This is a genomic window from Mycobacterium kansasii ATCC 12478, assembly GCF_000157895.3.
Lineage (GTDB): Bacteria > Actinomycetota > Actinomycetes > Mycobacteriales > Mycobacteriaceae > Mycobacterium > Mycobacterium kansasii.
The window spans coordinates 3,857,106-3,914,776 of sequence record NC_022663.1 but is presented as its reverse complement, the minus strand read 5'-3'; the positions used below and the strand labels follow the sequence as shown (position 1 = coordinate 3,914,776).

Sequence of the window (57,671 nt, the reverse complement as noted above, 5' to 3'; positions counted from 1 at the left end):
TCTACACCGTGGGGCGCACCCTGGCGGCGCTCACGCTGAACCTGCCCACCCGCAACGGGCGATACGCCGACGGGCTGCCTGACGACGACCCGGTGCTGGACAAGTACGACTCCTTCGGCCGGTTGCTGCGCCGCGCCATCGACCCCGACCCACGACGGCGATTCGCCAGCACAGAAGAGATGTCGGCGCAGTTGACGGGCGTGTTGCGGGAGGTGGTCGCCGCCGACACCGGGGTGCCCCGACCCGGGCTGTCGACCATCTTCAGTCCCAGCCGGTCCACCTTCGGCGTGGACCTGCTGGTCGCGCACACCGACGTGTACCTGGACGGCCAGGTGCACGCGGAGAAGCTGACCGCCAAGGAGATCGTGACCGCGCTGCAGGTACCGCTGGTCGACCCGACCGATGTCGCGGCCCCGGTCCTGCAGGCCACGGTGCTTTCGCAGCCGGTGCAGACCCTGGACTCACTGCGCGCAGCCCGCCACGGCGCCCTGGACGCCGAAGGTGTCGACCTTTCCGAATCGGTCGAACTGCCGCTGATGGAGGTCCGGGCGCTGCTGGACCTTGGTGATGTCGCCAAGGCCACCCGCAAACTCGACGACCTCGCCGAGCGGGTGGGCTGGCGCTGGCGGCTGATCTGGTACAAGGCTGTCGCCGAGTTGCTCACCGGCGATTACGACTCTGCCATCAAACATTTCACGGAGGTGCTGGACACCTTCCCAGGCGAACTTGCACCCAAACTGGCGCTGGGCGCGACCGCGGAACTGGCCGGCTACACCGACGAGCACAACTTCTACCAGACGGTGTGGCAGACCAACGACGGCGTGATATCCGCAGCGTTCGGCCTGGCCAGAGCCCTTTCGGCTAAGGGTGATCGAGCCGGCGCGGTGCGCACCCTCGACGAAGTGCCGCCCAGCTCAAGGCATTTCACCACCGCCCGACTGACCAGCGCGGTCACGTTGTTGTCGGGACGGTCGCAGGGCGAAATCACCGAGGAACAGATCCGCGACGCCGCCCGACGGGTGGAGTCGCTGCCGCCCACCGAACCGCGCGTGCTGCAGATTCGGGCCCTGGTGCTTGGCGGCGCGATGGACTGGCTGCAGGACAACCAGGCCAGCACCAACCACATCCTCGGCTTTCCGTTCACCGATCACGGGCTGCGGCTCGGTGTCGAGGCGGCGTTGCGCAGCCTGGCGCGTATCGCGCCCACGCAGCGGCACCGCTACACCTTGGTGGACATGGCCAACAACGTGCGTCCCACCAGCACATTCTAGGTTGGGGTTAGGGGTATTTGGGCGTTACGCGTGCGCGGCGTCGAGCGTGTTCGACGAGGCGTCGAGCGTGTTCGACGCGGCGTCGAGCGTGTTCGACGCGGCGTCGAGTGTGCAGCCACGGCGTCGAGTGTGCAGCCAGGGCGTCGAGTGTGCAGCCACGGCGTCGAGCGTGCAGCCAGGGCGGAAGGATCGCCCAATTACCGCCCAGGATGCAATGTCGATGCCATAGATGCACACTGGAAACCACTGCTACACAACCAAACTGCACTCCATCGGCAAATGCTCGCCCTACACGTCACACCGCCATAAATGCACACTGGAAACCACTGCCACACAATCAAACTGCACTCCATCGACGTCAACTCGCACTACACGCCACACCACCCAGGTAAACCCACTGCTAACCAACAAGACTTAATCCGGCACCCGCGGTAAACCCTTGTTAGACAATCGAACTCCGCTCCGCCATCGCCGCCTGTACGCGACGCAGGATGTCTGCGGGGCGATCCTCGGCGACCACCCGGATGACGATCCACCCCAGCTGCTCGAGCATCTCGATGCGGCGAATGTCCTTGACATACTGCTGGCGGTCTCGTTGATGATGGTCGCCGTCGTACTCGACGGCGACCATATAGTCTTCCCAGCCAAGGTCGAGATACGCGATCGGCATGCCATCCGCGCCCGATACGGCTATCTGGCTCCGCGGCCGCGGAAATCCGGCATCGATCAGTAGTAGCCGCAGATAGCTTTCCCTGGGTGACTGCGCGCCGGAGTCGACGAGCTCCAACGCGATCTCCAGCTGCCGCACGCCGCGCGCCCCGGGATGACGGGCGGCGACGCACAGCACATCGTCGACCTTGAAACCCGTCGCCCGGGCCAGCGCGTCCAGCCGGACCACAGCTGAGCGGACCGCTCCGCGACGGCCAATGTCGAAGGCGGTGCGCTCGGGTGTGGTGACTGCGCGCCCGTCGACGGTCTGTATTTCTCCGTCGCCCAGAACGTCGCGCCGCGTCAGCACACCGTGCGGCGGCCGGGAGTTTCGACATATCAGCTCTACAGGGAAGTCGTCGGGAATCCACTTGGCGCCGTGCAACGCCGCAGCCGCCGCACCCGCGATTACGGCCGAACCCCGCGACCACAGCCACGCAGCAGCTATCCGCTGTTCCAGCGACACCTGCGCCCGTCGCGACAGGTAGACATTCGGCAATACGGCGCGGTAGTGCGTGCGCAGTTGATGCCGGGTCAATGCTCTACACGCCAGTGCCTCGCTGCCGAGGAACGGCGCTTGCGAATCCCACATGCGGGCAAGATTGGCACGCAGACCGCCAACCGTGATTACCGATTTCCACAGGCTTGGAATCGAGTGCATCCACGGCCGCGAGTGAGCGTGTACGGCGGGTATCACCGCCTGAATCCCTGCGTGGTCTCACACTGAGAGCCGTCACCGCACGCTCGACGCCAGCGACACCACCGCCGCACATAGCGAAAACACAGCTTCACCCGCCACAGTTATCGCATGGCCGGGCAATCCGCGCGGTGGATCACCACGGCCCGAGTCCTACGTCGGGCCGGGTTCGGGGCGAGCGGCCGCGAGGTGGACGCGGTGGCTGGTCAAGACTGGCCGGCCCACCTCGACGACATCCTGGCCGCCGACCCCGACGCGGACCCGGGCGCGCGAGAAACCCCGATGCCGGTACTGCCCACGCCGCGGCCCCGGGCCAAGAAGGCAACACCGGCGATGCGAGAAGAGTTCAAGCGCGAGTTGGCCGAGCAACAGGCCGTGCTTACCGGATGGTGGCTGCGCCGCATGGTCGCCGTCCGGCAGCCGCTACGCGAGAAGCTGACCCTGTTGTGGCACAACCACTTTGCCACTTCGGCGCGAAAGGTCCGGGTCCCGGCATATCTGGCGGCGCAAAACCAGAAGCTGCGCACCCTGGCACTGGGCGACTTCCGCACGCTGGCCTATGCCATGCTCACCGACGCCGCGATGCTGCGCTGGCTGGACGGGCAGAGCAATACCGCCAAGGCCGCAAACGAGAACCTGGCTCGGGAGTTCATGGAGCTGTTCGCGCTGGGCCACGGCAACGGCTACACCGAGGACGACGTACGCGCCGGTGCTCGCGCCCTGACCGGATGGGTGATCGGCACCGGCGGCCACACCATGATGCTGCCCAGGCGCCACGACTTCACCGCCAAGACGCTGTTCGGGGCCACCGGCAACTTCGACGCCGCCGGGTTCTGCGACGCCGTGCTCGCCCAGCCGAAGTCCGCGCAGCACGTCGCGGGCCGGTTGTGGCAGCAGCTGGCCGCCGACGAACCGCCGCCCCCGGCGGTGCTCGACCGGCTGGTCAGCGCCTACGGCCCCAACCGCGACCTGCGCGCCCTCACCCGCGCCGTCCTCACCGACGAGGAGTTCACCGGGGGCCGGGCAACGGTCGTCACCACCCCGGTCGAATGGCTGGTGGGCGTCATCCGGTCGCTTCGGGTCCCCATCGACAACCACCTCAAACTGATCGAGACGACACTCAAGGTGCTGGGACAGCGGCCATTCTTTCCGCCGGACGTCGGCGGCTGGCCGAAGGGCCAGGTGTGGCTGTCCACCGCGTCCGCCGGGACGCGACTGCGCACCGCCCTCCACCTGGCAAACACGGCCGACCTGTCAACAGTCGAAAACACCGCGGCGCAAGACCGGATCGATGCCGTGGGCTACCTGATCGGCGTGGGTGCATGGTCGGACCGCAGCGCCCGTGCGCTGGCCCCGCTGGTACGCCGACCGCCCCAGTTGGTCGCCGCCGCCGTCAACACACCGGAGTACCTGACGTCATGATCAACCGCCGCAGATTCCTGATCGCCAGTGCCGGCGCCGGCGCGGCCGGTCTGCTCTCCGGAGCGGTGGCGGTCAGCTGGCGCGATCTGCAGCACGCGGCCCACGACCGTCCGCTGCCCGACGACGCCGGCGTGCTGGTCATCGTCACGCTCTACGGCGGCAACGACGGGATCAACACCGTAATTCCCTACGCCGACAACGCATATCACGACGCACGTCCCGAACTCGCCTACACTGCAGGCGATGTCGTGCAGCTCGACGCGCAGCTGGGACTCAATCCGGGACTGCGGGGTCTGACCCAACTTTGGCAGCAACGGCAACTGGCGATCGTGCGCGGCGTCGGCTACCCGAAGCCCGACCATAGCCACTTCCGCTCCATGGACATCTGGCAGACCGCATCGCCGGCCGAACCGGCTTCGACGGGCTGGATCGGCCGCTGGCTCGACGCCACCGGAGACGACCCGCTGCGGGCAGTCAACATCGGCGCCGTCCTGCCCCCGCTGGCGGTTGGCGAAAAGCATACCGCCGCAGCGCTTTCCACCAACCCAGCGACGCAAGCCAACGACAGGTTCGACGCGACGATGCAGGCGCTGAGTGCGACCGACCCGGACGACACCCCGGCGATGGCGGCGGTTTCCAGGTCCTATCGCGACGCGCGCACCACCGACGCGGCGTTCGCGTCCATCAAGACGGACGGCTCCCATAATTCGCTGGCCACCCAGCTGAACATGGTGGCCGCGGCGGTCAAGGGGCGGGTGCCGGCCCGCGTCTACACCGTGCAGCTCGGCGGATTCGACACCCACGCCGACGAACGCGACACACAGCAACGGCTGTTGCAGACGTTCGACGAAGCCGTCACCGGGTTCCTGCGGGAGATGGCCGGTGATCGCTGCGGCCGCAACATCGTCATACTGGCGTATTCGGAGTTCGGCCGCAGGGTGGCTGCCAACGCTTCGCAGGGCACCGATCACGGCACGGCCGGGCCGGTATTCGTCGCGGGGGTCCCCGTCAACGGCGGCTACTACGGCGACGAGCCCAGTCTCACCGACCTCGACCGCGGAGACCTCAAGTCCACCACCGACTTTCGCGACATCTACCACGAGCTGCTGGTGCATACGCTGGCAACCGACCCGACACCATCAGTCGGAACCGGCCGGACCAGCCTGGGTTTCCTGTAAGCAGTCCCGGGCGATTGCCAATTCCTCGTTGGTGGGGATCACCAGTACCGCAATCGGCGAGTCGTCCGTCGAGATCTGCCGGGCCCCGCCCGCCGGAGCGGCGTTGCGTCCCGCGTCGAGTTCGAGGCCAAGCTCACCCAGTCCGGCCAACGCGTCACGACGCACCGCGGCATCGTGCTCGCCGATGCCTGCGGTGAAGGTCAGCGCGTCGGTGTGGCCGAGCACGGCCAGGTAAGCACCGATGTACTTGCGTAACCGGTGGATGAATACGTCGTAAGCCAATCTTGCTGCAAGGTCGCCCTGTTCGATCAACTGGTGCAACCGCCGGAAGTCGCGTTCACCGGCCAGGCCCAAGATACCGGAGCGGTGGTTGAGCATCGACTCGATCTCGTCCACACCCATGTTCGCGGTGCGCCACAGGTACCACATGATGCTCGGGTCGACGTCACCGCTGCGGGTACCCATCACCAGACCCTCCAGGGGAGTGAGGCCCATGGAGGTGTCGACCGGGCGGCCGGCCGCGATCGCCGACGCCGACGCACCGTTACCCAGATGCAGCACAATCTGATTCAGCGTCTCCAACGGTCTGCCCAGGAAGGCGGCGGCCTGCTCACTGACGTTGCGGTGCGACGTGCCGTGAAATCCGTAACGACGGATCTGCCACGCCTCGGCCAACTCGCGGTCGATGGCGTAGGTCGCCGCCGCGGCGGGCAGGTCATGGAAGAACGCCGTGTCGAACACCGCGACGTGCGGGATATCGCCGAGCATGGTGCGCGCCACCTTGATGCACAGCAGCGCGGGCGGGTTGTGCAGCGGAGCCAACACCGACAGCTCCTCGAGCCGGGCCACCACCGCATCGTCGAGAACCGTCGGCCGGTGAAAGTCCTTGCCGCCGTGCACCACCCGATGCCCGACGGCCATCAGGCCACAGGTCGCCACGTCAATGCCGTCCTCGGACAGCATGTCGAAAGCACGACGCAGCGCGGCGTCGTGATCGCGGACCGAGGACGACGCTTCGCCGATCCGCTCGATGTTGCCCGCCGCCCGCGACATACCCGACACGGGATCGATCAACTGGAACTTCAGCGACGACGAGCCGGAGTTGAGCACCAGCACCAGGCGACTACCGGTCATCGCCGATCCCCTGCGCCTGGATCGCGGTAATGGCAACCGTGTTGACGATGTCCTCGATCAGCGCCCCGCGCGACAAATCGTTCACCGGCTTGCGCAGGCCCTGCAGCACCGGGCCGATCGCGATGGCTCCCGCCGAACGCTGCACCGCCTTGTAGGTGTTGTTGCCGGTGTTGAGGTCGGGAAAGATCAGCACCGTCGCCCGGCCGGCCACCGGCGAATCATGCATCTTGGCGGCCGCGACCGCGGGGTCGACTGCGGCGTCGTATTGGATGGGCCCCTCCACCAGCAGCTGCGGCTCCCGTGAGCGCACCAACTCCGTTGCCTCCCTGACCTTTTCGACGTCGGCTCCGGTCCCTGAGGCTCCGGTGGAGTAGGACAGCATGGCCACCCGCGGTTCGATGCCGAACTGCGCGGCGGTGCGCGCCGAGCAGATCGCGATATCGGCCAACTGCTCGGGCGTCGGGTTCGGCACGATCGCGCAGTCGCCGTAGGCCAACACCCGATCGGGCAGGCACATCAGAAAGATGCTGGACACCGTCGAGATACCTGGGGCCGTTCTGATGATTTCCAGGGCGGGACGAACGGTGTGCGCGGTGGTATGGGCAGCTCCGGACACCATGCCGTCGACGTGGGAATTGTAAACCAGCATGGTGCCGAAATACGATACGTCACACATGATTTCACGTGCCAGCTCGGCGGTGATGCCGTGCGACTTCCGCAATTCGGCATATTGCTCGGCGAAGTGGTCGCACAGCGGGCTGGTACGCGGGTCGAGCACCTTTGCCTGGCCCAGATCCACGCCGAGTTCGGCTGCGCGCGCCCGGATCCGGGCCTCGTCGCCCAGTATCGTCAGCTCGGCGATGCCGCGTTGCAGCAGGCGGCCGGCGGACTTGAGGATGCGGTCGTCGTCGCCCTCGGGAAGCACGATGTGTTTGCGGTTCGAACGCGCGCGTTGCTGCAAGCCATAGGTGAACATCTGCGGTGTTGTCACGGTCGGGATCGGAATGGCAAGGTGGGTCATCAAATCGGCGGTGTCGACGTGGCGGTCCATCAGCTCCAGCGCGGTGTCGATCTTGCGCTGCGAGGTTGCGGTGAGCCGGCCGCGAGCCGCCGCGGCGGCGCTGGCCGTCTCGTAGGTACCCAACGTGGTGGCGATAATCGGCAACCTCAGCCGCAGCCCCGACACCAGCGCCGCGATCGACGGATGCAGGTCGAACCCACCGTTGAGCACGATGCACGACAGCGACGGAAACCCTTCGGCCGCATGGGCGCTGGCGACGGCGAGCACCACGTCCGAGCGGTCGCCCGGGGTGATCACCGCCATGCCTTCGCCCAGCCGCTCCAGCACGTGATCGGCGGTCATCCCGGCCACCAGCACGTCCATCACCTCGCGATTGCGCAGCGGCGCCTCACCGCTGATCGCCGTCCCGTCGACGGCCCTTTCCAATTCGGCCACCGTCGGCGCCGACAGCAGCGGCTCCTCGGGCAGCGCGTAGCTTGGCGGACCGACGATGCGCAGCGCTTCGCGGATGGCCGCCAATTCCGCGGGCTCGCAACGGTTGGCCACCACCGCCGCGGTGTGTGCGTGGTGGGCCGACAGCTCGGCCAGACACACCCCGACGACGCTGACCACCTGGTCGGCGGTGCGGCCTTTGGCGTTGACCGCCAACAACACCGGCACGCCGAGGTTGACCGCGATCCGGGCGTTGACCGACAGTTCGGTGGGGGTGGCGACGTCGGTGTAGTCGCTGCCGACGATCACCACCGCGTCGCACTTGTGCGCCATCGCGTGATACGCGGCGACGATGTCGGTGATCGCGGTATCGGTGTCGGCGTGCAGGTATTGGTAGGTCACGCCCACGCATTGCTCGTAGGGCAGGCCGGCGGTGGTGTGCTCGAGCAGCAGCTCCAGGAGATAGTCGCGCGCCCCGGATGCCCGCGTAAGTGGCCGGAACACACCGACTTTGGCAACCGTCGCCGTCAACCGGTGCAGGATCCCCAGCGCGATGGTCGCCTTGCCGCTTGCCGGTTCGGGCGCAGCGATGTAGATCGCAGTGGTACCCGGGGAGCTGGAGGACACCTGCCGTTCAGCCCAGCCGTCGCAGTCGGGGCGCCAGGTCCGTTTCGAAGAGCTGCAGGAACCGGAGCTGGTCGTGCCCGGGCGCGTGGAACACCAGGTGGTTGAGGCCCCACGTCACGTACTGGCCCACCTTTTCCACGGCTTCGTCGGGGTCGGAGGCCACGATCCAGCGTTTGGCGATCTGCTCGATCGGCAGGGCGTCGGCGGCCTTCTCCATCTCGATCGGGTCGTCGATGCTGTGCTTCTGTTCGGCGGTCAGCGACAGCGGCGCCCAGAATCGGGTGTTCTGCAAAGCCAGCTCGGGATCGGGGTCATAGGAGATTTTGATTTCGATCATCTTGTCGATGTCGTCGGTGTTGCGGTTGGCCGCGGCCGCCCCTTCCAGGACGCCCGGGATCAGCTTTTCGGTGTAGAGCTCTGCGCCCTTGCCCGACGTGCAGATGAAGCCGTCGCCGGCGCGGCCGGCGTATTTGGCCACCGCCGGACCGCCGGCGGCGATGTACACCGGCACGCCGCCCTCGGGCACGTCGTAGATGGAGGCGCCCTTGAGCCGGTAATACTCGCCGTCGAAGTCCACGCGGTCGCCGCGCCACAGCTCCCGCATCAGCCGCACCGATTCGCGCAGCCGGGCGAAGCGTTCCTTGAAGTCTGGCCAGGCCCCCTCGTATCCGGTGGCGATCTCGTTCAGCGCCTCGCCGGTGCCCACACCCAGGAACACACGGTCCGGGTACAGACAGGCCATGGTGGCGAACGCCTGCGCGATGACGGCGGGGTTGTAGCGGAAGGTCGGGGTGAGCACCGAGGTACCCAGCAGCACCCGCTTGGTGCGCTCGCCGACGGCGGTCATCCAGGACAACGAGAACGGCGCGTGCCCGCCCTTGTGGCGCCAGGGCTGGAAATGGTCACTGACCGTCGCGCTGTCCATGCCGTGAGCTTCTGCGGCGACGCCAAGTTCGACGAGCTCGCGCGGGGCGAATTGTTCAGCCGATGCCTTGTATCCGAGTTTGAGTTCAGCCACTCGTTCTTTCTACTCCTGGACCCGAGGAGCCGGTGTCGGCGCCGCACCGAAACCAGGCGTGAGCGCTGTAGCCGAATGGCGACCCGATTGCGCCCGATTGCATCCCTGGGCAGCCCGGATCCGAGTCCGGCCGTGGCGATTATCGGTTGTTGACGCTCAAACGCGGTGCAGCCGTTAAGCTGACCGCGGTTATCGGGCTGGCAATGCCTTGATGTAGGAGAAGACATGGCCCACCACCTGAAGACGGAGCTTGTTCAGGTTACCGACAAGGTTCAGCTCGCCCATGGGCAAGCGGTCAACTGGGTGCTGGTGACCGACGACACCGGGGTGATGTTGATCGACGCCGGTTATCCCGGCGATCGCGAGGAGGTGCTGGCGTCGCTACGCCTGCTGGGCTATCAGCCCGGGGATGTCCGCGCAATTCTGCTGACCCACGCGCACATCGACCACCTGGGCACCGCGATCTGGTTCGCCCGAGAGCATCACACCCCGGTGTACTGCCATGCGGACGAGGTCGGGCACGCCAAGCGCGAGTACCTGGAGCAGGTGTCGCTTCTGGATATCGCGTTGCGCATCTGGCGGCCCCGGTGGGCGGTGTGGGCGGCCCATGTGGCGCGCAGCGGCGGCCTGGTCCGCGACGGCATCCCGACCGCGCAGCCGCTGACCGCCGAGGTGGCCGCGCAGTTGCCGGGCCACCCGATGGCCGTTTTCACTCCCGGACACACCAACGGGCATTGCTCGTATCTGGTGGACGGTGTGCTGGCCAGCGGCGACGCCCTGATCACCGGCCACCCGCTGCTGCGCCGCGACGGTCCGCAACTGCTGCCCGCGATTTTCAGCTACAGCCAGCAGAACTGCATCCGCAGCCTGTCGGCGCTAGCTCTACTGGAAACCGAGATTCTGGCGCCCGGCCACGGTGAGCTGTGGCGCGGCCCGATCCGTGGCGCCACCGACGAGGCCCTGAAGCGAGCAGGAGCATTCGCCCGCTGATCAGGGCCGGCCCGCTCACTCGGCCAGGTCGCCGACCACGAAGAAGACGTTCGCGCAGGACATTTCCACGTCACAGAACAATTGCTCGTAAGTCACGTCGATCACCTCCTTCCGGATTCAAGGACGATTTTCACCGTCGCTTCGCCAGCAACCACCGGGTCGAATTGGGCGCGGCGGTCGTCAGGGTGAGCCCGGCCGCCGTCAACTCGTCTCGCACGGTCGCCGGGCTGACGCGCTGCAGCACGAGCGACTGGTGCCATCGCCGGCCGTCGGCCGTCAAGGTGAACTCACCCGTGACGATGCCGCCGGCGTTCGAGTGGATCGTCAGGGCCGCTTCCGCTCCGTCGAAAGTCAGGGTTTTGGTCCAGCCCTCCTGCCGGGACGCCAACATTGAGGGCGGCACCCATTCGATGATGGCCTGCCCGCCCGGCCGGAGGTGGTGGGCAACCGTTGCCAGCATCGATCTGCGCAGCTGGGCGTCCGGGTAGTTGATCAGATTGGAGACCAGCAGTACGGCGTCGAACTTCTCGCCCAGTCGGGCGTCCTCGATGCGGGCCTGAATCGCTCGGGCGCGACGGATGTGTGCGAGCATCTCGGGCGAGTCGTCGACGGCCGTGACCCGATGACCGAGCGCGGCCAGAGCGTCGGCGATACGCCCGGTGCCGGCGCCCAGCTCCAGCACCGAACTGTTGGGTGTCAGCAGCGACTGAATGTGCTCGATTTCGCCCAGTGACGGCATCCGCCGGTAGATTTCGACCGCGCTGCCGTCCTGTGTCACTACACTGACACCGGGTACCGTTGTGCTGCTTGACATTCAGGTAACTTTCCCGTCAGGGCCGATCATCATATTGTCAACCGTGGTTGTCGACACACTATAACGTCGTGGCGCCGCGGGCAAGCCGCGTTTGCGGAATCCTTACACCCGCGCGCCCGGCCCCAGGCCCAAATGCTCACGCAACGTCGCACCGGCGTACTCGGTGCGGAACGCACCGCGCGCCTGCAACAGCGGCACCACCCGGTCGACGAATTCGTCCAGGCCGTGCGGTGTCAGATGCGGCACCAGAATGAACCCGTCGCACGCGTCAGCCTGCACATAGCGGTCCATTTCGTCGGCAATGTGGGCGGCGGTGCCGACGAACTGCTGTCGGCTGGTGACGGCGATGACCAGCTCGCGGATCGAAAGGTTTTCCGCCGCCGCCTTGTCGCGGTACCGACGCGCCAGCGCCACGGTATCCACGTGGCGGACGCGCCCCTGGCTGACGGCGCTGTCGGCGATCGGCTCCACATCCGGCAACGGGCCGTCGGGGTCGTAGCCCGACAGGTCACGGCCCCACACCTGCTCGAGCATCGCGATCGCGGTCGCGCCGCTGACCTGTTGACGACGGATGTGCCGCGCCTTGTCCTGCGCTTCGGTCCCGGTGTCTCCGATGACCACGGTCACTGCGGGAAACACCTTGAGCCGGTTCGGGTCTCGGCCATAAGAGCGGGCCCGGCCCTTCATGTCAGCATAGTAGCGCTGGGCGTCTTGCAGCGATGCGTGCAGGGTGAACACGGCGTCGGCATGGCGAGCCGCGAATGCCCGACCCTCCGCGGAGTCGCCAGCCTGCAGCAGCACCGGATGCCCCTGCGGCCCCGCCGGAAGGGTGGCGAAACCGCGCACGTCGAAGTGGGTGCCAGAGTATTCGATGCTGCCGATTCGGCCCGGGTCTACGTAGACGCCGTTCTCGACGTCGGCCAGCACCGCGCCGGGCGCCCAGCTGTCCCAGAACTTTCGGGCCACGGTCAGGAACTCCTCGGCCCGCGCGTAGCGGTCGCCGTGGTCGAGGAAGCCGCCGCGGCGAAAGTTGGCACCGGTGAACGCGTCCGACGAGGTGACGATGTTCCAGCCGGCGCGACCGTCGGACAGGTGGTCGAGCGTCGCGAATTGCCTTGCCACTTCGAAGGGTTCGTTGAAGGTGGTGTTGATGGTTCCAGTCAGACCGATCCGGTCGGTGACGCCGGCCAGCGCCGCCAGCACGGTGAAAGTGTCCGGGCGGCCCACCACGTCCAGGTCGTAGATCCGGCCGCGATGCTCGCGCAACCGCAGCCCCTCGGCCAGGAAGAAGAAGTCGAACAGGCCGCGTTCGGCGGTGCGGGCCAGATGCACGAACGAGTCGAATTCGATCTGACTGCCGGCGTCCGGGTCCGCCCACACCGTGGTGTTGTTCACGCCCGGGAAGTGGGCCGCGAGGTGGATGGGCCTGCGACTCACATCAGCCCCCACCTGTGCGCGATCAGTTCATGTGAGCGCAGCCGGTCCTGGTGCCGGTGCGTCACCGAGGTGATGACGAGTTCGTCGGCGCCGGTGACCCGCTGCAGTGCGTGCAACCGCTGCGCCACCTCGTCCGGGTTGCCCACGAATTGCGTTGCCAGCCGGTCGATGACCACGGCCCGCTGCTCCTCGGTCAGCGGCGCGCAATCGGCGGGGTCGGGGTAGGGGATCGCGCCGCCGCCGGCGCGGATGGAGTAGACCCAATGCCCGTAACTGGCTGCCAGGTGCCGGGCGGTGGCGGTGTCGTCGGCCACCACGACGTCCGCCGACACGACGACATATGGCTGCGGCAGATACACCGACGGCACGAAGGCGGCGCGGTAGGCGTCGACGGCTTCCAGCGCGGTGGCCGGGGTGAGGTGATAGCTGGCCACAAACGGCAGTCCCATCGCGCCGGCCAACGCAGCACTGCGTCCCTTGCTGCTGCCGAAGATCCACGGGGTCAGCGCGGCTCCTTCGCCGGGCACCGCGTGTACCTCGAAGTCGTCCACCCGATAGGTGCCGGCCAACATGGCGATGATGTCGCCGACCTGCTCGGCGAAGTCAGGTGCGACCGCCTCGGGCTGCTGCAGGATCGCCATGGTGGCTTGCACCCGGCCGCTTGCCAGCAGGGTGCGCAGGTCAAACGGCGGCGGTATCACCACACCGTCGACCTCGCGCCACTCAACCGGGGGCCGCGGTGCCCGAGGTTTGGCCGGGTCCCTCGGCTTGATGCCGCGTCGCTGCGCGGACCGGCCCAAGCCCAGATCGATGCGACCGGGATAGAAGGCGTCGAGCATGCCGAAGCTCTCGACCACCGCGGCGGCGGTGGTGTGGCTGAGCTGGACCGCGGCCGACCCCACCCGAATCCGGTTCGTAGCCGCGGCAATTTGACCGATCAGCACCGCCGGTGCGGCGCTGGCGACCGCGACGAAGTGATGCTCGGCGATCCAGAAGCGGCGATAGCCGCACCGCTCGGCCTGCTGAGCAAGCTCGACGGTGTTGCGCAACGCCGTCGCCGCGTCGCTGCCGGCGCTGATCGGCGACAGGTCCAGGACCGATAGCGGGATCACCGGCTCACCGCCGCATATCGGTTGGGCGTCGACGGCAGGCCGAGTCGCTGGCGCAGCGTTTCAGTGTCGCGATACCCCGTCCGGAACCGGCCGGCACGCTGTAGCAGCGGCACCACCTCGTCGACGATCACCGGAAGATCGAAAGCGTTCACCGCGGGCCGCAGCCGCGCACCGTCGATGCCGCAGCGCTGCCAATTCAGCAGCAGCTCAACCAAATCCGATGCGTTGCTGGTGAAGATGAGTGCGTCGGAGCGGAAGTCGCCGGCACCGTGGAAGGAAACCACTACGTCGGCAAACACTTTCAGCTGCCCGCCGGCGGCGCGCACGTCGTCGAGGATGCTCCGCAGCGAATCGTCGGTCGGCGTGATAAAGACGACATCTGCCGCTGCAGAAGCGAACTCGTAGACCGGCACTGCGTGCGCCAGGGCGGCCACCACCGGCTGGCCCTGCGGCGGCCGCGGCGTTATCGACGGCCCCTTGACCGCGAAATATTTTCCGGTGAAGTCGACGTAGTGCAATTTGTCCCGGTCGATGTAACGCCCCGTGGCCACGTCGCGGATCACCGCGTCATCTTCCCAGCTGTCCCAGAGCCGGCGCACCACCTCGACGTAATCCCGTGCCTCGTCGAACAATTCGTCGGGGTTCACCGGGCGGCGGCCGAACAGGTCCGCCTCGTGGTTGGTGACACTGACCCTCGGCTGCCAGCCGGCCCGGCCGTGCGACACAAAGTCAAGCGTGGCAATGGCTTTCGAGATGTGAAAGGGCTCGGTGTGGGTGACCGTCGCCACCGGGACCAGACCGATGTGCCGGGTCGCCGGGGCGATGCGGGCCGCGACCAGAACGGCGTCGGCGCGGCCGGCCAGCCGCCGCGGATCGATCCGCTCGCGGCGGCCGGGCTGCGGCATCAGCGTGTCGTCGATGGTCAGAAAGTCGAGCAGGCCGCGTTCGGCGGTAACCGCCATGTCGGCCCAGTAACCCCCGCTGAGCACCGACCGGGACTCGCCGGTCGCGGTCGCCCGCCAGGCTTGCGGGTGCCAGCCGTACCCGTCCAGCGCGACGGCCAGATGCAGCAGATCCGTCATGTCAGCCCTAGACCTAGACCAGCGTCGCGGTGACATATCTGGGGGTGATCGCCACGTCACGGGGCCGGACACTCCAGCGGCCCGGCATTCCCATCGCGGCGAACAGCTCGCCGACGTCGCGTTCCACCGTCTCCCAGCCGTTGGATGCCAACCATTCCGGCAGATAACGGTATTCACCCGGATACGTCAGCGCGGCCAGGTCAACGTCCAGCCCGAACTTTCGCCAGCGGTCGACGAAAGCCCGTCCCGCCTTCTGCTGTAACGGTGTCCAGGTGGGCATATGATCGGCGGCGAACCGGCTGCCGACCGCACTCACCGCGGTGAGGTCTTTCAGCAGCCGCTCCTGCCCGCCGGGCGGTAGGTAGCCCACGAGCAGGTTCTCGGCAATCCACGCCGTGGGCTGGTCCGCGTCGAAACCGACCCGCCACAAGGCCGCCAGCCAATCCTGACGAAGGTCGATGCCAACCGCACGGCGGTGCGCGGTCGGCTTGGCGCCCAGCCCGTGCAACAAGCCGGTCTTGAATTCGATCACTCGGGGCTGATCTATCTCGTACACCGTTGTTCCCGGTGGGAACCACAGCCGGTATGGCCGGGCGTCCAGGCCAGACCCCAGGATCACCGCCTGACGAATTCCCGCCCGGCCCGCGTCGGCAAGGAAACCGTCGAGGAACCGGGTGTGCGTCACCAGGATGTCGATGAGCCCGGCCGTTGTCCGGTTGTCGGCCTCGTCGGCCTCGTCCAGATCTCCGTCGATAATCCGGGCGAAGTACGGCACTCCCGCGGCGCGAACCAACGGTTCGGCGAACGGGTCGTTGAGCAACCCGGCGCCGGCGGCGACGGCCCTGGCGGTGGCGCCGAACGTTGCGGTTACCCCGACGCCGGTGGCCGCGTCCCAGTCGTCGTCATCGGTGCGTACCATCGGGCCTCACCTCGTCAGCGCCTCGTCAGGGCCTCGTCAAGCATCGGAACGGCGGCGCAGCATCAGCCCGGCGGCCGCGCGCCAACCGAGCAATAACACGCCGGTGACCGTCGAGGCGACCACGACGAAACTCACCGCCACACCGGCCGACGTGGCCTTGCGCAACACCATGCCGACCGCCACCGTGCCGATCCAGACCACCACCCCGGTGGGTGTCATGCTGGTGGGCCGTCGCCAGCCCCGCGACACCAGCCATCCGGCAAGGGTCCCGCTCAGAAACGGCCACGCGGTTGTCGCAACGCCGGCGACGCTGATGCCCTCGGCATGGCTGCGGCGCCCGATGGTGCAGAAGATCAGGACGGCGACCACGTCGGTGGCCAACGCGCCCATCCAGGTGAGCCGGCGCCGCGGTTGCATGAAGCGAGACTACCGGGCCGGGCAGGATGTTGGTCATGAGCACTGACACACCGCCCGCCTTCGACCGCTACGACCCGCTCGGGCTGGACGCGTCGCTGTCCGCCGATGAACTCGCGGTGCGCGACACCGTACGGCAATTCTGTGCCGAGCAGATAACGCCGTTCGTCACTGAGTGGTTCGAGAACGGCGACCTGCCGGTGGCCCGCGAGCTGGCCAAACAGTTCGGCCAACTGGGCCTGCTGGGAATGCATTTGCACGGCTACGGATGTGGCGGCTCGTCCGCGGTCCACTACGGCCTGGCCTGCCTGGAGCTCGAGGCCGCCGATTCCGGCATCCGGTCATTGGTGTCGGTGCAGGGTTCGCTGGCGATGTTCGCCATTTGGCACAACGGCTCCGAGGAGCAGAAGCAGCAATGGCTGCCCCGCATGGCGGCCGGCGAGCTGGTCGGCTGTTTCGGGCTGACCGAACCCGACGCCGGGTCCGACCCGGCCGCCATGAAAACGCGGGCCCGACGTGATGGCTCGGATTGGGTGCTCGACGGGCGAAAGATGTGGATCACCAACGGTTCGATCGCCGACCTCGCGATCGTGTGGGCCGGTACCGACGAGGGAATCCGCGGCTTTATCGTGCCCACCGACACCCCGGGCTTCACCGCCAACACGATTCACCACAAGCTCTCGCTGCGGGCGTCGATCACCAGTGAATTGGTGCTCGACGATGTCCGGCTGCCCGCCGAAGCGATGTTGCCCAACGCTATCGGCCTGCGGGCGCCGCTGGCCTGCCTGTCCGAGGCTCGTTACGGAATCGCCTGGGGCGCAATGGGTGCCGCCCGGTCCGCGTGGCAGTCCGCCCTCGACTACGCCACGCATCGCACTCAATTCGGGCGTCCCATAGCCGGATTCCAGTTGACTCAGGCAAAACTGGTCGACATGGCTGTCGAACTGCACAAGGGCCAGCTGCTGGCACTGCATCTCGGACGGCTCAAAGACCGTGTCGGCCTGCGTCCCGAGCAGGTCAGCTTCGGCAAGCTCAACAACACCCGCGAAGCGATCGAGATCTGCCGGACCGCGCGGACCATCCTGGGCGGCAACGGAATATCGCTGGAGTACCCGGTGATCAGGCACATGGTCAACTTGGAATCGGTGCTGACCTACGAGGGCACCCCCGAGATGCACCAGCTGGTGCTCGGCCAGGCCTTCACCGGCCTGGCCGCATTCCGCTGAGCCAGCCCGCGCCGATGGTTCAGCACGTTCTGTTCGAATCCGCCCCATCCGTGGTGCCCGGACAGTAGATGATAGGCGTATGTCACACCGGATCGTTGTCGCCGTCGCTGTGTGCGGGCTGTCGCTGGGCGCTCTGACGGTAGCCCCCAAGGCAGCCGCCGACCCCACCGTTACGCTGCCGCCGATGACCTCCACCGGCAGCGGTCCGATGATCGCCGGCACCGGCGCGGCGCCGGGCCTTTCCCAGCAACTGACCGGCCTCAACAACCCGAATGTCCAAGAGGTCGACGGCTCGGACGCGGCTCAATTCATCACCGCGGCCGCCTCGGTGACCGACCCGCAGCTGGCCGCGCCCTTCGTGCTGCTGCACCGTGCGTTGGCCTGCCAGGGCAACGGTGCGGGGTCGGGTCCCCCGTTCGGGGCCCGCGCCTACCGGCGTGCCGACGGGCGGTGGGGAGGCGCGATGCTGGTCGCGGCCAAGAGCGCCACCGCGAACGTCGATGCATTGGTCAGCTGCGTCAAGACCAATTGGCGCCGCTCAACGGCGGGCGGCGAAAACGCCATGTGCAACAACGGCTGGACCACCCCGACCGACGGCGATCTGCGGCGCACCGAGGTCTACTACATCTTGCTCGCCGGCACGGCCGCAGATTTCTGCACCGGGCTCAACGCCAGATACGCCACCAACGCCAGCGGCTGGCCGTGAGCCGGCCCCGTCGCCCGGTCCTTCGCTACGCACGGGACCCGGCGGGCTCATCCGCCGAACAGCGGGCGCGGCATCACCGTGGGGGGCGCCCCGGGCCGTGACGTCGTGCCGTTCAGCCCGCTCGCACCACCGCGGTTAGGCATTCCGGCAATCGGCAACCCGCCCAACAGGTTTCCGCTCGCACCTGACTGGGCCGCCGCAACACCGGCGGCGCCGCTCAATGGCGCGGCCGCGGGGCTGACCGTCATGGCGGCCGAGGCCCAACCCGGCGGCACCGACAACGGTCCCAGCGACGCGGCCTTGCCCACCTCGGCCGAGACAGCCGCTGCGGTCCCCGCCGTGAACAGCCCTGCCGCCGGCGCCACCGCTCCGACACCGGACAGTGCCGAGCCCAGCGTCGCGGCTTCGCTCGCCACCGCGGTGGTGGACGAGCCGAGAAGCTTTGCCACCGAGCTCACCGAGGACATTGCCGACATCGTCGAACTCATCGTCGACGCAGCCGCGCTGGCGGGCGAAGTCAACGAGGTCAGCAGGCTCAGGCATTCCGCGAAGTTCCACCCGGAGGTCGACGCCGTTACCGGCTGCGCGAGTTGTTGCAACGCCAGGGGCACCGTCGAGATGGCGCTGAGCATCGAGGCGTTGACCGCCTGCCCGGAGGCCGCGGCCTGGTCAGCCAGCCCGGCCGGATTCGTCATCTCGGGGGGTGGCGCGAAACCCGTCAAGGTCGACGCCGCAGCCGAAGCACCGGCATAGCCATACATGGCGGCGGCATCTTGAGCCCACATCTCCCCGTATTCGGCTTCGACGGCCGCGATCGCGGGAGCGTTGACACCCAACACGTTGGTCGCGCTCAGCAGCATCAACAAGGCACGGTTGGCCGCGATCACCGGTAGCGGCACAACGGCCGCGAGCGCCGTTTCGAAGGCGCCCGCGGCCGCCTGCGCCTGAACAGCGCTCTGCCGGGCGAGGTCCGCGGTCGCCGTCATCCATGCCAGGTAAGGCCCGGTCGCCGTCGCCATCGCCACCGCGGCCTGGCCTATCCAGGTTTGGCCGGTGATGGCCGAGATGGTCGCGGCGCAGGAATTCGCCGCGCAGTAGAGCTCGTCGGCTACTGCTTCCCACCCCGCCGCGGCAAGCAGCAGCGACCCGGCTCCCGGGCCGGCATACATTTTTGCCGAAGTGACCTCGGGCGGCAAAGCACCGAAATCCATTTCTCTTGACCTCCAACTGAATTAGCTCTACGCGCACTGCGCCGAACGTCAGATACTGGGCCGTGCAGCAACTTTGACGCCTGAGGCGACGGCGGAAATCCCGATCACAATTAGAACGACCGCCGAAGACATACCGATTGCCGGTTTCCAGCCGAGCCGTGAACGGGGCGCGGCCGCTTGACCGGTCAGCGACGCGCTACGCAGAGCCGGGTCAAGAGCACCCGGCCGGAGGTGACGCAATGTGGCGTGGCAGGCGGACTGCGCCCACCGAACGCCACCGGGTCAACGAGCAGACCAACGAGACCGGCCACCGCGAGCATGGCGACGACACCCAGGGCCGGCGTGACCGACTGCGGCAGTACGGCCGTCGCCAGCTTGCCGGGACAAAGCGATGCCGCAGCGTCGGAACGCTGCGCGTGCTTCCCGTTGATCACCAACTGATCGGTCGGCGTCGCGAGGCGCGACTGTGATGGGTGGGCCGGGGAAAATTCCCATCGCGGCAACCCGCAATGACCGCCTACCACCCCGAGCAGCAACGCGGCCAGAGCCGCGATAAGCGCAGATCGGCCAAGCAGCCTCGAAACAGGGCCCGCCTGCCGGATGTCCACGGCGGCATCATATACCCCCCACCCGTATATTGCAACCGCTGTGCCGCGCCGCGGAATGGCACCGCACTTCATCGCGACCGCACCCATCCGATAACGCCACCGAACGAACGAGACTGGCCGGCAATAGGTTTGCTTCCGTACATGACCGGAGAGCAGACGCAGATGGTGCTCCGCGCACGGTGGGGCCCGGAAACAATCGACGTCAGCCCGGGCAAAGTCGTACGGTGTACATGCGCCGCAGTGACCCCGAGACTGTCGCAGCGAATGACGAAAACTGAAGGAGGACCATGACGCCCCCATCCAGCGAAGGCTCGTCCGTCGGCAGGCGCCATCACGTCGTCATCATCGGAAGCGGGTTCGGCGGCCTGAATGCGGCCAAGAGGCTCAAGCGGGCCGATGTGGACATCACCCTGATCTCCAAGACGACCACCCATTTGTTCCAGCCGCTGCTGTACCAAGTGGCCACCGGGATCTTGTCCGAGGGTGACATCGCCCCGACCACCCGGCTGATCCTGCGCAACCAGAAGAACGTGCGGGTGTTGCTGGGTGAGATCATCGACATGGACCTGAACGCCAAGACGGTCACATCGAAATTGATGGACATGCAGACGGTCACGCCATTTGACAGTCTCATCGTGGCAGCCGGCGCGCAGCAGTCCTATTTCGGCAACGACGATTTCGCCATCTTCGCGCCCGGCATGAAGACCATCGACGATGCGCTGGAGCTGCGCGGCCGCATCCTCGGTGCGTTCGAGGCCGCCGAAGTGGCCACCGACCATGCCGAGCGCAAACGCCGGCTTACCTTCGTCGTGGTCGGGGCCGGGCCCACCGGTGTGGAACTCGCCGGTGAGATCGTCCAGCTCGCCGAGCGCACCCTAGCCGGGGCATTTCGAACCATCACGCCCAGCGAGTGCCGGGTGATCCTGCTCGACGCCGCGCCCGCGGTACTGCCGCCGATGGGCCCGAAGTTGGGCCTCAAGGCGCAACGAAAGCTCGAGAAGATGGACGTCGAAGTCCAGCTGAACGCGATGGTGACTGCCGTGGATTACAAGGGCATCACCGTCAGGGACAAAGACGGCACCGAGCGCCGTATCGACTGCGCATGCAAGGTGTGGGCGGCCGGAGTACAGGCCAGCCCGCTGGGCAAGATGGTGGCCGAGCAGTCCGAGGGAACCGAAACCGACCGCGCCGGAAGGGTTGTCGTGGAACCCGACCTGACCGTCAAGGGGCATCCGTATGTCTTCGTCATCGGTGACTTGATGGCGGTGCCCGGAGTCCCGGGGATGGCTCAAGGCGCCATCCAGGGGGCACGATATGCGACCACGATCATCAAGCACGCGGTGAAGGGCCACGACGACCCGGCCAACCGCAAGCCGTTCCACTATGTCAACAAGGGCAGCATGGCCCTGATCTCCCATTTCAGCGCGGTCACGAAGATCGGCAAGATCGAGTTCGCCGGCTTCTTCGCCTGGCTGGCGTGGCTGCTGCTGCATCTGCTGTACCTGGTGGGCCACCGCAACCGCATTGCCGCCGCGTACTCCTGGGGGCTTGCCTTCCTGGGCCGCACCCGCGGCCAGATGGCCATCACCAGCCAGATGGTCTACGCCAGGCTCGCGATGCGCTATGTCCAGGCGCACGCCGAACAAGGCGCGCTGGCCGCTGCCGAACAGGCCGAAAAGGCCGAACAGCGCGCCGCCGGCTAGCCAGATCGACACTCACCGGACACTTCCTTCCAGACACAACACGTGAACGAAGCAGCGGCCCTTCCCTCCCCGCGGGTTGTGTCGTCCAGCGGCTCGATCGGTACTACGACCGCCTCCGACTCCACCCGGCGCCGAAACACTTCCCGGCTCCATAGCGGTTATAGGACAAGCTATTCCCAGCAATTCGCAGTGCGTTTCGGCCGGGAGGGCCTCCCCAGTTCCCGCCGCCACCGTCTGAACGTTCCGCGCCCTCTTACGCCGGGGAGTCCCTCACAGCTGCACTTCCATGATCTTCACCGCTTCCATGGCCTTCACTCCTTCAATCACACCGGACCGAGCGGTTGGGGAAGAAGTCCCATCTTCGGGATCAGCAGTGGCGGTCAGGGCCGCGCCGGCGCCAGTGTCAGCTCCGAAGGAGCCGACCGGCAGCGCGGCGGTGTCGGGCTGGGTCGTCGTCAGAGATCTGAGCAAAGTTGCGGTATCCCTGGCTGGCCGACGGCGCAAAAGAACGCAGGCTTATGAAAGAACGCAGGCTTATATAGGCAGATCACCACGTCGGCATATCCGGTGAACTTCTCGGCGATATCGGGTGCGCCGATCGGAACGCCAACACGACCCGACTCGTGCCCCTGAGCACGTGCCACTTCGCACGCGGCTGAAGGGGCAGCAGTACAGCTCGGGCATGCCGAACTTGCGACACATCAGATTGTGTTCGTGGGTCGGTGGCCGGCTGCGCCGCACCCAACCGCGCCGCCTTCGTTCGCCGACTTGCGCCGGGGCCAAAGCCGACGGGTCTATTCGGCTCTTCCGCGCCTTCGTCCGCAATCGCAATCGAAATCCGCGATCCTTCGGTCGGGCGGCCCCGCTCCCTGCCAGCGCACAGCAGGAAGTGACATCAACCCCAAAGACCCTGCAGATACCTACCGGCCGCGAAGCTGGTACAGCTGCCATTTGTGAATGGCCGGGCTCGCCGCACCGCCAAGCAGTTGCCAACGCCAGGGATCGTAGAGCTCGTACAGCATGGAGATAAAGAAATATCGAGGATCCCGTGTTGCTAGATTCTTGTAGAGGGCTAGTACTTCTTTTCGATGTGCTCGCTCAGCCGCGGAGTTCAGTAGCCCCCAGTCAATGGAAGTCCGCAAGTAGTGCGCAGTCATTTCCCACTCGCGCACGAGCTGCAAATTAGAATCTCTTGCGGCAAGCACATAGTCGTCGCCGGTAGGGTACCAGCCGGAATAGAATCTGTTGAGAATGCTCCAGTAGAACTCGTCGCTTTGACTTGGCAAGGCCATCGGGTGTTTGATTACTTGGCATGGATTCTGCCGCTGCCGGCAGTGGAGGCTAGTAACCACTAAACGCCCCCCTTCCTGCAGCACACTTGCACAGGAAGCGAACATGCGTCTCCAGACATTATGCTCGGCGCCAACCAAAGCATCGGCTGCCGCAGCAAAGTGTTCAGTGCTGCCGTTCATTACAATCGCATCGAACTCGTTCTGCCTAAAGGTGTAGCTGAGTTCGTCGACACTTGCGAGCCGTACATCCAGGCCACGGCGTTGGCAGTCGATTGCCTGGGGGCGCGAGACAGTCACGCCACTAGCGACAATGCCTAATTCACGGCAGCGTTCAAGCAAGGTACCATGGCCGCAACCCACGTCCAGAATGCGGTCACCCTCCCGAGCACCGGTGGCCTGTATCAGCAGATTGATCTGAGCAGCCTGAGCATCGGTGTATGTTGCACTATTGTTGAGATATATCCCCTCCGTATAATCAGGCAGACCAGTAATTTTTCGAAATGGATCGAGTAACAGTTCGTACGCTTTGGCGCCAGGAGCGTGCAGATACTCGTCAGTCTGACGGCGTGATAGACGTGCGGCCGTCTCTGCTATCAGGTGAAATACGCGGATCAGAATTCTATTTTGGTTTCTAAGAGACTTGAACTTGTAGGGCGGCAACTCGGGACGGATGGCTGCCGCCTGGTCAATCACATCCATTGCGGTAGTAGGACCCCCATGCGGTTCAACGTTAGCTATCACGGTAATCGATGATCTCACACCCGAGATGGCAGCGGCCGGCGTTTAGTTGGGAAACTCAGTTTTCGCGATGGCCTAAGTAGTTGCCCGACCGCCGCGGAGATCGCCGGTTGATCTTGATTCCAGCTTCTTCGCGGGCGACGGCGCCGCGCGTGTTCCTGGACCTGGCTGACAGGACAGTCGGAAAGGGACTGGCTACTGCAGTCGGGTGCAGCAGCCGACAACCGGCGATGCTTGGGGCGGCCCGCCACCGAGCCGCAAGAGTTACGCCGTGGATATGGGAGGAGTCGGAATGTGTACCTGCGCTAGCAGCGACCAGACTGAAGGAGAAGCATGACCGGGCCGTCCAGCGAACCGTCAGTTGTCGGCAGGCGCCATCATGTCGTGTCATCGGAAGCGGATTGGGCGGCCTGAATGCGGCCAAGGCGCTCAAACGAGCCGACATCGACATCACCCTCATCTCGAAGACGAGCACCCATTTGTTCCAGCCGCTGCTGTACCAAGTGGCCACCGGGATCTTGTCCGAGGGCGACATCGCCCCGACGACCAGGCTGAGCCTGCGCAGGCAAGAGACGTGCGGGTATTGCTGGGTGAAGTGATGGCGATCGACCTGAAGGGCAAGACGGTCACGTCCAAGTTGATGGACATGGAGAGATCGTCCAACTCGCCGAGCGCACCCTGGCCGGGGCATTTCACGATTACACCCAGCGAATGCCGGGTGATCCTGCTCGACGCCGCGCCTTCGGTGCTCCCGCCGATGGGCCCGAAGTTGGGCCTCAAGGCGCAGCACAAACTGGAAAAGATGGATGTCGAAGTCCAGCTCAATGCCATGGTGACCGCGGTTGATTACCAGGGCATCACGGTCAAGGACAACGACGGCACCCAGCGCCGCATCGAATGTGCGCGCAAAGTGTGGGCGGCCGGAGTTCAGGCCAGCCGCCTGGGCAAGATGATCGCCGAACAGTCCGAGGGAACCGAAGTCGACCGCGCCGGACGGGTGATTGTGGAGCCCGACCTCACGGTCAAGGGACACCCGTACGTCTTCGTGATCGGCGATCTGATGTCCGTGCCCGGTGTACCCGGGATGGCCCAAGGCGCGATCCAAGGAGCGCGGTACGCCACCACGATCATCAAGCATGCGGTGAAGAGCCACGATGACCCGGCCAGCCGCAAGCCATTTCAGTACTTCAACAAGGGCAGCATGACCCTCATCTCCCACTACAGCGTCGTCGCGAAGATCGGCAACCTGGAGTTCGCCGGCTTCATCGTCTGGTTGGCTGTTGCTGCACCTGATATGCCTGGTGGGCCACCGCAATCGCATCGCCGCCATGTTCTCCTGGGGGCTCGCCTTCCTCGGCCGCACTCGCGGCCAGATGGCCATCACTAGCCAGATGGTCTACGCCAGATTGGCGATGCGCTGTGTCCAGGCACGAGCGGAAGCGGGAGCGCTGGCGGCGGCCGAATGCGCCGAAAAGGCCGAACAAAGGGCGGCTGGTCAGCCGAGAGCCCGGTCCAGATCGGCGATCAGGTCGTCGGCGCCTTCCAGCCCGACCGAGATGCGGACTACGCCGTCACCCAGGCCGATCGCGGCGCGGCCCTCCGGGCCCATCGCCCGGTGCGTCGTGGTAGCCGGATGCGTGACAAGCGATTTCGCGTCCCCGAGGTTATTGGAGATATCGATCAGCGCAAGCTTGTCGAGCACCTCGAAGGCCCGTTGCTTGGCCGCACTCTCCGGAGCGTCCAGCGCGAAGGTGACGACGGTTCCGCCGCCGGACATTTGCCGCTTGGCCAGGTTGTACTGCGGATGTGACGGCAAAAACGGGTAGCGCACCCAGCTCACCGCGGGATGGGCTTCCAGGAACGCGGCGATCCGCAGCGCCGAGGAGTTGCTGCACTCCACCCGAACCGCAAGTGTCTCAAGCCCTTTCAGAAGTACCCAGGCATTGAAAGCGCTCATCGCCGGTCCGGTGTGGCGCATCAGCTTCTGCACCGGGCCGTCGATGTACTCCTTGTCGCCGAGGATGGCGCCGCCGAGCACCCGGCCCTGGCCGTCGATGTGCTTGGTGCCCGAGTACACCACCACGTCGACCCCGAGCGGAAAGCCCTGTTGCAGCAAAGGCGTGGCAAAAACGTTGTCCAGCACAACTTTTGCACCGGCAGCATGCGCCAGCTCGGTCACCGCGGCGATGTCCACCAGCGACTGCATGGGATTCGCCGGCGTCTCGAAGAACACTGCTCGGGTGGGCTTGGAGGGGTCGGCCAGCGCCTGCTCCCATTGCGAAAGGTCGTCGCCGTCGACGAAAACCGTCTCGACACCCCAGCGCGGCAGGATCTCGTTGCACACCACAAAGCACGATCCGAACAGGCTGCGCGCGGCCACCAACCGATCACCGGCCGCCAGCAGCGCGCCCAGCGAGGTGAACACCGCCGCCATGCCGCTGGCGGTGGCGAATGCCGCCGGCGCTCCCTCGATCAGCCGCAGCCGCTCCTCGAACATCGCCACCGTCGGATTGCCGTAGCGGGAGTACACGAAGTGGTCCAGTTCGCCGCTGAACGACTGCTCAGCCGCCGCCGCCGACTCGTAGACATAGCCGGACGTCAGATACATCGCCTCGGCGGTCTCGTCGAATCCCGAGCGCAACAGCCCGCCGCGCACGCCGATGGTGGCCTGGCCAACGCCGTCGGGTAGCACTTTGGGCGTGCGGATTGCCGGGTGGTCGGTCATCCCTGTCTCCAGGGCAATCCGATTGCCCGCCAACCAACCGCCCCTCGGTGGCCCTCGGCGTCGAGGTGCCCCTCAAAGCCGTCGAGCACGTTGTAAGCCGGCCTGATTCCGGCCTCGGTCGCAGCTTGGGCGGCGCCAATGGAACGGTTACCCGAGCGGCACAAGAAAATGACGGGCCGCCCGTCCTGACCGTCCGCGGGCGGGATGGCGTCCTGCAGTTCGGCGACGAAGTTCGCATTGCGCGTCCCGTGTAAAGTGGCCCACTCGATATAGACGACGTCACGGCCAAGGCTCGACAAGTCGGGTACACCGACGAAGTGCCACTCGGCGGCGGTGCGCACGTCGACCAGCACAGCATGTGGGTTGTCGGCGAGCATCTTCCATGCCTCCGGCGGCGTCAAATCTCCCGCGTAGCTCACCCGCGTGAGTCTCGCATACTCAGCCGGGTCGCGACATCGCGTGCGCGGTCACGTGCGGTCGCCACGTCGGGTGCGGTGGCCAACGCCACACCAACCTTGCGCGGCGCACCGGCGCGGGCACGCCCGAACAGCCGGACGTCGCTTTCCGGCACATCGAGCGCAGCCGTCAGCGCGTCGGGGCCAGGCGCCGCATCGGCCGGCGCCTGGCCCGGACCGATCACCCGGGCGGCGCCCGGCGACACCATCAACGTGTCCACCGCGAGGCCCAAGATGGTCCGGGCCTGCAGTTCAAAGGCGGAAAGCCGCTGGCTGCGCAGGGTGACCCAGGCACTGTCACCCGGCCATGCGGTGACGTCGGCGAAGTACACCTCGTCGCCGTTGACCATCAACTCGACACCGAATACACCACGTCCGCCGAGCGCCTTGACAACGCGTGCGGCGATCGACTTGGCCGCGTCAAAGGCGGCGCTACTCATCTGCTGCGGTTGCCAGGATTCCAGATCGCCGCCGTTCGCACCGCGATGACCGACCGGTGCGCAGAACTCGATGACAGGGCCTGCCGGCCCGTCGCTGTGCACAACGATCACGGTGACCAAAAACTCGACATCGACCACCGTCTCGGCCCACACCCGGGGGGGTTGTCCCACCGGGCCGCCAACCGCACGTTGCCAGGCATGCTCGATCTCATCAGGCCCCCGGACCACCGATCGCTCCCGGCCGGCCGCCTTGACCACGGGTTTGACCAGCAACGGGTACCCGGCATGGGCGGCCACCGCCTCGAGTTCGCCCAGCGATCCGACGAACCAGAACGGCGCCGTGGGCAGCCCGAGCTCGTCGGCAGCCAGCTTACGCAGGCCTTCCCGATCGCTGGTCAGCCGGACACTGCGGGCGCTCGGCACCAGCTCGGGGTACCTGCCCTCGGACTCCGACCCACGGGCTTCGCTGGCGTCGAGAGCATCGAGGACGTCCACACATACCGCATCGGTGAGTGTCACCACGAAGTCTGGTAAGTCCGGACGCAGCCGGGCAAAGACGGCCGCCAGCTCCTCGGCATCGGTCATGGTAACCACTAGCGCCTTGTCGGCGACCCGGTGCGCGGGCGCGTCGGCATACTTGTCGGCAGCGATCACCTCGGCGCCGAGGCCTTGGAGCGCAACTGCCAGCTCACGGCTGAGCTCACCGGAGCCCAGCAGCAGCACCCGCGGCCTGACGTCGGGCTCGGCTTCGGCAGGCTGCGGCGCTGCGACGGGCGGCGCCGCCATGGCCGCCTTGTCGCCCCCGGAAGCCTTCTCATCGCCGCGAGCCGCTGGACGCTCGTGCTTACCGCTGAGCTCATCGTGTCCGTCGGTCAACCCGTCTCACCCTCTCGCTCAGTAGTGGTCCCGCCGCTCAAGGATAGGGGCGGCTGGCGTCGGCGGTGAACGGCTACAGGAGCCGCATCAATGCGTGTGCCGCGACAACATAAGGCTCAATAAGAGAAAGACGCTTCTGCGCTCATTACTCGAGTTTTTGTGTAAGTCTGCTCACAGTCGGCTGTAGCTCGGCCCATGAGGAGGTGGGGTGAGTGCGCATTGAGCGGTGAGCCGCGCCATCCGACATAGAAGACCCTTCGCGGACCGCGCAATTCCGTCAAGGAGAAGTCCATGCCTTTCGTGATGACACCGCCAGAGATGCTCGGTACGGCCGCCCGCGATTGGGCGAGCATCGGCGCTGCAGCGTGCGCCCCGAATGCCGCGGCCACCTCCCTGACAACCGCCGTGCTTCCCGCCGCCAACGAGGTGTACGCATGGGCAGCCGGCCGGTTCGTCTTGCACGCCCGGACGTATCGGGTGGACGGCGCTCAGGCTGCGGCGATGGACGAACTGCTGGTCGCCGGACTGACCGCCAGTGGGGTTTCCGATGCCGCCGCCGAGGCGACGGGCCTGCGGGTGGCCTAGCGACGACGATGGCAATGGACTTCGCTGCACTGCCGCCGGAAATCAACTCCGCCCGGATGTATTCCGGTCCCGGCTCGGCCCCGCTGCTGCAAGCGGCCACGGCCTGGGAGCGGCTCGCCAACGGACTGAACGCCACGGCCGCTGCCTATTCCGCGGTGATTTCCGGGCTCACCGCCGATGAGTGGCGGGGGCCCTCGGCGCTGTCGATGGCGGCCGCGGCCGCCCCCTACGTGACATGGATGAGGGCTACTGCCGCTCAAGCCGAACAGGCCGCCGCCCAGGCCATCGCCGCGGCCAACGCCTACGAGTCGGCATATGCGGCGACGGTCCCCCCGGCCGAGATTGTGGCCAACCGCAGCACGATGATCTCGCTGGCCCACAGCAATATCTTCGGGCAAAACACTCCGGCGATCGCGGCCAGCGAAGCCGACTACAGCGAAATGTGGGCCCAGGACATTGTCGCAATGGACGGCTATGCCGGCACGTCGGCGGCCGCGTCGGAGTTGACGCCGTTTACCTCGCCACCGCCGACAACCACCGCGGCCGAGCCGCTCACCGCGGCCGCAACGCCCGCGGCGCAGGCCGCTGCCGCCCCGGCTGCGGGAGTAAGCGTGCTTCCGACGCTCCAGTCCTTCCTGCCCCCGCCCCTGGACGCACTACCAAACCCCTTCGAGGATCTTGACATTCTGGTAGCCGCAGCCGTGGCAGTCGCGGCTGGCAGCTTGGCTGTATCGACGGTGCAGCTAAGCGAGGTCTACCGCCACGACATGGTTGACGAGTACGAAAAGGCCCCGATCTGCCCAGGGGAAGCGGAAGAGGGCCCAACTCAGGGTGGGCCCGACTCTGTCATCCCCGGCAGGCCACGACCTTCAACGCCGGGCGGAGGAAGACTCACCACCCCGCCCCAGCCACCGACAGTTGCACTTTCCGGGAATTCGACCAATATCGGCGGGCTTTCGGTGCCGCAGAGCTGGATGTTTCCGCCCGCGGTGCGCCAAGTCGCGGCGATGTTCCCCGGCACCACTCCGATGTTCATGACGGGTGGTTCGGAGGATGGATACGCGGGCATGGCAGCAGCGGGTTTGGCCGGGACCAGCCTGGCCGGTCTGGCGACCCGGGGCAGCGGCTCCTCACCGGCCCCGGCGACGCCCTCGCCGACAGCCGGCGGCGGGGCCGCGGCGGCCACCAGGCCCGCCGCGACGCCATCGGTCCCGGCGGCTGCCGCCGGGACGAACATCCCGGGGTTACCATCCGGCTTGCCGCCCGGTGTGGTCGCGAACCTTGCGGCGACTCTGGCCGCGATCCCGGGGGCGACCATCATCGTGGTACCGCCTAATCCGACACAATAACGTGCTCCGTCTGATGCCCGACGACTCTTTACTCGCGCCGTTTCGGCGCTCGCCGTCGTCGGGCTCGGGTCTGATTGCCCGACTCCTGGCGCACGAGCCCGGGCGGGAGATCCCGGACCAGGGATCCGCAGGACATCGATCGACGACGTCCAGCCCCTTACGAGCATGACCTCGCCAGGTTGAAGCGTCGACCGACCAGTGCCTACATGGGTCGTTCTTTCCGGCACCGCTGGCACCGCGCCGCCATATCGGTCTCTTACAAGATCGACGATCTGGTCAACTCCGGGGCACAGATTCGGGAATTTCCAAACGCGAGCATCGCCAATGTGTCACGATGCGAAATATGTCCTACGCGAAGTGTTGCTGCGGACTTCTTCCGACCAACCAGACGGTCGCCGCGACGACCCGAAGCACCGTCACCAACCCGCATGCTGCGCTGCACCAGCACCGCCCCGCCAGCGCCACTCGCCGAGGCGCCGCGGTGAAAAAAATTTGGATAAAGCGGTGGACCACGGTCGGACGCGCGACACAGTGAACTATTTCAAGTCTTGAACGAAAGGGAGTACGTCAACTCATGGGACGCGAGGAGTTCGAAAGGAGACCGACGCCCCGCAGCAGCATGGCTTGTCGCAAGACGCCTGTGCAGGATCGGTCGAAGGATACGGTGAGACGCATACTCGACGCAGCCACAACAATTCTCAAGGAACGTGGCTACGACGGTACCTCGACGAATCGAATCGCGGCCGGCGCCGGTATCAGCCCAGGTTCGCTGTACCAATACTTTCCCAACAAGGATGCGATCCTGAACACGGTCGTAGAGGAGTACTTCCAGGATCTTCTGGACCGAATGGCGAGCAGACTCGCCGAATTGCTCGACTGTGATCTCGAAAGTGCGGTGTCGGCCGCCATTGAAGCCCAGGTCGACGCCCTGCTCGAACGGCCGGAAATTCTGCGGCTGGTTTGCAGACAACTGCCCGGACAAACCGCGACCGAACTGCTTAAACCCTTGGAAGCACTGATGACCGCCACGATCAAGGGATATGTCCTCGCGCGGCAACCCCTGACGGTGGACATGGATCTCGACACCGCGACGTGGATCGTCGTCCGACTCCTCGGCACGACAGTACGTTACGTCGTCGATCAACCGCCCATCACCAAGGATGTGTTCGTCGCCGAGATGACTCGACTCGTGCTGAGCCATCCGATTACCTGGTACTGTTCGCCGCCTGCGAAACCCGCACCGTCTGCCGCACTGGCGCAAGCCCTGCCTGGCCCAGCCAAGCTGGTGACCAACGCCGGACATCGGGAATAACAGACACGCGGCTCGATGACGAATTCCTATGCGCCATTAACGTCGTCGCCGCAGTGTCTTCTGGATGATTCGAACTTTCTTGCCCGCGCCTCATAGACACCCCTGGCCGTCAATCAAGCCATTGCACCGCGGCCCGCATGACCTTCCGTCGGCGCTACAGTGTCGGGTTGGCGAACAACTTAGGACAGGTCGTCGGCTGGTGTGCTCGAAGTCCGCTCCGTCCCGATGTCAGTTGCCTGCGTGCGTATCGGTGAGCGGGTATTGGTTGTACCGGCAGTCCTGACCATGAACAGCGCCGCGCCAATACCGGTCAACGCAATGAACGCCGGCAATAGCATCGACTGGGACATCGCGGTCGAGAACGGCTCGCGCGCAGCCTCGGGCAATTGCAGGGCGGTGCCCTCGCTGGCCCCGAGCGCGGCAAGATCCGCGCCACCGTGAATCGGCGGCATCTGAGCAGCAATGCGCGATGTCATCAACGCCGCCATCCCGGCGCTGCCTAAAGTAGCGCCCAGCGCCCGAACCGCGTTGTACACACCCGAACTCGCACCGGCCAGGTGCGCCGGCAGGTCGCGAGTCGCGGTAGCGGCCAGCGCAGGCCAGACGAACACCATGCCCATACCCAGGGAAGCGATCGGCAGCGCCAACCGCCAAACCGGCGTGGTCGGGGCCATCTCGATCGAGAACCAGGTCAGCGCAATCGCCACCACGAAAAAGCCGAAGCCGACCACGGGCCGCGGGTGGGCCCTGTCGAGGATCTTGCCGATGATCGGGGTCAACAAGGCGGCCACAATCGGCAGCGGCGCCATCAGCAGCGCCGAGCGAGTCGGCGACAGTCCACACACCGTCTGGATATAGAACACACCAGGCAACATCATCGCCGCCACCACGGAAGCGATTACCGCCACGCCGACACTACACAGAGCAAAGTTTCGATCGCGGAAGATCTTCAGGGGAATCAGTGGTTCGCGGGTGTTGACCGACTGCCAGTAGACAAACACCGCCAGGAATCCGACGCCGGCAACGATCATTACCCAGATCCATGGCATCCAACCTGCAGCGTGCCCCTGTTGGAGCGCGAAGACAATAAGGAACAAGCCCAGTCCGGACAACGCGACGCCGATCGGGTCGAATCGGTGCGCGTGAGTTGGCAGCACAGGGACAAACCGCACCGCCAGCGCCACTCCCAAGACACCGATGGGGATATTGACGAAAAAGATCCACTCCCAACCAAGTGTGTCGACTAGCGCTCCGCCCACCAGCGGCCCGACCAAACTGCCGAAGCCCGCGACGGCAGCCCACACGCCCGCCGCCGCGCCGCGACGCTCCGGCGGGAAAACCCGGGTGATTATCGAAAATGTCTGCGTGTATAGCAGCGCGGCGCCGATACCTTGCACCGCTCGCGCCGCTATCAACATTTCGATGGTGCCCGACAGGCCGCACCACAATGAACTGGCAGTGAACACCGCCAGTCCCATCAGGTACAGGTTCTTGACGCCGAACCGGTCACCCAGCCGACCAACCAGCAACGACGGCACCGTATAGGCCAACACGTAGGCACTGGTCACCCAGATCACCATGTGGTAGTCGGTAGCCAACTCGGCCATGATGCTCGGGTTGGCGACGTAAACGACAGTGTCATCGACCGAGGTCATAAAAGAACCAACCGCTATCGCAAAGAGTGTGTTGCGAGGATTCCGGACACGCGCACAGTTCCCGCGGGTGCCCGGTTTGGTCGCCCGCCGCGCTCCCATACTCATCGCGGTCATGGGCCTGCTTCGACCTCACCAGGTCCGGCAGCCTGGGTCGCGGTGGCAGAAAGGACGATGGCCGGTCCAGCCAGGCGCAACGACGAAACGAAACGATGCGACTCAGTTGCCGCAGCAGCCTGCACCACCGGGGTCACCAGAAATGACATCGCTGTACCCCTACCGGTGATTCGCCGGCACGGGCGAGAACCGATTTATGCCGATATGCCTAAGCCCAAGTTCGCGGTGGTGGTGCCTGAGCACATGATTAACACGAGCTGAAGTTCGCATTCAATTCGTATTCCGTAGCGCTGACACGGCCCCCGAATCCGCCAACTAGGCGGCCGGCGGGGTCGTCTGAAGTCGGCTGCTGGCACGGCAGTCGTGCGCCAAGTGACTGGCCTGACAAGAATCGCCAAACACCGTTGGGACGCCGACGAGTTACTCGGTGCCCGTGGGTGGCAGGCTTATTCACGCGACCGCGATTGCCGGTCACCCGCGACCTCCTAGTGTGGGCTCCGGTTGAATCCTGCGCAGGTGAATCCGGCCGGGGTGCACCTGAGCATTTTTCGACCGGAACCGACACCCAGACCAACCGCCATCGCGACCACTGCCGGACTTATCGATAATCGGCCGATGGTATTGCTGCGCCGTTCAGCTACCAAACACGAATTGAATGCGACCTTCAGCTCGTGTTAATCATGTGCCCAGCGGGGATCAGGCACCACCACGTGTCGACCCGTAATCCCCCGGGTGTGGGCCTGTGGGTAGGTCTTACCGGCCTCTTTCGGCGTTGTCTAGGACTCCGCTGAAGTAGAGGGCGCTTGACGCCCCGACCACCGTCATACCATTACAAGGGCGGAGCCATGTCACTGCTACTAGACCAAGTTCGGGAACTCGGGGCACGGATCCCCGACGCCACCGCTATCTCCTTCGTGAATGAACGAGGGCGAGTCACCGAATCGATGACCCGCGCTGATGTGGTGACCGAGATGAACGAGGTGGCCGACCTCCTATGGCAGCGTTGCGGTCTGGCGCCCGGTGACCGGGCAGTCCTCGTATATCCACCCGGCCTCGACTTCGTGCGCGGCCTGGTCGGCTGTCTTGCGGCCGGCGTGTTGCCCGTTCCCATCTATCCGCCGGACCCGATCAATCCCCAGAATTCCATCGAAGGCTTCCAGCGGGTCGTGGCCGACTGCGGCGCGAAAGTGGTCCTGACGAGTCGGCGGTATACCGGCGCCCGGTGGCTCGGTGCGGCCAAGTCCTTCGTGGCCGGAAGCTCGGTCGACTGGCCCAGCGACCTTCCCTGGCAGGTGACCTCGCGTGGGATCGGCAGTCGGCGAACGCGCGGATTCGATTCCTCCCCCAGGACGGCTCACGAGTGGGCCCCCAGCCGGGACACTCCGGCGTTGCTGCAATACACGTCGGGCTCCACCTCGGATCCGAAAGGCGTCGTCATCACCCACGGCAACCTGGCGCATCAGTTCGAACTCAATCGCCGGCTCCTGGGGCTCGGGCTAGAGACGCGGGGTGTCTTCTGGCTACCGCCATACCACGACTTCGGACTCATCAGCGTCATCCTGAGCACGTTGACAGGCAATAGTGAGCTCACCATGATGTCGCCCCTGAGCTTCATCCAACGGCCCGCGCTGTGGTTCGACGTGATGAACCGAGTACGCGCCACCCACACCGCTGCTCCCAACTTCGCCTACGACCTGGCCGTCCACAAAACCACTACTGAACAACGCGCCCAATGGGATCTGAGCTCGCTGAAGGTGGTGATGAGCGCTGCCGAGCCGGTACGCGAGGAAACTAAGCGCCGCTTTCTGGAGGCCTTCGCCGTCACCGGGCTGCGCCCTGAGGCCTTCTGTCCTGCCTACGGTCTTGCCGAACACACGGTGGCCGTGACCATCTTCGGGCGCTCGACCTTGCGGGTGGACCGGCACCAGCTCGAAATGGAACGGCGGGCGGTTCCGGCCGATGGTGCTGATTCCCAGGTACTGGTGAGCTGCGGCGAGCTGACCGGCGACGTCGATGTGCGCATTGTGGACCCAGAACTTTGCGTAGGGCTCAGCGACGGGCAGGTCGGTGAAATCTGGGTGGACTCGCCGAGCAAGGCTGCAGGCTACTGGGGGTCACCGGACGAGAGCCGAGCCACGTTTGCGGCCCGCCTGACCGGAATGAACGACGGCCACAGCTATCTGCGCACCGGGGACCTAGGCTTTCTGCACGACGGTGAGCTGTATGTGTGCGGCCGGGTCAAGGACCTGCTCATCGTGGCCGGTCGAAACATCCATCCTCAGGATGTCGAGGACACCCTGCGCAATTGCCATCGAGCGATCCGGCCGGGGGGGATCGCGGCCTTCGCCATCGATGCCGGTAACACCGAAGCGCTCGCGGTCCTCGTGGAGGTGCGAGCCGACGCTTCACGAGCAGTCTTGTCGAGCGTGGTCGAGAAGGTGCGGGCGGTCGTCTTGAAGAACCACCAGTTGCGCTGTTCGGCCGTGGTGGTGGGGCCTCCCGGCAGCGTGAGCAAGACGACCAGTGGCAAGGTGCAGCGCTCCCGATGCCGCGCGCGCTGGCTGGATGGCAGCCTGGAAGCTCAGGCGCTGCTCGTGGAACGCTTCGAGGACGAAGAACCTATGGACGCCGGGTCGGCAGAAGCACGCGAAGGTGAGGTAGGGGCTTCCGGCAGAATGATGGCGCCGATCGCCAGAAACGAGGCGCAGACGACGGACGAACTGCTAGCAATGGTGCGCGGGCAAGTGGCAGCAGTCTTCGGGATCGGGGTTGCGAATGTCGACATCGACCAACCGCTCGGTGCTCAAGGTCTCAACTCGGTCGGGTTCGTGATGTTGGCTTCGCGTCTGAGCCAGGTGGTGGGCCGGGAAGTGCCACCGATGGAGGTCTTCAATCACCCATCGGTTCGGGGCCTGGCAACGATGTTGAGCGACGGCGAGGGGCGCAATCCTGGACAGCGGCTGCCGGGGAACCTCAAGCAGCATTGTGTCCCATCGCGGTTCAGCCTGGCTGCGGATTCGCCTGAAGCATTAATCGAGGATTCGTTTGAAGCGCTGCTCAAGGAGGCGGTTGCCGCAGACAAAATTGGCGAAGGACTGCAACTACTGCGTGCCGCCTCACAGCTTCGACTAGCCGTTCAATCGAGGTACGATACGAGGACTAGGTCGTTGCCGACTCCGACAACATTTTCTCGCGGACCTAACTCACCTCATCTGATATTTATATGCACCTCGGTATTTAGCAGCGGCGTACATAACTACGCACGAATTGCATCTGAATTCAAGGGCACACGGAACGTCTCAGCTGTTCCGCTGCCTGGATTCTCCCGGGGGGAACCATTACCCATTACCCCTGAGGCAGGGGTCGAGTCACTTGCACAGATCGTTGTCGAGCTAGTAGGTGATGAGCCTTTTGTCCTCGCCGGGCAATCATCAGGTGGAAAATTCGCGTATGCCCTTGGCAAGTATTTTGAAGATGTCCAGAATTCGAATTTTGCTGGCGTGGTGTTACTGGACACCCACATGGGCTCGGATCCTGAGGCTGCCGAACTACTCACTAAAGAGATACTTATTGATGTCTACGGAGAAAACCATGGATTGGACCTGTTTCATGCAACGAGGATAACTGCAGTCATACAATGGTCCGATATGCTTCCCGCTCTGTACGACGGGCCGCTTGAGGCAGGTGTGTTATTCGTGCAATGCACCAGGCCGTGGATAATGCCTTACGGCTCTGGAAATCTAGAATATCCCTTAACCGAGCCTTGGTCGTCATCGCATACCGTGCGTACGGTACCGGTGAACCACATTTCCATACTCAGTGAAGGTGCGCAGTCGGCTGCACAAATTATAGAAGAATGGATTAGGAAAGACTGACATCGCGTTGCCGCTGGGCGCGGCAAGGGCGCGACAGACAGCTCGCCTACCCCTCGGGCTGGCCGATAGCCCTTGCAGCTGGCACAGCGCTCGGGGTGGCAGATGCAGACGTAGGCGTGCTCCGGTGAGGCGATAGGGACCGATCCGGCAGGGGTTTGCCGGTGGTGGTCCCGGTTGGTCGGCTTCGCACCTGCAGCGGCCACCAGAACCAGCGTCCTAGCAGCGCGGCGATGGACGGCGTCATGAACGAACGCACGATGAGCGTGTCGAACAGCAGGCCCAGACCGATGGTGGTGCCCACCTGTCCGATGATCCGCAGATCGCTGACGATCATGGATCCCATGGTGACGGCGAATACCAGGCCCGCATTCGTCACGACCTTGCCGGTACCGCCCATCGCACGGATGATCCCAGTCTTCAGCCCGGCGCCGATTTCCTGTTTGAACCGGGAGACCAAGAGCAGGTTGTAGTCAGATCCCACTGCCAACAGGACGATCACTGACATCGGAAGTACCAGCCAGTGCAACGCGATACCAAGAATGTCCTGCCAAAACAGCACGGACAGGCCAAAAGAAGCGCCCAGTGAAAGCGCCACCGTACCGACGATGACAGTGGCGGCGACGAAGGCGCGAGTGAGGATCAGCATGACGATGAAAATGAGGCAAAGCGAAGCTACACCCGCGATCAGCAGGTCCCATTTGGCACCCTCGGAGAGATCCTTGGACACGGCCCCCGTGCCGGTGAGATAGATCTTGGCGGATTCCAGCGGCGTTCCCTTGAGCCACTCCTCGGCCGCCGTGCGAATGGCGTTGATACTCGCGATGCCCTCGGGTGCATCGGGATCTCCCCGGTGCAAGATGATGAACCGCGCCGCATGTCCGTCAGGGGACAAGAACATTTTCATGACGCGCTTGAATTTCGCGTTGTTAAATACCTCTGGTGGAAGGTAGAACGAATCGTCGTTCTTTGCTGTGTCAAACGCCTTTCCCATGGCCGTGGCATTTTCACTGAGCTCGTCCATTTGATCATAGATACCAGTCATGGTGCTATGCATGGTGAGGACCAGGTTCCGCACAATTTCCAGGGTTTCGATCTGTGGCGGGATCTGCGCCGCCGTGAGGGGCATGAGCCGATCCATAATTCGTACGTCACCCAGCAGATCGGTCAATTCCTCGCTGACTTTGTCTACACCGTCTAGTGCATCAAATATGGACCTCAACGACAAGCAGATCGGAATGTCGTAACAGTGCTTTTCCCAGTAGAAATAGCTGCGGATCGGTCTCCAGAAATCATCAAAATTCGCGATGTGATCGCGCAGCTCATCGGTAACTTCCTTCATCTGTTCGGTGTCAACGACCGTCTGGTGCATGGTGTCAGCCATCTGCATCATCAAGTCATACATACGCTTCATTACCGTGATCGACTTTGCCATCGCGTCGGCCTGAGTCAGCAGGTCATTAATTCGGTCACGCTGGTACTTCAAGTGCTGTACCTGCCCGGCATTTTGCATGCTGATCTGGAACGGGATCGACGTATGATCCATCGGCGTCCCCTCGGGGCGTGTTATTGCCTGCACGCGAGAAATACCAGGAACCCGGAAGATCCCCTTGGCCAGCTTGTCCAAAATCAAAAAATCCGCCGGATTGCGCATATCATGATCCGATTCGATCATTAAAACTTCCGGCTTCAGACGGGCCTGGGGAAAATGGCGATCAGCGGCCGTATAGCCTTCATTGGCTCGAGTGAAGCCCGGTGTATAGTCCCGGTTGTTATAGCTGGCCTTGTACGCGGGCAACGCCAGCAGGCCGATCACGGCGATCGCGCAGGCGGCAGCGAGAACGGGCGCCGGCCAGCGAACCACCACGGTACCGACTCGCCGCCAGCCACGAACCTCGATGAGGCGTTTGGGGTCGAGCAGGCCGAAACGGCTGCCAAGGGTCAGGACGGCCGGTCCCAGGGTGAGTGCGACCGCTACCGCAACCAGCATCCCCACTGCACAGGGAACACCCAGAGTTTGAAAGTAGGGCAATCTAGCCAAACTCAGGCAAAATGTCGCGCCGGCGATCGTCACACCGGAGCCCAAGATCACGTGGGCGACCCCACGGTACATGGTGTAAAAGGCTGCCTCCCGGTCCTCGCCGGCCTGGCGCGCCTCCTGATACCGTCCGATGACGAATATCCCATAATCTGTACCGGCCGCAATCGCGAGCGAAGTCAGCAGGCTCACCGCAAAAGTGGACAGCCGAATAACACCAGTAGACCCAAGCAACGCGACGACTCCGCGAGCCACCGTAAATTCCGCCCCGACAGTGAGCAGCAGAAGAATCACCGTAATTGGCGATCTGTACACCACGAGCAACATGATGAAAATTACCGCGACCGTCGTCACGGTGATTCTCGCCAGGGATTTATCGCCACTATGCTGCATATCGCTTACCAGTGCCGCTGTCCCGGTGACGTAGACCGTGATTCCGGGTGGCGCCGGGGTGTTGTCAACGATTTTGCGGATTGCTTCGACGGATTCGTAGGACAGCGACTCGCCTTGGTTGCCAGCGAGATTCAGCTGAACATATGCGGCCTTGTCATCGGAACTTTGCGAACCGGAAGCGGTAAGTGGATCCCCCCAGAAATCCTGGACATGCTGCACGTGCCGGGTATCGTCACGCAATTTACGAACAAGATCGTCATAATACTCGTGTGCCTCGTCGCCGAGGGGCTGAGCACCTTCCAGAACGATCATCGCGACACTGTCAGTATTCGATTCCTCGAACACCGTCCCGATTCGTTGTATCGCCTGCATCGACGGCGCATCCTTGGGGGTTAATGACACCGAACGTTCTTCCCCAACCTCCTCCAGCGATGGGACAAATACACTGACGACGACGCAAACCGCCAACCAGAAAAGGACGATAGGCACCGAAAAAGCGCGGATCAGTCGTGCCGCAAGTGGTCTAACAGCGTTAGCGTCGTCGGCGTATCCGGTACTCACGCTGACTTCACCAGACGGAAAGCAAGGCATTGACCTCGTTGGAAATTTCCGACGCCACATTGTCTTTCATCAGCGCCGATACATTTGTCGGGGTGTGCAGTGAGAACTGCAGTACCCCCGGCAACATGGTGCGGTACAGGATTAACGTCGAAATAGCCGGCGTCGGTAACCGTTCGAAGCCTTCCAACAATCGTCTCAGATCCAAAGAAGCCACGGACTAGCAACACAGTGAACCATCACCATGACCATCGGATCTGCCGCCATCCCAACACTCTAGAAATCTCCAAAGCCCTTCGCCGATAGCCCTTCACCGATTGGCAGCTCTACGGATCGCCCGCGCCGCATACCACCCTGTATTGTCAGGCTCCTGCCATCCACAACGTTTGTGCACTGTTCGCGACTAACCGAACACCCGAAGCTTCGCGTGTCGGCGCCAGCTAGGAATAACATCAACAACGACTCGCATTCAATTCGTGTTTGGTACACACGATTCTGGTAGTGACCAGGCGAGGAAAACATCGATTGCGCCGACCGCAGGCTGAAGCCCGCAGTCCGGAAGATCACTAGTGCGGATATGACTTGTGCATACGACCCCCTAGTTACTTCAGCGGATTCGGCTAGAGCACTGAAGATCGGTCGGGAACAGGATGCGACGAGGCGGGCGTTGAATGCATCCCTCGTGATCCTGAGGACCCGCCACCTTCGACATCACGACCGCGTGGTCCGGTGTCACCGCGTTGACCTACCGGGTGACTACGGAATTGCGGCCGATCGAACTTGAAATCCAAGAACGCGCCGTAATACACGGAGAAGCCGCCAGAATGCAACGTGGCGCCCTCACCATGCGTTGAAACCTCGTGGCCGGCCGTGCTACTGCGTGTCCCGCTCCTGAACACGAATGGAATGCGACCTATTCTTCATGCTATCCATAGCCCTCGCAGGCATTCGATACGTGGCTGGCAAAGCGGTAACGAGTGTCGACAGCAATTGCTTTAGGCAGCGATTCGTCCGGAGGGTACAACGACGCATGAAGTGTCAAGCATGACTGCACCTAAAGAGGTATCCGGCCCACAGGGGTTTGCCGTTGACGGACACCGGTGATGCGATTCGCCCATGCGAGGAACTGACGGCTCGGAGACTCCGGGCGCACAGTTCTGCGTTCAGCAACGGCGCGCACGTCGAGGTCGTCGAATCGGGTCCTAGCGTCGCCGCGCGGATGGTTACGCTTGCGTCACGATTGACGGTCCGGCCAGTTCTCGCGGCCGTTAGCTACGTCCCTCATCTGCCGTTCCCGTGGGGCCTGGTCGACTTCGCGCTCCGGCCCATGACGCGGGCCTCGGACACCCTCCAAGAGGCGGTGAGTTTGCCGAACGCTTCTGGACATTTGGTCCGTGCGCCCGGGGTGCTACCCGCGGACGGCAGCCGGCGGGTGGTGCTCTACCTGCACGGCGGCGCCTTTCTGAAGGGCGGGATACACTCACACGCCAGACTCGCCAGCACGATATCGAAGTTCGCTGACTCACCCGTTCTTGTAGTCAACTATCGGCTGGTGCCCAAGCACACAGTCGGGATGGCCCTCGACGATTGTCACGATGCCTACCGATGGCTGCGGCTCGGCGGATATGACCCGGAGCAGATCGTGCTGGCAGGCGATTCCGCCGGCGGCTACCTGGCGCTTGCCCTAGCGCAGCGACTGCGGATACACGGCGAGGAACCGGCTGCGTTGGTGGCAATCTCGCCATTACTGCAGCTCGCAACGCGACCCCAACTGGCGCATCCCAACATCAAGGCCGACGCGATGTTTCCCGCAAGGGCGTTCGATGCGCTCGTCGCTTTGGTTGTTGGCGCCGCCGCCAAGAACAAAGCCGCCGGCAAGGCGGAAGAGATCTACGAGCCTCTGGAACACATCGAACCCGGCCTGCCACCTACACTCATTCACGTCTCCGGTTCCGAAGCGCTGTTGCACGACGCACAACTCGCCGCAGCCAAGCTCGCGGCAGTCGGGGTACCGGCGGAGATCCACGTCTGGCCGGGCCAGCTTCACGATTTTCAGGTCGCCGCACCGATGTTGCCCGAGGCGACCCGTTCGTTACGCCAGATCGGCGAATACATCCGAGAGGCCACCGGCTAAGGCAGCGCGCGTACTGGCGGGTGGCCGCGTGGCCGCCAAACCGCGGGCGACGGTGGCTTCAAACAGAGATCATTCGGATGGCGCCGCCTGCTTGCTGGTTCGGGGCTGGGCTCGGTCTGATTGCCCGACTCCTTACTCGCGCCGTCTCGGCGCTCACCGTCGTCGGGCTCGGTCTGATTGCCCGACTCCTTACTCGCGCCGTCTCGGCGCTCACCGTCGTCGGGCTCGGTCTGATTGCCCGACTCCTTACTCGCGCCGTCTCGGCGCTCACCGTCGTCGGGCTCGGTCTGATTGCCCGACTCCTTACTCGCGCCGTCTCGGCGCTCACCGTCGTCGGGCTCGGTCTGATTGCCCGACTCCTTACTCGCGCCGTCTCGGCGCTCACCGTCGTCGGGCTTAGGGCTGGCCGGGTAGCAGCCGCACCATCAGGCCGTTAGCCTCAGCCAGCAGTGTCTCGTCGCTATCGACCAATTCCGCGAACACGTACGCTTTGCGGCCCTCGGACCGGGTGACGCGTCCGCGCACCACCAACGGCGCATCGATCGGAGTGATCTTGCGGTAGTCGACGTGCAGGAAGGCGGTCCGACTGATCGGCCGCCCGGCCGCATGCGACACCATGCCGAACAGGTGGTCGAACAGCAACGGCAGCACCCCGCCGTGCACCGCGTGGTTGCCCCCGACGTGAAAGCGGCTGAACGAACCCGTCATTTCCACACCGTCGGGCCGGTAGCGGGTCAACGTCCACGGCGGCAGTAACAGGCTGCCCATGCCGGGCAGATCGGGTGTCCGCCCGGCCGGTCCCTTGCCTTCCTCGGCCTGGAACGGGCCCAGCAGCTCGACCAGCGCGGCGGCGCGCTCGGCGGCCTCGTCCCACACGTCGTCACCCGGGTCTGCCGACACCGCCAGGTCCTGCAAGCGGCGCATCGTCGTCACGAAACGGCGGAAACCCGCTCCGGGGCTGGCCGGGCCGTATTCCGGAAAGCCGCCGTGGTGCTGGTATTCGGGATCTTCTTCTTCGGGGCATCCGTCTGACCCCAGTGAGGAATAGTGCGTCACGGGCGGGCCGCCAGGACGTCGCGGCGCACGATGGTCTGATCCCGTCCAGGGCCGACGCCGATGCACGAAACCGGCGCTCCGGCAAGCTCTTCCAGTCGCAGCACGTAGTCACGAGCCTTGGCGGGCAGGTCGTCGAAGTCGCGCGCGGCGGAGATGTCTTCCCACCAGCCCGGCAGCTCCTGGTAGATCGGCTCAGCACGGCACAGATCGCTCTGGGTCATCGGCATCTCGCCGGTCTGCTTTCCGTCGATCCGATAGCCGACACACACCGGCACCGTTTCGAGGCTGGACAGCACGTCGAGTTTGGTCAGGAAGAAGTCGGTGATGCCGTTGACCCGGGTGGCGTAACGCGCGACGACGGCGTCGAACCAGCCGCAGCGCCGGCGCCGGCCGGTGGTCACCCCGAATTCACCGCCGGTCTTGGACAGGTATTCGCCGTTCTCGTCGAACAGCTCGGTGGGGAACGGGCCCGAACCCACCCGAGTGGTATAGGCCTTGAGGATGCCCAGCACCGTGCGTATTCGGGTGGGCCCGATGCCGGAGCCCACGGCCGCCCCGCCCGCGGTCGGATTCGACGACGTCACATAGGGGTAGGTGCCGTGGTCGACATCGAGCAACGTCCCCTGGGAGCCCTCCAACAACACCGTTTCGCCGGCATCGAGCGCGTTGTTGAGCAGCAGCCGGGTGTCCGCGATGCGATGGCGGAAACCGTCGGCCTGCTCCAGCAGCGATTCGACCACCTGCGCCGGCTCCAGGGCCTTGCGGTTGTAGATCTTGACCAGCACCTGGTTCTTGAACTCGAGTGCGGCCTGGACCTTGTGGGCCAGCTGCTCGGGGTTCAGCACATCGGCGACCCGGATCCCCATGCGGGCCACCTTGTCCTGGTAGCAGGGGCCGATGCCGCGGCCGGTGGTGCCGATCTTCTTGCTGCCCATGTAGCGCTCGGTGACCTTGTCGATGGCCACGTGGTAGGGCATCAGCAGATGCGCGTCGGCCGAGATCAGCAGCTTGGAGGTGTCGACCCCGCGCTCTTCCAGGCCGTGCAGCTCGTCGAGCAGGACCCCGGGGTCGATCACCACGCCGTTGCCGATGACATTGGTGACGCCGGGGGTTAGCACACCCGAAGGGATGAGGTGCAACGCGAAGTTCTCGCCGGTCGGCAGCACCACCGTGTGCCCGGCATTGTTACCGCCCTGGTAACGCACCACCCACTGCACCCGCCCCCCGAGCAGATCAGTGGCTTTACCCTTGCCCTCGTCGCCCCACTGGGCGCCGATCAGCACGATTGCCGGCATGACGCGCTCCCACCTGCTCTCGCGGGTTGTGCCCGCCTATTGTGGTCCAGCCGGTGACTTACCCTACCCAGCGGTTCGCGAGGAGCTATGCATATCCGGGTGAAACCGCCCAGCACCGCGGTGTTGGTGTTCGATGATCGGCCCGTGCCTGCGGCGCTGGCCGGCCTGCCGACGCGCCGAGCTGACGATCTCGAAACCGCGCTGGGCTCCTATCGGCGGCTCGTCGTGTTCGGCGGTGACGCGGACCTGGCCACCGTGCTGACCCGGCTGCTGCGCGCCGACCGGCTCGACATCGAGGTCGGCTACGCGCCGCCCCGGCGCACCCGAGCAACCCGGGTGTACCGGTTGCCGGCCGGGCGCCGTGCGGCGCGGCGGGCGCGGCGGGGAACGGCCCGTCGGGTGCCGCTGATCCGCGACGAGACCGGGACGGTGATCGTCGGCCGGGCCGGTTGGCTGCCGCCGGACCGGGCGCGGCTGATCCGCGGCGAGGCGGTGGTCGACGACACCGTCTTGTTCGACGGCGATGTCGCCGGGGTGTTTATCGAGCCCACGCCGGGGTTGCCGGGCCTGCGGGCCGCCCTGGACACCGGACCGTGGCGCCGCTGGATCAGCGGACGCGCCGCTCAGCTGGGCACCACCGGCGCCTCGGTGGTGCGCGACGGTGTCGCGGCACCCCGATCGGTGCGAAGATCGGCGTTCTACCGCCACGTCGAAGGCTGGCTGCTGGTCCGGTAGTTTTCGACCGGTGAGAGAGATGGGCCTGCACGAGTCGGTGCGACCCAGCCCGATCTTTCTGGGCCTGGTCGCACTGACGGCCGTTGGCGGGGCGCTGGCGTGGCTGGCCGGTGCCAGTGTGCGGCCATTGGCCTATGCCGGAGTGTTCACCTTCGTGATCGCCGGCTGGTTGGTCTCGCTGTGCCTGCACGAGTTCGGGCATGCGTTCACCGCCTGGCGATTCGGCGACCACGACACCGCGGTGCGCGGCTACCTGACTCTGGACCCGCGGCGCTACAGCCATCCGGCCATGTCGCTGCTGTTGCCCATGGTGTTCATCGCGTTGGGTGGAATCGGCCTGCCGGGCGCGGCGGTCTACCTGCGTACGTGGTTCATGACGCCGACCCGTCGCAGTCTGGTCAGCCTGGCCGGACCGGCGGCCAACCTGGCGCTGGCGGTGCTGCTGCTGGCCGCGACCCGGTTGTTCTACGACGAGCACCACTGGGTGCTGTGGGCCGGGGTGGCGTTCCTGGGCTTCCTGCAGATCATGGCGCTGGTGCTGAACCTGCTGCCGATCCCGGGCCTGGACGGTTACGACGCCTTGGAGCCGCATCTGAGCCCGGAGACGCAGCGGGCGCTGGCGCCGGCCAAACAGTTCGGCATCTTCATCCTGCTGTTCGTGCTGCTGGCGCCGGTGTTGAACCAGTGGCTGTTCGGGCTGGTGGGCTGGCTTTTCGACTTCTCCGGTGTGCCGCACGTGCTCGCGGGGGCCGGCAATTCGCTGACCCGCTTCTGGAGCCGCTGGATCTGACCCATTGCGATATATGCGCGGTTGTGCATATATTGATGGCCATGGGTGCCGGTCACAATCACACCTCGCACGCCCCGGCCGGGGCGGACACCTCGCGCATGATCCCCCGGATGGTCGTCGCCGCGGCCATCCTGGCGGCGTTCTTCGTGGTGGAACTGACCACGGCGCTGCTGATCAACTCGATCGCGCTGCTGGCCGACGCCGGACACATGCTCACCGACGTCGTCGCCGTGTTCATGGGGCTGGCCGCCGTCGTGCTGGCCAGGCGGGGCAGCTCGTCACCGGACCGCACCTATGGTTGGCATCGAGCCGAGGTGTTCACCGCGGTAGCCAACGCGGTGCTGCTGATCGGTGTCGCGCTGTTCATCCTCTACGAAGCGGTGGACCGTCTCCGGGAAACGCCATCGGTTCCCGGTGTGCCCATGATCGTGGTGGCGCTGGCGGGCCTGATCGCCAACTTCGTCGTCGCGATGCTGTTGCGGTCCCACTCCCAGGGCAGCCTGGCAGTCAGGGGTGCCTACCTGGAAGTCGTCGCCGACACCGTCGGCAGCCTGGGCGTGCTGATCGCCGGGGTCGTGACCGTCACGACACGCTGGCCCTACGCCGACGTCGTGGTCGCCGTCCTGGTCGCGTTGTGGGTAGCACCGCGGGCACTGTCGCTGGCCCGTGCCGCGCTGCGCATCCTTTCCGAGTCGTCACCCAGCCATATCGACGTGTCGGAGCTTCGGTCGGCGCTGGGCTCCGTGGACGGTGTGACGGACGTGCACGACCTGCACGTGTGGACACTTTCGCCGGGTAAGGACATGGTCACCGCACACCTGACCAGCGGCGGTGAGTTGACCACCGTGCTGCGGGACGCGCGTGCGCTGTTCTACGCCCGGGGGCTGAAGCACGCCACCGTTCAGGTAGAGCTGCCCGAGGACGCCGGATACTGCGCTGCCAACCTGTAACCATGCCTGCTGATTGCCTGATCCGGCCGCTGCGCGAAGCCGACCTGTCGACGGCGAGCGCGATCTGCCGACGGGCGTTCGCGACGTTCATGAGGGTGCCCGACCCGCAGACCTTCTGGACAGATCGTGAGTACGTCCGGACGCGGTGGCGTGCCGATCCGGATGCCGCGCTCGCCGCCGAGGTGAACGGCGCCCTGGTGGGTTCGAATTTCGCGACCAGGTGGGGCAGGTTCGCGTTCTTCGGGCCGCTGACGGTGACACCGGAGCTGTGGAATCAAGGCATCGCCCACCAGTTGATGACCGCCACAATCGATCTGATCGACTCCTGGAACGTGACCGCGGCGGGGCTCTTCACGTTCGCCCACAGCCCCGGCCACATCCACCTGTACCAGAAGTTCGGCTTCTGGCCTCGGTTCTTGACCGGGCTGCTCGCCAAGACAGCCGCCGAGCCGGCGACCGTCTCGTTCACCAGGCTCTCGCAGGCCGAAGCCGGTGAACGCAACGGTCTGATCGACGCCTGTCGTGCCCTGACCGCCGACATCTACGCCGGCCTGGACGTCAGTGCCGAAATTCGCTCGGTCGAGGCCCAGCAATTGGGCGACACCGTGCTGCTCAATAGCGGCGACTCGCTGGACGCATTCGCGGTCTGCCACCTGGGCACCGGTACCGAGGCCGGCGCGTACACGTGTTACGTCAAGTTCGCCGCCGTCAGCCCGAGGGCACAAGCCGAACACGTCTTCGGGCAGTTGTTGGATGCCTGCGAAACGCTTGCCGTACAACAGGGCATGCGCCGAGTGGACGCGGGCGTCAACGTCAATCGCGGCCTGGCGTACCGGAGCATGCTCCGTCGCGGCTTCACAGCCGAGTCGTACGGCGTGTCGATGCACCGACCCGACGCACCTGCCTACAACCGGCACGACACCTACGTCATCGATGACCTGCGGTGACCAACCCGGTCAGAGACCCAGCGCGGGGCGCGCGGCGGGGTCGCAGTCGTCCAGCAGGTCCATGCACCGGTCGTACTCGTCGGTTTCCCCGATGGCGTCGGCGGCCCGCGCCAGCGCCGCCACACAGCGCAGGAAGCCTCGATTGGGCTGGTGCGAATAGGGCACCGGACCGAAGCCCTTCCAGCCGTTGCGGCGCAACTGGTCCAGGCCCCGGTGGTAGCCCGTACGGGCGTAGGCGTAAGCGGTGATGGCCTTGTCGTCGCCGAGCGCCTCCTCGGCCAGCGCCGCCCAGGCCACCGACGCCGACGGATGTGCGGCGGCGACGATGCCCGGGTTTTCTCCGGCCAGCAGCTCGGCCTCGGCGTCACTGTCGCCGGGAAGCAGGATCGGATCAGGCCCCAGAAGATCACCCATCGGCGTCATGACCCCTATTCTGCAACTTTGTCCATCCGCCGTATTCGGGCCGGTGGTCATTTCCCGAGGACCCCGCCCCACCTCGGCGATCAGGCGAATCGGGGGTCGAATCGCTAAGCTCCGAACTACCCACTCGATAGCGGGAGGACAACAGCGCTTATGCCCAACGCACCCGAACCCGACCGCGGCGACACCGAAACCGGGGACCAGTCGGCCGGCGATGAAGGCGCCGCAGGCACCGAGGGCCAGCCTCTGATCCCCGACGACGCCGAAACCGAGACCGTGGTGATCTCCACATCCGACCCGAAGGACAACCCGGGATCGGCAAACGCGGACCTGCCGCGCGAGCGCCGCTTTACCGCGCCGGGCTTCGACGCGAAGGAGACCCAGGTCATCGCCACCTCTCCCGAGCCGGCCACCGAGGTGTTCCACACCTCCCCGGTACCGCCCGGTCCCCCGCCGCCGATCGGCGGACCACCGAAAACCGCTATGCCACAGTCTATTCCGCCTCGCGGCGGTAAGCCGCCTTTGAGACAACGCAACTGGGGTTGGGTGCTGGCGATTGTCGTGATCGTGCTGGCGGTGGCGGCCATCGCCATCCTGGGCACGGTGCTGTTCACGCGCGGCAAGCACTCGAAGGTGTCGCAGGAAGAGCAGGTGCGTCAGACCATTCAGAGCTTCGACGTGGCAATCCAGACCGGCGACCTGACCACGCTGCGCAGCATCACCTGCGGCACCACCCGCGACGGCTACGTGGACTATGACGAACGCTCCTGGAGCGAAACCTATCGACGGGTTTCGGCGGCCAAGCAGTATCCGGTGATCGCCAGCATCGACCAGGTGGTCGTCAACGGCCAGCACGCGGAAGCCAATGTCACCACGTTCATGGCCTACGACCCGCAGGTCCGCTCGACGCGCAGCCTCGACCTGCAGTTCCGTGACGACCAGTGGAAGATCTGCCAGTCCCCGAGCAACTAGGGCGCGATCTCCAGCGCGATCAGCGTGCGATCTCCCGCGCGAGCAGTCGCAGAATCGCACGCCACGTAGCGGATTTGTGCGAGTCTGTGTCTGCTCGCGGAGTCGGAATCAGCCGGCCAGCGACTTGCCGGCGCAGTGCAGGTCGTTGCAGGCCTCGACCACGCGTTCGGTCATCCCGGCTTCGGCCTTCTTGAGATAGCTGCGCGGGTCGTAGACCTTCTTGACCCCCACTTCGCCGTCGACCTTGAGCACGCCGTCGTAGTTGGTGAACATGTGACCGGCGATCGGGCGGGTGAACGCGTACTGGGTATCGGTGTCGACGTTCATCTTCACCACGCCGTAGCGCAGCGCCTCCTCGATCTCGGACTTCAGCGAACCGGACCCGCCGTGAAAGACGAAATCAAACGGCTTGGCGCCCTCGGACAACCCAAGCTTGGCCGCCGCCACCTTCTGCCCCTGGGCCAGGATGTCGGGACGTAGCTTGACGTTGCCGGGCTTGTAGACGCCGTGCACGTTGCCGAACGTCGCAGCCAGCAGGTACTTGCCGTGCTCACCCGCGCCGAGCGCGTCGATGGTTTTCTCGAAATCGTCCGGGGTGGTGTAGAGCTTGTCGTTGATCTCGTTGGCGACGCCGTCCTCTTCGCCGCCCACCACGCCGATCTCGATCTCGAGGATGATCTTGGCGGCCGCCGCCGCTTTGAGCAGCTCCTGGGCGATCACCAGGTTCTCGTCGATCGGCACCGCCGAGCCGTCCCACATGTGCGACTGGAACAGCGGATTGCCGCCCTTGCTCACCCGCTCGGACGACAGAGCCAGCAGCGGCCGCACATAGCTGTCGAGTTTGTCCTTGGGGCAATGATCGGTGTGCAGCGCGACGTTGATCGGGTACTTGGCCGCGACGACGTGGGCGAACTCGGCCAGCGCAACCGCGCCGGTCACCATGTCCTTGACGCCGAGGCCGGAGCCGAACTCCGCACCCCCGGTCGAGAACTGGATGATGCCGTCACTGCCGGCGTCGGCGAAGCCTTTGAGCGCGGCGTTGATGGTCTCCGACGACGTGCAGTTGATGGCCGGAAAGGCGTATGCGTTCTCCTTGGCACGTCCCAGCATCTCGGCGTAGACCTCGGGCGTGGCTATGGGCATGAGCTTCCTCCTCGAAGAATGCTGGGTCTAATCAGTATTGCAACTCGCCTGTTTGTGTCCAGGCCGGTGGGTCCGGCCCGGTATGTTGGGACATCGTGAGCACCGCCGTGACGGCCCTGCCGGACATCCTCGACCCGATGTACTGGTTGGGCGCCAACGGGGTTTTCGGATCCGCCGTGTTGCCCGGGATCCTGATCATCGTCTTCATCGAGACCGGCCTGTTGTTTCCGCTGCTGCCAGGGGAATCGCTGCTGTTCACCGGCGGACTGTTGGCCGCCAGTGCCAACCCGCCGGTCACCATCGGGGTGCTCGCCCCGGCGGTAGCTGTGGTCGCGGTGCTCGGCGATCAGAACGCGTACTTCATCGGCCGCCGGATCGGGCCGGCGCTGTTCAAGAAGGAAGATTCGCGGTTCTTCAAAAAGCACTATGTGACCGAGTCGCATGCATTCTTCGAAAAATACGGGCCCTGGACGATCATCCTGGCCCGCTTCGCGCCGTTCGTGCGGACCTTCGTCCCGGTGGTCGCGGGCGTGTCCTACATGCGCTATCCGGTATTTCTCGCGTTCGACATCGTCGGCGGCATCGCCTGGGGCGCGGGTGCGACGCTGGCCGGCTATTTCCTGGGCAACGTGCCGTTCGTGCACCACAACCTGGAAAAAATCATCCTGGGCATTCTGTTCATCTCGCTGCTGCCGGTGATGACAGCCGCGTGGCGTACCTACCGGTCACGGGGGCGCGACAAGGACCGCGACAAGGACGAGGCCGCACTATCCGAGTGAGCTGACGACGGCGACGCTGTGGGCGGCCTCCATCAGCATCCAGCCCGACAGCTGTACCGACAGATCGCGCTCCGGGATCTCGGAGCTGTTCACCGCCCCCGCGACGAACTGCGCCTGCTGTCCGCCCGCGGTGGGCAGTTCGGCGTCACGGTCCCAGAACGCCCCGAATACCGGCAACCCGTCCACCGTTTGCCGGTAGTCCCACGCCGATTTCGCCGACGACAGCACAATCTTGGCCGCGGTGCGGCGAGCCGCGACGTCATCGGCAAAGTCGCCCGGCAACGTGGTGGCCACCAGCGCCAGGTAGCGAGCGGTGATACCGGCGAACAAACCGCCGTCGCCGCCGCCGGCGCCGCGCAGCACACCCGCCGGAGCCATATGCTGATCCACGGCGGCGACCAGCCGGTGCACCCGGGCGAAGTGGCGCTGCTCGCCGGTGCGGGCCGCCAATTCGGTCTCCAGGCCGAGCACCACGCCCTGGCAGTAGGTGTACTGCGCACGGACCAACGACCCGTCTTTGATGCCGTCGAACACCAGATGCGTCTCCGGGTCGATCAGCGTGCGGTCGATCCAGTCGGCCATCTGCTGGGCCCGCTCGAGCCAGTCGTCATAGCGGGCCAGAAATATCCCGGCCGGGCCGTTGGCGGGGGCGTTGAAGAACAGGTCCTGCTTGCGCCACGGGATGCCGCCGCCGACCTCGGGTGCCCATGCCTTGACGAACTGGGCGGCCAGCTTCGGTAGCGCGCGCCGCCGCTGCACCCCGGCGATCCGGGCGGCACGTTCCAGGGCCAGCGCCAGCCACGCCATGTCGTCGTAATAGCTGTTGGTCCAGGAGAAGTTGTTGCGCAGCCGATGCGAGCGGACCTGCCGGTTGATGCTGGTGTGCCGCTGCGGCTGTGGGTCCCGCAGCTGCGCATCGAGCAGGCAGTCCAGCAGATGCGCCTGCCACCAGTAGTGCCAGGTGCCGAACAGTCGGTCTTTGCGGGTCGCCGGCCAGGCCACCACGCCCAGCTGCGTCCCCGGCATCGCCCAAAGCCGTCTGAGGTGCCGCTGGGTGACGGCGGCTTCGGAGGTGGCGGCCCGGTTGGCCCAGAGCTGGTCCATGCCTGCCGACCCTATCGAGCGCCGGCGAGCGCGAACAGTTGACGCAGGCCGGCCAGTGAGTGCGCGGACAGAAAAAGATCGCAATAGGGCAGCGCCACGGCCATCGAACCGGTCAGCGGCCGAAACTCCGCCTGCGCGGCGCGCGGGTTGAGCCAGATCAGCAGCTCGGCGCGGCGACGCACCCGGGCCAGCGCGTGGTCCAGCACGTAAGGAGGATCGCTGTCCCAGCCGTCGGAGGCGATGATGACCACCGCGCCGCGCAACGCATTGCCGTAGGGCGGGGCCAACAGGGCGCCGACGCTGCGGCCGATGAACGTGCCGCCGTAGCGGTCGGTCACCTTGGCGTTGGCCCGTTGCAGCGCGACCTCGGCCGAGCGATGCGACAAGACCGCGGTGAGCCGGGTCAGGGACGTCGAGAAGGCGAACACCTCGGGCCGGATTCCCGCCTGGCGCAACGCCGCGGCTCGCATCAAATGCAGATAGATCGCGGCGTAGGGCTGCATCGACCGGCTCACATCACAGACCAGCACAATCCGCCGGGGTCGGCGGCGCGGCCTGCTTCGCGCCAGCAGCATCGCCTCCCAGCCGGTCGACCGCGACGCGTTGATGGTCGCGCGCAGATCGATGTGCTTGCCGTGTCGGCTGGACTCCAACCGCAGGCTGCGCCGACGCGGCCAGCGTTGCACCGCGGTCTCCAGCCAATCCCCGAGGAGCCTGAGGTCGTCGGGATCGAACCGGTCGAACGGTTCGTCGGCCAGGGCAGCGATGCGGCTGGGCAGGTACTCGGGCAGGTGGACACTGGGGCCGGGGGCGGTCTCTTCTGGGCTGGTCCGGCTGGCCCACGGCAGCGTGTCGGCCCCACCGGCGGATCGGCTGCCGGCGCGGTGCACGGTCCCGGCCGCGGGGGTTCGCGGGCCGGCGAGCGGCAGCGACGGCGCGCGCGGCCGCGCGGCATCAGCGTCGATGGCACCGAACACCGCGGTAAAAACCGCATCGAAGGCGACGAGATCTTCCATCCGGTTCACCAGGGTCAACCGGGCAGCCCAGTACAGCGCCGCCGCCGTGTGCGGCACCAGTTGGCGCAGTGCCTGCACGAAGCTCGTCGGTCCGCCAGCCGACACCAGCACCCCGGCGCTGCGCAGCCGTGCCACCATTGCGGCCGCGAACGCCGCCAGATCGACGCCCCGCAACAACGGCGTGTCGATGGGCGTGTTCATGTCGTCAGCGTCGCCGGCGCAGCACCCAGAGCAGCACCAGTACGGCCGTCACCGCCAGCGCCACCGCAGCGTACTTCTTCAGCCGGTCGGCGCCGGCGAGCTCCAGCAGGTCGATCGGAGCGGTTTCGGCGCCGGCAGTGCCGGCCAAACGCGCGGGGCCGGCCGGCAGCTCAGGGCCGGTCGCGGTTTCCGGGCCCGGTGCCGCGAGTTCAGCTTCCAGCGAATCCACGAACTGGCTCAGCAACTTCTCCGAAACCTGCTGCAGCATTCCGCTGCCGAACTGGGCCAGCTTGCCGACGATCTTCAGGTCGGTATCGACGGTCACCCGGGTACGCTCGCCCGCCTCGTGGAGCTCGGCGGTGACGGTGGCGGCTGCGTTGCCGGTGCCCCGGGCTTCCTTGCCTTTGGCGTCGATCACCGCGCGGTGCTGGTCGCGGTCCTGCTCGACGAAATGCACTCGGCCGCTGAATTCGCTGGTGACCGGACCCACCTTGACTTTGACCTTGCCGAGGTAGTCGTCGCCGTCGTGGCCGGTCAGTTGCGCCCCGGGCATCAGCGGGATCACCTTCTCGAGGTCGCACAACACGTCCCAGGCCTGCTCGATCGGGGCGCTGACGCTGAACTCGTTGGCGATCTTCATATTGCAGGTCCTCTCATGTCCGGCTGCACTCGGTGAAAGCGGTGTACGCGTCACGAATCAGCGTACGGTCGTCGGGTGTCTTGGCCAGCGCCCCCAGGCTGGCGAGCGCCATCGGAACCGATTCGTCCTGTAGGTCGGCGACGCCGAGCGACACCAGGGCGGCGACCCAGTCGATGGTCTCGGCCACGCCCGGTGGCTTGTCCAGGTCGAGATCGCGTGTGCGGCCGACGAATTGGGTGGCGTGCTGGATCAGCGGCGCGGTGGCCCCGGGCACCGTCCGGCGGACGATCGCGGCGGCGCGGGCCGGCTCCGGGTAGTCGATCCAGTGATACAGGCAGCGTCGTCGCAGGGCGTCGTGCAGGTCGCGGCTGCGGTTGGAGGTGAGCACCGCGACCGGCGGCCGCTCGGCGACGAAGGTGCCCAACTCCGGGACTGTGACCGCGGATTCGCCGAGGAATTCCAGTAGCAGCGCCTCGAATTCGTCGTCGGCGCGGTCGATTTCGTCGATCAGCAACACCGGCGGGGTCGGGCCCCGATGGCGGACACAGCGCAGGATGGGCCGGTCCACCAGGTAGGCCTCGGTGTAGAGGTCTGCCTCCTGAATACCGGTGCCCTGCGCTTCGGCGAGCCGGATGGCGAGCAGCTGGCGTTGGTAGTTCCAGTCGTACAGAGCCTCGCTCGCGGTCAGGCCCTCATAACACTGTAGTCGGACCAGGGTGGTATCCAGCACGGCGGCAAGGGTTTTGGCGGCTGTCGTCTTGCCGACGCCGGGCTCGCCCTCCAGCAGCAACGGTCTGCCGAGGGTGACCGCGAGATAGATGGCCGAGGCCGTCCCCAGGTCGAGCAGGTAGTCGTGCGCGTCGAACCGGCGGACGACGTCGTCGGGGTCGGTGAACATCACGATGTCACCAGTCGCTGGTAGTCGTCCCAGGTGTCCACGTCGAGCGGCACCGGACCGTCGACCGTGAGTTCGCGCACCTGGTGCCGGCCCGACTCCATCAGCCTCCACACCCCCTTGTCGCCGTGCAGTTGCGCCAGCTCACCGAAGATGGTGCGGCTCAGCCAGAATGGATGTCCGATGCCGTCGGCATAGCGGCACACCATGATTTCGGCCGCCGGTCCTCGGGTCGCCATCTGCCGCAGCGTCGCGGGATTCACGCCCGGCTGGTCGCCCAGCATCAGCACGATGCCGGCGGCCTGCGGGTCCACGCGCTGCAACGCCTCCCGCAGCGACGCCGAACACCCGGCCCCGTGGTCGTCACTGACCACCACGTCGACCCCGGCCAGGGGCACCGTGTCACGCACCTTCTCGGCGGCACCGCCCAAGGTGACGATCAACTGATCGAATCCGGCGCCGCGAGCGACATCCAGGGTCGCTCCCAGCAACGTCGTATCCCGGTATGGCAGCAACTGTTTGGGTGTGCCCAGCCGTCGGGAACTGCCGGCGGCGAGCACGACTCCGGTGACCGTCATCCGACCGGCCGGGTTGCGAATGTGGCGCGGCATCCCGAACCGCAGAACCAGTAGTCGGTGCCTTCTCGCCGCAGGTGTTCCGTCGTCGGCCCGACGGTCACCGTCATGCCGCATACCGGGTCGACCGCCTCCGGCGGCGCGGTTGCGCTCACGCTCAAGTTGCCCTTGCGCAGGGCGGCGATCAGCTCGGCGGCGATCGACACCGCGATCTCCGCCGGGGTCTTGGCGCCGATCGGCAATCCGACCGGCGTGTGGATGCGGGCCCGCTCGCCCTCGGACAGGTCCAGCGAGCTCAGGATCGAAGCGCCGCGGACCTTGCTGGCCACCAGGCCGATATACCCGACGCCGTTATCCAGTGCGGCACGGATGATTTCGGCCTCCGGGCCACCGTGGCTGGCGATCACGAGGGCAGTCGGCACTGCGGCGGCGGCAGCCGGCTCGGTGTCGCGTCGCGCGTCGTATCCCAGCACGCCACACAGCTGGACCAGCGCGTCCGCGATCGGCGTGGTGCCGTAGACCCGGATCAGCGGCGCCGGCAGCTGCGGGGTCAAGAAGATCTCCAGCGCCCCACCGGACAGACAGGGGTTGACCACCACGCAGGCGCCGGGCGCTTCCGGGAAGTGCACGTCACCGTCGGGAAGCACCCGCAGCAGCACGCTTTCGCCGGCCTGCAATGCGCCCAGCGCCGCCTTGCGGACCGAGTTCTGCGCGCACTGGCCGCCGACGAAACCTTCAATTGTGCCGTCCGCCAGCAGTATCGCCTCGTCACCCGGATAGGCGGAGGCGGGCGGCTGGGCCCGCACCACCCTCGCGTGCACGAACGGTGTTCGTGCCGCCAGTAGTTGCCGAGCCCGTTCGCTGATGGTCATCATGGGCTAAATCGGTGGCCTCGCCCGGCCCTGCATGGCTTCCCACACCCGCGACGGCGTCAGCGGCATGTCGGCGTGGCGAACTCCGAACGGCGCCAACGCATCCACCACCGCGTTCACCACCGCGGGCGGGGATCCGACGGTGGCCGACTCGCCGATGCCTTTCGCGCCGATCGGGTGATGCGGTGATGGCGTGACGGTGTGGCCGGTCTCCAGGTGTGGCACCTCGAGCGCGGTCGGGATCAGGTAGTCCATCAGCGAGCCGCCCAGGCAGTTGCCATCCTCGTCGAAGGCGATCATCTCCATCAGCGCCATCCCGATTCCGTCGACGACGCCGCCGTGCACCTGACCCTCGATGATCATCGGGTTGATCCGGGTGCCGCAGTCATCGACGGCCAGGAAGCGGCGCACTTTGACCACGCCGGTGCCCGGATCGACGTCCACCACACAGAAATACGCGCCGTAGGGGTAGGTCAGGTTCGACGGGTTGTAGCACACCTCGGCGTCCAACCCGCCCTCGATACCCTCCGGCAGATCACCGGCGCCGTGGGCACGCATCGCGACATCTTGGATAGTCACCGACGCCGAGGGGTCACCCTTGACGTGGAACTTGCCCTTCTCCCATTCCAGGTCGGCCACCGAGACTTCCAGCATGCCCGAGGCGATGATCTTGGCCTTGTCACGCACCTTGCGGGCCACCAGCGCCGCAGCCCCACCCGATACCGGGGTCGAGCGGCTGCCGTAGGTGCCCAGCCCGAACGGCGTCTGGTCGGTGTCGCCGTGCACCACCTCGATATCGTCGGGCGGGATGCCCAGCTCCTCCGCGACGATCTGCGCGAACGTCGTTTCGTGACCCTGGCCCTGTGTCTGAACCGAAAGCCGCACAACGGCTTTGCCCGTCGGATGCACCCGCAGCTCGCAGCCGTCGGCCATACCCAGGCCCAGGATGTCCATGTCCTTGCGCGGCCCGGCGCCCACGGCCTCGGTGAAGAACGACATGCCGATGCCCATCAGC

The 57,671-nt window shown here is 65.6% G+C and carries 51 protein-coding genes and 1 pseudogene (2 of these 52 cut by a window edge); 20 read left to right on the top strand and 32 right to left on the bottom strand.

Annotated elements, in window-relative coordinates:
- Positions 1-1,271, top strand: partial view of a serine/threonine-protein kinase PknG gene (locus MKAN_RS17015; protein WP_023370213.1) — the 3' portion only. Its footprint begins 1,114 nt before the window's first position; only the last 1,271 of its 2,385 coding nucleotides appear in the window; its start codon lies beyond the left edge, outside the window; the stop codon is at positions 1,269-1,271.
- A gap of 24 nt (positions 1,272-1,295) precedes the next feature.
- On the opposite strand, the gene MKAN_RS32610 is transcribed toward MKAN_RS17015, so the two are convergent.
- Positions 1,296-1,430, bottom strand: coding sequence for a hypothetical protein (locus tag MKAN_RS32610; protein WP_254893890.1), 135 nt, complete (start codon positions 1,428-1,430; stop codon positions 1,296-1,298).
- A gap of 283 nt (positions 1,431-1,713) precedes the next feature.
- Positions 1,714-2,571 carry an endonuclease domain-containing protein gene (locus tag MKAN_RS17005; protein ID WP_023370209.1) on the bottom strand — a complete coding sequence of 286 codons (858 nt, stop codon included), beginning with the start codon at positions 2,569-2,571 and terminating at the stop codon, positions 1,714-1,716.
- A gap of 216 nt (positions 2,572-2,787) precedes the next feature.
- On the opposite strand from MKAN_RS17005, the gene MKAN_RS17000 reads away from it, so the two are divergent.
- On the top strand, positions 2,788-4,098 hold the full coding sequence (locus tag MKAN_RS17000; RefSeq protein ID WP_023370207.1) for a DUF1800 domain-containing protein: 1,311 nt from the start codon (positions 2,788-2,790) through the stop codon (positions 4,096-4,098).
- Entirely contained in the window at positions 4,095-5,276 is a 1,182-nt protein-coding gene (locus MKAN_RS16995; protein WP_023370205.1) for a DUF1501 domain-containing protein, read from the top strand. Before MKAN_RS17000 ends, MKAN_RS16995 begins: the two co-directional genes overlap by 4 nt.
- On the opposite strand, the gene MKAN_RS16990 is transcribed toward MKAN_RS16995, so the two are convergent.
- From MKAN_RS16990 to fgd, 3 genes are read right to left on the bottom strand one after another with little or no spacing between them, the layout of a single operon-like run.
- Entirely contained in the window at positions 5,238-6,410 is a 1,173-nt protein-coding gene (locus tag MKAN_RS16990) for an acetate kinase (RefSeq protein ID WP_023370203.1), read from the bottom strand. The two genes, MKAN_RS16995 and MKAN_RS16990, sit on opposite strands and share 39 nt — an antisense overlap.
- Positions 6,400-8,490 (bottom strand): phosphate acetyltransferase, encoded by a 2,091-nt coding sequence (gene pta, locus MKAN_RS16985; RefSeq protein WP_023370201.1) that lies wholly within the window; start codon positions 8,488-8,490, stop codon positions 6,400-6,402. Before pta ends, MKAN_RS16990 begins: the two co-directional genes overlap by 11 nt.
- Before the next feature lie 7 nt (positions 8,491-8,497).
- The gene (gene fgd / locus MKAN_RS16980) at positions 8,498-9,508 is read right to left on the bottom strand and encodes a glucose-6-phosphate dehydrogenase (coenzyme-F420) (protein ID WP_023370199.1); all 1,011 of its coding nucleotides are present in this window, start codon (positions 9,506-9,508) and stop codon (positions 8,498-8,500) included.
- A 225-nt stretch (positions 9,509-9,733) separates the two neighbouring features.
- Here fgd and MKAN_RS16975 point away from each other — a divergent pair, with 225 nt between their 5' ends.
- A complete protein-coding gene (locus MKAN_RS16975) occupies positions 9,734-10,498 on the top strand; it encodes an MBL fold metallo-hydrolase (protein WP_023370197.1) in 765 nt (254 codons plus the stop codon).
- 130 nt (positions 10,499-10,628) lie between these two features.
- Here the strand turns inward: MKAN_RS16975 and MKAN_RS16970 are convergent, their stop codons facing one another.
- From MKAN_RS16970 to MKAN_RS16945, 6 genes are all read right to left on the bottom strand, one after another.
- Positions 10,629-11,312: a class I SAM-dependent methyltransferase gene (locus MKAN_RS16970; RefSeq protein WP_036394677.1), complete on the bottom strand. Its 684-nt coding sequence runs from the start codon at positions 11,310-11,312 to the stop codon at positions 10,629-10,631.
- Between the two features lie 102 nt (positions 11,313-11,414).
- Positions 11,415-12,749, bottom strand: coding sequence for an NtaA/DmoA family FMN-dependent monooxygenase (locus MKAN_RS16965; RefSeq protein ID WP_023370191.1), 1,335 nt, complete (start codon positions 12,747-12,749; stop codon positions 11,415-11,417).
- The gene (locus MKAN_RS16960; protein WP_023370189.1) at positions 12,746-13,861 is read right to left on the bottom strand and encodes an LLM class flavin-dependent oxidoreductase; all 1,116 of its coding nucleotides are present in this window, start codon (positions 13,859-13,861) and stop codon (positions 12,746-12,748) included. The genes MKAN_RS16965 and MKAN_RS16960 overlap by 4 nt, the downstream gene beginning before the upstream one ends.
- Positions 13,858-14,943 (bottom strand): LLM class flavin-dependent oxidoreductase, encoded by a 1,086-nt coding sequence (locus tag MKAN_RS16955; protein ID WP_023370187.1) that lies wholly within the window; start codon positions 14,941-14,943, stop codon positions 13,858-13,860. Before MKAN_RS16955 ends, MKAN_RS16960 begins: the two co-directional genes overlap by 4 nt.
- 13 nt (positions 14,944-14,956) lie before the next feature.
- Positions 14,957-15,862, bottom strand: a complete 906-nt coding sequence (locus tag MKAN_RS16950) for an SAM-dependent methyltransferase (protein WP_023370185.1) — start codon at positions 15,860-15,862, stop codon at positions 14,957-14,959.
- 36 nt (positions 15,863-15,898) lie between these two features.
- Complete coding sequence (locus tag MKAN_RS16945; protein ID WP_023370183.1) at positions 15,899-16,279, bottom strand: DUF3054 domain-containing protein; 381 nt, start codon at positions 16,277-16,279, stop codon at positions 15,899-15,901.
- Between the two features lie 35 nt (positions 16,280-16,314).
- On the opposite strand from MKAN_RS16945, the gene MKAN_RS16940 reads away from it, so the two are divergent.
- Entirely contained in the window at positions 16,315-17,502 is a 1,188-nt protein-coding gene (locus tag MKAN_RS16940; protein ID WP_036394758.1) for an acyl-CoA dehydrogenase, read from the top strand.
- A gap of 79 nt (positions 17,503-17,581) precedes the next feature.
- Positions 17,582-18,208, top strand: a complete 627-nt coding sequence (locus tag MKAN_RS16935; RefSeq protein WP_023370179.1) for a hypothetical protein — start codon at positions 17,582-17,584, stop codon at positions 18,206-18,208.
- Positions 18,209-18,255: 47 nt separating this feature from the next.
- Here MKAN_RS16935 and MKAN_RS16930 read toward each other — a convergent pair whose 3' ends face one another.
- A complete protein-coding gene (locus MKAN_RS16930) occupies positions 18,256-19,419 on the bottom strand; it encodes a PPE family protein (protein WP_023370176.1) in 1,164 nt (387 codons plus the stop codon).
- A gap of 185 nt (positions 19,420-19,604) precedes the next feature.
- Positions 19,605-20,027: a putative copper homeostasis (lipo)protein LpqS gene (gene lpqS, locus MKAN_RS28825; protein WP_133163489.1), complete on the bottom strand. Its 423-nt coding sequence runs from the start codon at positions 20,025-20,027 to the stop codon at positions 19,605-19,607.
- 287 nt (positions 20,028-20,314) lie between these two features.
- Between lpqS and MKAN_RS16920 the strand changes: the two genes are divergently transcribed.
- Entirely contained in the window at positions 20,315-21,730 is a 1,416-nt protein-coding gene (locus tag MKAN_RS16920; protein ID WP_023370172.1) for an NAD(P)/FAD-dependent oxidoreductase, read from the top strand.
- Between the two features lie 270 nt (positions 21,731-22,000).
- On the opposite strand, the gene MKAN_RS31390 is transcribed toward MKAN_RS16920, so the two are convergent.
- Positions 22,001-22,201, bottom strand: a complete 201-nt coding sequence (locus MKAN_RS31390) for a hypothetical protein (protein ID WP_023370170.1) — start codon at positions 22,199-22,201, stop codon at positions 22,001-22,003.
- Positions 22,202-22,650: 449 nt separating this feature from the next.
- Positions 22,651-23,721 carry an SAM-dependent methyltransferase gene (locus tag MKAN_RS16910; RefSeq protein ID WP_023370168.1) on the bottom strand — a complete coding sequence of 357 codons (1,071 nt, stop codon included), beginning with the start codon at positions 23,719-23,721 and terminating at the stop codon, positions 22,651-22,653.
- A gap of 372 nt (positions 23,722-24,093) precedes the next feature.
- On the opposite strand from MKAN_RS16910, the pseudogene MKAN_RS16905 reads away from it, so the two are divergent.
- Positions 24,094-25,256 (top strand): annotated as a pseudogene (locus tag MKAN_RS16905) (NAD(P)/FAD-dependent oxidoreductase); the annotation flags it as partial.
- On the opposite strand, the gene MKAN_RS16900 reads toward MKAN_RS16905, so the two are convergent.
- From MKAN_RS16900 to purT, 3 genes are read right to left on the bottom strand one after another with little or no spacing between them, the layout of a single operon-like run.
- Positions 25,256-26,485 carry an O-succinylhomoserine sulfhydrylase gene (locus MKAN_RS16900; protein WP_023370162.1) on the bottom strand — a complete coding sequence of 410 codons (1,230 nt, stop codon included), beginning with the start codon at positions 26,483-26,485 and terminating at the stop codon, positions 25,256-25,258. The pseudogene MKAN_RS16905 and the gene MKAN_RS16900 overlap by 1 nt on opposite strands.
- Positions 26,482-26,904, bottom strand: coding sequence for a rhodanese-like domain-containing protein (locus tag MKAN_RS16895; protein ID WP_023370160.1), 423 nt, complete (start codon positions 26,902-26,904; stop codon positions 26,482-26,484). The genes MKAN_RS16900 and MKAN_RS16895 overlap by 4 nt, the downstream gene beginning before the upstream one ends.
- A complete protein-coding gene (gene purT / locus MKAN_RS16890; RefSeq protein WP_371686007.1) occupies positions 26,901-28,100 on the bottom strand; it encodes a formate-dependent phosphoribosylglycinamide formyltransferase in 1,200 nt (399 codons plus the stop codon). Before purT ends, MKAN_RS16895 begins: the two co-directional genes overlap by 4 nt.
- A 447-nt stretch (positions 28,101-28,547) precedes the next feature.
- Here purT and MKAN_RS16885 point away from each other — a divergent pair, with 447 nt between their 5' ends.
- The 3 genes from MKAN_RS16885 (at position 28,548) to MKAN_RS16875 (ending at position 31,502) form a co-directional block, all read left to right on the top strand.
- On the top strand, positions 28,548-28,841 hold the full coding sequence (locus tag MKAN_RS16885) for a PE family protein (RefSeq protein ID WP_023370156.1): 294 nt from the start codon (positions 28,548-28,550) through the stop codon (positions 28,839-28,841).
- A gap of 14 nt (positions 28,842-28,855) precedes the next feature.
- Positions 28,856-30,190: a PPE family protein gene (locus tag MKAN_RS16880; RefSeq protein ID WP_023370154.1), complete on the top strand. Its 1,335-nt coding sequence runs from the start codon at positions 28,856-28,858 to the stop codon at positions 30,188-30,190.
- A 574-nt stretch (positions 30,191-30,764) separates the two neighbouring features.
- Positions 30,765-31,502, top strand: coding sequence for a TetR/AcrR family transcriptional regulator (locus MKAN_RS16875; protein ID WP_080674094.1), 738 nt, complete (start codon positions 30,765-30,767; stop codon positions 31,500-31,502).
- A gap of 179 nt (positions 31,503-31,681) precedes the next feature.
- On the opposite strand, the gene MKAN_RS16870 is transcribed toward MKAN_RS16875, so the two are convergent.
- Positions 31,682-33,256: a DHA2 family efflux MFS transporter permease subunit gene (locus MKAN_RS16870; RefSeq protein ID WP_042313735.1), complete on the bottom strand. Its 1,575-nt coding sequence runs from the start codon at positions 33,254-33,256 to the stop codon at positions 31,682-31,684.
- An 860-nt stretch (positions 33,257-34,116) separates the two neighbouring features.
- Between MKAN_RS16870 and MKAN_RS16865 the strand changes: the two genes are divergently transcribed.
- Positions 34,117-37,146, top strand: a complete 3,030-nt coding sequence (locus MKAN_RS16865) for an AMP-binding protein (RefSeq protein ID WP_036394663.1) — start codon at positions 34,117-34,119, stop codon at positions 37,144-37,146.
- Positions 37,147-37,192: 46 nt separating this feature from the next.
- Here the strand turns inward: MKAN_RS16865 and MKAN_RS16860 are convergent, their stop codons facing one another.
- Entirely contained in the window at positions 37,193-40,135 is a 2,943-nt protein-coding gene (locus MKAN_RS16860) for an MMPL/RND family transporter (protein ID WP_103797771.1), read from the bottom strand.
- A gap of 7 nt (positions 40,136-40,142) precedes the next feature.
- Positions 40,143-40,349 carry a hypothetical protein gene (locus MKAN_RS30590; RefSeq protein WP_082276614.1) on the bottom strand — a complete coding sequence of 69 codons (207 nt, stop codon included), beginning with the start codon at positions 40,347-40,349 and terminating at the stop codon, positions 40,143-40,145.
- Between the two features lie 891 nt (positions 40,350-41,240).
- On the opposite strand from MKAN_RS30590, the gene MKAN_RS16855 reads away from it, so the two are divergent.
- Together MKAN_RS16855 and MKAN_RS30585 are read left to right on the top strand one after the other, a co-directional pair.
- Positions 41,241-42,266: an alpha/beta hydrolase gene (locus MKAN_RS16855; RefSeq protein ID WP_225722946.1), complete on the top strand. Its 1,026-nt coding sequence runs from the start codon at positions 41,241-41,243 to the stop codon at positions 42,264-42,266.
- 77 nt (positions 42,267-42,343) lie between these two features.
- Positions 42,344-42,703 carry a hypothetical protein gene (locus MKAN_RS30585; RefSeq protein ID WP_023370141.1) on the top strand — a complete coding sequence of 120 codons (360 nt, stop codon included), beginning with the start codon at positions 42,344-42,346 and terminating at the stop codon, positions 42,701-42,703.
- Here the strand turns inward: MKAN_RS30585 and MKAN_RS16845 are convergent.
- Together MKAN_RS16845 and MKAN_RS16840 are read right to left on the bottom strand one after the other, a co-directional pair.
- Positions 42,663-43,304 (bottom strand): PaaI family thioesterase, encoded by a 642-nt coding sequence (locus tag MKAN_RS16845; protein ID WP_103797868.1) that lies wholly within the window; start codon positions 43,302-43,304, stop codon positions 42,663-42,665. The two genes, MKAN_RS30585 and MKAN_RS16845, sit on opposite strands and share 41 nt — an antisense overlap.
- A 14-nt stretch (positions 43,305-43,318) precedes the next feature.
- Positions 43,319-44,617 carry an adenylosuccinate synthase gene (locus MKAN_RS16840; protein ID WP_023370137.1) on the bottom strand — a complete coding sequence of 433 codons (1,299 nt, stop codon included), beginning with the start codon at positions 44,615-44,617 and terminating at the stop codon, positions 43,319-43,321.
- Between the two features lie 99 nt (positions 44,618-44,716).
- Between MKAN_RS16840 and MKAN_RS16835 the strand changes: the two genes are divergently transcribed.
- The 4 genes from MKAN_RS16835 to MKAN_RS16820 are packed head-to-tail and all read left to right on the top strand — an operon-like array spanning position 44,717 to position 48,039.
- On the top strand, positions 44,717-45,352 hold the full coding sequence (locus MKAN_RS16835; RefSeq protein ID WP_225722788.1) for a peptidase M50: 636 nt from the start codon (positions 44,717-44,719) through the stop codon (positions 45,350-45,352).
- Between the two features lie 19 nt (positions 45,353-45,371).
- A complete protein-coding gene (locus MKAN_RS16830; protein WP_023370133.1) occupies positions 45,372-46,142 on the top strand; it encodes a site-2 protease family protein in 771 nt (256 codons plus the stop codon).
- A 41-nt stretch (positions 46,143-46,183) separates the two neighbouring features.
- Positions 46,184-47,092 carry a cation diffusion facilitator family transporter gene (locus MKAN_RS16825; protein ID WP_023370131.1) on the top strand — a complete coding sequence of 303 codons (909 nt, stop codon included), beginning with the start codon at positions 46,184-46,186 and terminating at the stop codon, positions 47,090-47,092.
- A 2-nt stretch (positions 47,093-47,094) separates the two neighbouring features.
- On the top strand, positions 47,095-48,039 hold the full coding sequence (locus tag MKAN_RS16820) for a GNAT family N-acetyltransferase (protein WP_023370129.1): 945 nt from the start codon (positions 47,095-47,097) through the stop codon (positions 48,037-48,039).
- A gap of 9 nt (positions 48,040-48,048) precedes the next feature.
- Here MKAN_RS16820 and MKAN_RS16815 read toward each other — a convergent pair whose 3' ends face one another.
- Positions 48,049-48,462: a DUF3151 domain-containing protein gene (locus tag MKAN_RS16815; protein ID WP_023370127.1), complete on the bottom strand. Its 414-nt coding sequence runs from the start codon at positions 48,460-48,462 to the stop codon at positions 48,049-48,051.
- A 150-nt stretch (positions 48,463-48,612) separates the two neighbouring features.
- Between MKAN_RS16815 and MKAN_RS16810 the strand changes: the two genes are divergently transcribed.
- Positions 48,613-49,431 (top strand): Rv0361 family membrane protein, encoded by an 819-nt coding sequence (locus MKAN_RS16810; RefSeq protein WP_023370125.1) that lies wholly within the window; start codon positions 48,613-48,615, stop codon positions 49,429-49,431.
- Between the two features lie 108 nt (positions 49,432-49,539).
- Here the strand turns inward: MKAN_RS16810 and fbaA are convergent, their stop codons facing one another.
- On the bottom strand, positions 49,540-50,574 hold the full coding sequence (fbaA, locus tag MKAN_RS16805) for a class II fructose-bisphosphate aldolase (protein ID WP_023370123.1): 1,035 nt from the start codon (positions 50,572-50,574) through the stop codon (positions 49,540-49,542).
- A gap of 95 nt (positions 50,575-50,669) precedes the next feature.
- On the opposite strand from fbaA, the gene MKAN_RS16800 reads away from it, so the two are divergent.
- Complete coding sequence (locus tag MKAN_RS16800; RefSeq protein ID WP_023370121.1) at positions 50,670-51,353, top strand: VTT domain-containing protein; 684 nt, start codon at positions 50,670-50,672, stop codon at positions 51,351-51,353.
- On the opposite strand, the gene MKAN_RS16795 is transcribed toward MKAN_RS16800, so the two are convergent.
- The 7 genes in view from MKAN_RS16795 to MKAN_RS16765 are tightly spaced (at most 13 nt apart) and all read right to left on the bottom strand, a layout consistent with a single transcriptional unit that may run on beyond the window.
- Positions 51,342-52,457 (bottom strand): glycoside hydrolase family 76 protein, encoded by a 1,116-nt coding sequence (locus tag MKAN_RS16795; RefSeq protein ID WP_023370119.1) that lies wholly within the window; start codon positions 52,455-52,457, stop codon positions 51,342-51,344. The two genes, MKAN_RS16800 and MKAN_RS16795, sit on opposite strands and share 12 nt — an antisense overlap.
- Positions 52,458-52,468: 11 nt before the next feature.
- Positions 52,469-53,674: a vWA domain-containing protein gene (locus tag MKAN_RS16790; RefSeq protein ID WP_023370117.1), complete on the bottom strand. Its 1,206-nt coding sequence runs from the start codon at positions 53,672-53,674 to the stop codon at positions 52,469-52,471.
- A 4-nt stretch (positions 53,675-53,678) separates the two neighbouring features.
- Entirely contained in the window at positions 53,679-54,314 is a 636-nt protein-coding gene (locus tag MKAN_RS16785; RefSeq protein WP_023370115.1) for an SRPBCC family protein, read from the bottom strand.
- Positions 54,315-54,327: 13 nt separating this feature from the next.
- The gene (locus MKAN_RS16780; RefSeq protein ID WP_023370113.1) at positions 54,328-55,215 is read right to left on the bottom strand and encodes an AAA family ATPase; all 888 of its coding nucleotides are present in this window, start codon (positions 55,213-55,215) and stop codon (positions 54,328-54,330) included.
- The gene (locus MKAN_RS16775) at positions 55,212-55,787 is read right to left on the bottom strand and encodes a nucleotidyltransferase family protein (protein ID WP_036394745.1); all 576 of its coding nucleotides are present in this window, start codon (positions 55,785-55,787) and stop codon (positions 55,212-55,214) included. The genes MKAN_RS16780 and MKAN_RS16775 overlap by 4 nt, the downstream gene beginning before the upstream one ends.
- Entirely contained in the window at positions 55,784-56,656 is an 873-nt protein-coding gene (locus MKAN_RS16770; RefSeq protein ID WP_036394742.1) for an XdhC family protein, read from the bottom strand. Before MKAN_RS16770 ends, MKAN_RS16775 begins: the two co-directional genes overlap by 4 nt.
- A gap of 6 nt (positions 56,657-56,662) precedes the next feature.
- A protein-coding gene (locus MKAN_RS16765) for an aerobic carbon-monoxide dehydrogenase large subunit (RefSeq protein ID WP_023370107.1) crosses the window boundary here: on the bottom strand, positions 56,663-57,671 show its final stretch. It continues 1,403 nt past the right edge of the window; the window shows 1,009 of its 2,412 coding nt (coding positions 1,404-2,412); its start codon lies beyond the right edge, outside the window; its stop codon occupies positions 56,663-56,665.

Coding starts and splice junctions, on each gene's coding strand:
- MKAN_RS17005 (WP_023370209.1), bottom strand. CDS start 2,571: ATGTGGGATTCGCAAGCGCCGTTCCTCGGCAGCGAGGCACTGGCGTGT.
- MKAN_RS17000 (WP_023370207.1), top strand. CDS start 2,788: ATGGCCGGGCAATCCGCGCGGTGGATCACCACGGCCCGAGTCCTACGT.
- MKAN_RS16995 (WP_023370205.1), top strand. CDS start 4,095: ATGATCAACCGCCGCAGATTCCTGATCGCCAGTGCCGGCGCCGGCGCG.
- MKAN_RS16990 (WP_023370203.1), bottom strand. CDS start 6,410: ATGACCGGTAGTCGCCTGGTGCTGGTGCTCAACTCCGGCTCGTCGTCG.
- MKAN_RS16975 (WP_023370197.1), top strand. CDS start 9,734: ATGGCCCACCACCTGAAGACGGAGCTTGTTCAGGTTACCGACAAGGTT.
- MKAN_RS16970 (WP_036394677.1), bottom strand. CDS start 11,312: ATGTCAAGCAGCACAACGGTACCCGGTGTCAGTGTAGTGACACAGGAC.
- MKAN_RS16955 (WP_023370187.1), bottom strand. CDS start 14,943: ATGACGGATCTGCTGCATCTGGCCGTCGCGCTGGACGGGTACGGCTGG.
- MKAN_RS16950 (WP_023370185.1), bottom strand. CDS start 15,862: ATGGTACGCACCGATGACGACGACTGGGACGCGGCCACCGGCGTCGGG.
- MKAN_RS16945 (WP_023370183.1), bottom strand. CDS start 16,279: ATGCAACCGCGGCGCCGGCTCACCTGGATGGGCGCGTTGGCCACCGAC.
- MKAN_RS16940 (WP_036394758.1), top strand. CDS start 16,315: ATGAGCACTGACACACCGCCCGCCTTCGACCGCTACGACCCGCTCGGG.
- MKAN_RS16935 (WP_023370179.1), top strand. CDS start 17,582: ATGTCACACCGGATCGTTGTCGCCGTCGCTGTGTGCGGGCTGTCGCTG.
- MKAN_RS16930 (WP_023370176.1), bottom strand. CDS start 19,419: ATGGATTTCGGTGCTTTGCCGCCCGAGGTCACTTCGGCAAAAATGTAT.
- MKAN_RS16920 (WP_023370172.1), top strand. CDS start 20,315: ATGACGCCCCCATCCAGCGAAGGCTCGTCCGTCGGCAGGCGCCATCAC.
- MKAN_RS16910 (WP_023370168.1), bottom strand. CDS start 23,721: ATGGATGTGATTGACCAGGCGGCAGCCATCCGTCCCGAGTTGCCGCCC.
- MKAN_RS16900 (WP_023370162.1), bottom strand. CDS start 26,485: ATGACCGACCACCCGGCAATCCGCACGCCCAAAGTGCTACCCGACGGC.
- MKAN_RS16885 (WP_023370156.1), top strand. CDS start 28,548: ATGCCTTTCGTGATGACACCGCCAGAGATGCTCGGTACGGCCGCCCGC.
- MKAN_RS16880 (WP_023370154.1), top strand. CDS start 28,856: ATGGACTTCGCTGCACTGCCGCCGGAAATCAACTCCGCCCGGATGTAT.
- MKAN_RS16875 (WP_080674094.1), top strand. CDS start 30,765: ATGGGACGCGAGGAGTTCGAAAGGAGACCGACGCCCCGCAGCAGCATG.
- MKAN_RS16870 (WP_042313735.1), bottom strand. CDS start 33,256: ATGGGAGCGCGGCGGGCGACCAAACCGGGCACCCGCGGGAACTGTGCG.
- MKAN_RS16865 (WP_036394663.1), top strand. CDS start 34,117: ATGTCACTGCTACTAGACCAAGTTCGGGAACTCGGGGCACGGATCCCC.
- MKAN_RS30585 (WP_023370141.1), top strand. CDS start 42,344: ATGGCGCCGCCTGCTTGCTGGTTCGGGGCTGGGCTCGGTCTGATTGCC.
- MKAN_RS16840 (WP_023370137.1), bottom strand. CDS start 44,617: ATGCCGGCAATCGTGCTGATCGGCGCCCAGTGGGGCGACGAGGGCAAG.
- MKAN_RS16830 (WP_023370133.1), top strand. CDS start 45,372: ATGGGCCTGCACGAGTCGGTGCGACCCAGCCCGATCTTTCTGGGCCTG.
- MKAN_RS16825 (WP_023370131.1), top strand. CDS start 46,184: ATGGGTGCCGGTCACAATCACACCTCGCACGCCCCGGCCGGGGCGGAC.
- MKAN_RS16820 (WP_023370129.1), top strand. CDS start 47,095: ATGCCTGCTGATTGCCTGATCCGGCCGCTGCGCGAAGCCGACCTGTCG.
- MKAN_RS16815 (WP_023370127.1), bottom strand. CDS start 48,462: ATGACGCCGATGGGTGATCTTCTGGGGCCTGATCCGATCCTGCTTCCC.
- MKAN_RS16810 (WP_023370125.1), top strand. CDS start 48,613: ATGCCCAACGCACCCGAACCCGACCGCGGCGACACCGAAACCGGGGAC.
- fbaA (WP_023370123.1), bottom strand. CDS start 50,574: ATGCCCATAGCCACGCCCGAGGTCTACGCCGAGATGCTGGGACGTGCC.
- MKAN_RS16795 (WP_023370119.1), bottom strand. CDS start 52,457: ATGGACCAGCTCTGGGCCAACCGGGCCGCCACCTCCGAAGCCGCCGTC.
- MKAN_RS16790 (WP_023370117.1), bottom strand. CDS start 53,674: ATGAACACGCCCATCGACACGCCGTTGTTGCGGGGCGTCGATCTGGCG.
- MKAN_RS16785 (WP_023370115.1), bottom strand. CDS start 54,314: ATGAAGATCGCCAACGAGTTCAGCGTCAGCGCCCCGATCGAGCAGGCC.
- MKAN_RS16775 (WP_036394745.1), bottom strand. CDS start 55,787: ATGACGGTCACCGGAGTCGTGCTCGCCGCCGGCAGTTCCCGACGGCTG.
- MKAN_RS16770 (WP_036394742.1), bottom strand. CDS start 56,656: ATGACCATCAGCGAACGGGCTCGGCAACTACTGGCGGCACGAACACCG.